The organism is Microbacterium sp. CIAB417, assembly GCF_022788845.1.
In genome coordinates this window covers 453,753-510,575 of sequence record NZ_JAHZUT010000003.1, presented here as the reverse complement: position 1 = coordinate 510,575, position 56,823 = coordinate 453,753, and the positions used below count along the sequence as shown (strand labels likewise).

The 56,823-nt window shown below is 69.8% G+C and carries 55 protein-coding genes (2 of these 55 running past the window's edge); 16 read left to right on the top strand and 39 right to left on the bottom strand.

Annotation, left to right across the window (positions count from 1 at the left end; all coding sequences use genetic code 11):
• On the top strand, nt 1–169 hold the 3' end of the coding sequence (locus KYX17_RS14780; RefSeq protein WP_243227723.1) for a DUF2017 family protein. 323 nt of this gene lie to the left of the window's left edge; only the last 169 of its 492 coding nucleotides appear in the window; its start codon lies beyond the left edge, outside the window; it ends in the stop codon at nt 167–169.
• A gap of 1 nt (nt 170) precedes the next feature.
• Here KYX17_RS14780 and KYX17_RS14775 read toward each other — a convergent pair whose 3' ends face one another.
• The 6 genes from KYX17_RS14775 to gatC are packed head-to-tail and all read right to left on the bottom strand — an operon-like array spanning nt 171 to nt 5,709.
• On the bottom strand, nt 171–710 hold the full coding sequence (locus KYX17_RS14775) for a hypothetical protein (protein ID WP_243227722.1): 540 nt from the start codon (nt 708–710) through the stop codon (nt 171–173).
• Nucleotide 711: 1 nt separating this feature from the next.
• On the bottom strand, nt 712–1,032 hold the full coding sequence (locus tag KYX17_RS14770; protein ID WP_137417116.1) for a hypothetical protein: 321 nt from the start codon (nt 1,030–1,032) through the stop codon (nt 712–714).
• A gap of 44 nt (nt 1,033–1,076) precedes the next feature.
• Nucleotides 1,077–2,333: a DNA polymerase IV gene (gene dinB, locus KYX17_RS14765; RefSeq protein WP_243227721.1), complete on the bottom strand. Its 1,257-nt coding sequence runs from the start codon at nt 2,331–2,333 to the stop codon at nt 1,077–1,079.
• 51 nt (nt 2,334–2,384) lie between these two features.
• Nucleotides 2,385–3,899 carry an Asp-tRNA(Asn)/Glu-tRNA(Gln) amidotransferase subunit GatB gene (gene gatB, locus KYX17_RS14760; RefSeq protein WP_243227720.1) on the bottom strand — a complete coding sequence of 505 codons (1,515 nt, stop codon included), beginning with the start codon at nt 3,897–3,899 and terminating at the stop codon, nt 2,385–2,387.
• Nucleotides 3,899–5,413, bottom strand: a complete 1,515-nt coding sequence (gene gatA, locus KYX17_RS14755) for an Asp-tRNA(Asn)/Glu-tRNA(Gln) amidotransferase subunit GatA (protein ID WP_243227719.1) — start codon at nt 5,411–5,413, stop codon at nt 3,899–3,901. The genes gatB and gatA overlap by 1 nt, the downstream gene beginning before the upstream one ends.
• Nucleotides 5,410–5,709, bottom strand: a complete 300-nt coding sequence (gene gatC / locus KYX17_RS14750; RefSeq protein WP_137417120.1) for an Asp-tRNA(Asn)/Glu-tRNA(Gln) amidotransferase subunit GatC — start codon at nt 5,707–5,709, stop codon at nt 5,410–5,412. Before gatC ends, gatA begins: the two co-directional genes overlap by 4 nt.
• A 55-nt stretch (nt 5,710–5,764) precedes the next feature.
• Here gatC and KYX17_RS14745 point away from each other — a divergent pair, with 55 nt between their 5' ends.
• Complete coding sequence (locus tag KYX17_RS14745; protein WP_243227718.1) at nt 5,765–7,462, top strand: long-chain-fatty-acid--CoA ligase; 1,698 nt, start codon at nt 5,765–5,767, stop codon at nt 7,460–7,462.
• A gap of 6 nt (nt 7,463–7,468) precedes the next feature.
• Here the strand turns inward: KYX17_RS14745 and ligA are convergent, their stop codons facing one another.
• The 3 genes from ligA to KYX17_RS14730 form a co-directional block, all read right to left on the bottom strand.
• Nucleotides 7,469–9,805, bottom strand: a complete 2,337-nt coding sequence (gene ligA / locus KYX17_RS14740; protein ID WP_374208951.1) for an NAD-dependent DNA ligase LigA — start codon at nt 9,803–9,805, stop codon at nt 7,469–7,471.
• Nucleotides 9,806–9,866: 61 nt separating this feature from the next.
• Nucleotides 9,867–10,976: a tRNA 2-thiouridine(34) synthase MnmA gene (gene mnmA, locus KYX17_RS14735; protein WP_243227717.1), complete on the bottom strand. Its 1,110-nt coding sequence runs from the start codon at nt 10,974–10,976 to the stop codon at nt 9,867–9,869.
• A gap of 9 nt (nt 10,977–10,985) precedes the next feature.
• Nucleotides 10,986–12,170 carry a cysteine desulfurase family protein gene (locus KYX17_RS14730; protein WP_243227716.1) on the bottom strand — a complete coding sequence of 395 codons (1,185 nt, stop codon included), beginning with the start codon at nt 12,168–12,170 and terminating at the stop codon, nt 10,986–10,988.
• 73 nt (nt 12,171–12,243) lie between these two features.
• Between KYX17_RS14730 and glgX the strand changes: the two genes are divergently transcribed.
• The 3 genes from glgX to glgB all read left to right on the top strand — a co-directional run bounded on the left by glgX (nt 12,244) and on the right by glgB (nt 18,606).
• The gene (gene glgX, locus KYX17_RS14725) at nt 12,244–14,328 is read left to right on the top strand and encodes a glycogen debranching protein GlgX (RefSeq protein ID WP_243227715.1); all 2,085 of its coding nucleotides are present in this window, start codon (nt 12,244–12,246) and stop codon (nt 14,326–14,328) included.
• A 61-nt stretch (nt 14,329–14,389) separates the two neighbouring features.
• Nucleotides 14,390–16,471 (top strand): maltotransferase domain-containing protein, encoded by a 2,082-nt coding sequence (locus KYX17_RS14720; protein WP_374208950.1) that lies wholly within the window; start codon nt 14,390–14,392, stop codon nt 16,469–16,471.
• Nucleotides 16,468–18,606, top strand: a complete 2,139-nt coding sequence (gene glgB / locus KYX17_RS14715) for a 1,4-alpha-glucan branching protein GlgB (RefSeq protein ID WP_243227714.1) — start codon at nt 16,468–16,470, stop codon at nt 18,604–18,606. Before KYX17_RS14720 ends, glgB begins: the two co-directional genes overlap by 4 nt.
• Nucleotides 18,607–18,653: 47 nt before the next feature.
• On the opposite strand, the gene KYX17_RS14710 is transcribed toward glgB, so the two are convergent.
• Together KYX17_RS14710 and KYX17_RS14705 are read right to left on the bottom strand one after the other, a co-directional pair.
• Entirely contained in the window at nt 18,654–19,580 is a 927-nt protein-coding gene (locus KYX17_RS14710; RefSeq protein WP_243227713.1) for a tetratricopeptide repeat protein, read from the bottom strand.
• Nucleotides 19,580–21,406 (bottom strand): glycosyl transferase, encoded by a 1,827-nt coding sequence (locus KYX17_RS14705; protein WP_243227712.1) that lies wholly within the window; start codon nt 21,404–21,406, stop codon nt 19,580–19,582. The genes KYX17_RS14710 and KYX17_RS14705 overlap by 1 nt, the downstream gene beginning before the upstream one ends.
• Before the next feature lie 153 nt (nt 21,407–21,559).
• On the opposite strand from KYX17_RS14705, the gene KYX17_RS14700 reads away from it, so the two are divergent.
• Entirely contained in the window at nt 21,560–22,615 is a 1,056-nt protein-coding gene (locus KYX17_RS14700) for an AI-2E family transporter (protein ID WP_243227711.1), read from the top strand.
• Here the strand turns inward: KYX17_RS14700 and KYX17_RS14695 are convergent, their stop codons facing one another.
• From KYX17_RS14695 to rpsB, 9 genes are all read right to left on the bottom strand, one after another.
• Nucleotides 22,616–23,338, bottom strand: coding sequence for an alpha/beta hydrolase (locus KYX17_RS14695; RefSeq protein WP_243227710.1), 723 nt, complete (start codon nt 23,336–23,338; stop codon nt 22,616–22,618).
• Nucleotides 23,338–23,625 carry a hypothetical protein gene (locus KYX17_RS14690; protein WP_243228193.1) on the bottom strand — a complete coding sequence of 96 codons (288 nt, stop codon included), beginning with the start codon at nt 23,623–23,625 and terminating at the stop codon, nt 23,338–23,340. Before KYX17_RS14690 ends, KYX17_RS14695 begins: the two co-directional genes overlap by 1 nt.
• A gap of 2 nt (nt 23,626–23,627) precedes the next feature.
• Nucleotides 23,628–24,311, bottom strand: a complete 684-nt coding sequence (locus KYX17_RS14685) for a transglycosylase SLT domain-containing protein (RefSeq protein WP_243227709.1) — start codon at nt 24,309–24,311, stop codon at nt 23,628–23,630.
• 59 nt (nt 24,312–24,370) lie between these two features.
• On the bottom strand, nt 24,371–24,988 hold the full coding sequence (locus KYX17_RS14680; RefSeq protein ID WP_243227708.1) for a DivIVA domain-containing protein: 618 nt from the start codon (nt 24,986–24,988) through the stop codon (nt 24,371–24,373).
• On the bottom strand, nt 24,985–26,013 hold the full coding sequence (locus KYX17_RS14675; protein ID WP_243227707.1) for a phosphatidate cytidylyltransferase: 1,029 nt from the start codon (nt 26,011–26,013) through the stop codon (nt 24,985–24,987). The genes KYX17_RS14680 and KYX17_RS14675 overlap by 4 nt, the downstream gene beginning before the upstream one ends.
• Before the next feature lie 6 nt (nt 26,014–26,019).
• Nucleotides 26,020–26,574 (bottom strand): ribosome recycling factor, encoded by a 555-nt coding sequence (gene frr, locus KYX17_RS14670; RefSeq protein WP_234075314.1) that lies wholly within the window; start codon nt 26,572–26,574, stop codon nt 26,020–26,022.
• A 63-nt stretch (nt 26,575–26,637) separates the two neighbouring features.
• Nucleotides 26,638–27,354: a UMP kinase gene (pyrH, locus tag KYX17_RS14665; protein WP_243227706.1), complete on the bottom strand. Its 717-nt coding sequence runs from the start codon at nt 27,352–27,354 to the stop codon at nt 26,638–26,640.
• A gap of 81 nt (nt 27,355–27,435) precedes the next feature.
• Nucleotides 27,436–28,263: a translation elongation factor Ts gene (gene tsf, locus KYX17_RS14660; RefSeq protein WP_243227705.1), complete on the bottom strand. Its 828-nt coding sequence runs from the start codon at nt 28,261–28,263 to the stop codon at nt 27,436–27,438.
• 99 nt (nt 28,264–28,362) lie between these two features.
• On the bottom strand, nt 28,363–29,265 hold the full coding sequence (gene rpsB / locus KYX17_RS14655) for a 30S ribosomal protein S2 (protein ID WP_243227704.1): 903 nt from the start codon (nt 29,263–29,265) through the stop codon (nt 28,363–28,365).
• Between the two features lie 299 nt (nt 29,266–29,564).
• On the opposite strand from rpsB, the gene KYX17_RS14650 reads away from it, so the two are divergent.
• Nucleotides 29,565–30,092: a murein hydrolase activator EnvC gene (locus KYX17_RS14650; protein ID WP_243227703.1), complete on the top strand. Its 528-nt coding sequence runs from the start codon at nt 29,565–29,567 to the stop codon at nt 30,090–30,092.
• A gap of 1 nt (nt 30,093) precedes the next feature.
• Here the strand turns inward: KYX17_RS14650 and KYX17_RS14645 are convergent, their stop codons facing one another.
• The 10 genes from KYX17_RS14645 to KYX17_RS14600 all read right to left on the bottom strand — a co-directional run bounded on the left by KYX17_RS14645 (nt 30,094) and on the right by KYX17_RS14600 (nt 37,669).
• Complete coding sequence (locus KYX17_RS14645; RefSeq protein WP_243227702.1) at nt 30,094–30,675, bottom strand: DUF3060 domain-containing protein; 582 nt, start codon at nt 30,673–30,675, stop codon at nt 30,094–30,096.
• A 32-nt stretch (nt 30,676–30,707) separates the two neighbouring features.
• The gene (locus tag KYX17_RS14640; RefSeq protein ID WP_243227701.1) at nt 30,708–31,610 is read right to left on the bottom strand and encodes a tyrosine recombinase XerC; all 903 of its coding nucleotides are present in this window, start codon (nt 31,608–31,610) and stop codon (nt 30,708–30,710) included.
• A gap of 16 nt (nt 31,611–31,626) precedes the next feature.
• Nucleotides 31,627–32,787, bottom strand: coding sequence for a DNA-processing protein DprA (gene dprA / locus KYX17_RS14635; protein WP_243227700.1), 1,161 nt, complete (start codon nt 32,785–32,787; stop codon nt 31,627–31,629).
• Nucleotides 32,784–34,310 carry a YifB family Mg chelatase-like AAA ATPase gene (locus KYX17_RS14630; protein ID WP_243227699.1) on the bottom strand — a complete coding sequence of 509 codons (1,527 nt, stop codon included), beginning with the start codon at nt 34,308–34,310 and terminating at the stop codon, nt 32,784–32,786. Before KYX17_RS14630 ends, dprA begins: the two co-directional genes overlap by 4 nt.
• A complete protein-coding gene (locus tag KYX17_RS14625; RefSeq protein WP_243227698.1) occupies nt 34,307–34,669 on the bottom strand; it encodes a YraN family protein in 363 nt (120 codons plus the stop codon). Before KYX17_RS14625 ends, KYX17_RS14630 begins: the two co-directional genes overlap by 4 nt.
• A 92-nt stretch (nt 34,670–34,761) precedes the next feature.
• Entirely contained in the window at nt 34,762–35,085 is a 324-nt protein-coding gene (locus tag KYX17_RS14620; RefSeq protein WP_137417143.1) for a DUF2469 family protein, read from the bottom strand.
• A 41-nt stretch (nt 35,086–35,126) separates the two neighbouring features.
• Nucleotides 35,127–35,786, bottom strand: a complete 660-nt coding sequence (locus KYX17_RS14615) for a ribonuclease HII (RefSeq protein WP_243227697.1) — start codon at nt 35,784–35,786, stop codon at nt 35,127–35,129.
• Nucleotides 35,783–36,541, bottom strand: a complete 759-nt coding sequence (lepB, locus tag KYX17_RS14610; RefSeq protein ID WP_243227696.1) for a signal peptidase I — start codon at nt 36,539–36,541, stop codon at nt 35,783–35,785. Before lepB ends, KYX17_RS14615 begins: the two co-directional genes overlap by 4 nt.
• Nucleotides 36,542–36,659: 118 nt before the next feature.
• A complete protein-coding gene (rplS, locus tag KYX17_RS14605; protein WP_137417146.1) occupies nt 36,660–37,007 on the bottom strand; it encodes a 50S ribosomal protein L19 in 348 nt (115 codons plus the stop codon).
• A gap of 164 nt (nt 37,008–37,171) precedes the next feature.
• Nucleotides 37,172–37,669, bottom strand: coding sequence for an MFS transporter permease (locus tag KYX17_RS14600; RefSeq protein WP_243227695.1), 498 nt, complete (start codon nt 37,667–37,669; stop codon nt 37,172–37,174).
• A 140-nt stretch (nt 37,670–37,809) separates the two neighbouring features.
• Here KYX17_RS14600 and map point away from each other — a divergent pair, with 140 nt between their 5' ends.
• Complete coding sequence (gene map, locus KYX17_RS14595; protein WP_243227694.1) at nt 37,810–38,592, top strand: type I methionyl aminopeptidase; 783 nt, start codon at nt 37,810–37,812, stop codon at nt 38,590–38,592.
• Nucleotides 38,593–38,599: 7 nt separating this feature from the next.
• Here the strand turns inward: map and trmD are convergent, their stop codons facing one another.
• From trmD to rpsP, 4 genes are read right to left on the bottom strand one after another with little or no spacing between them, the layout of a single operon-like run.
• The gene (trmD, locus tag KYX17_RS14590) at nt 38,600–39,289 is read right to left on the bottom strand and encodes a tRNA (guanosine(37)-N1)-methyltransferase TrmD (protein ID WP_243227693.1); all 690 of its coding nucleotides are present in this window, start codon (nt 39,287–39,289) and stop codon (nt 38,600–38,602) included.
• A 1-nt stretch (nt 39,290) separates the two neighbouring features.
• On the bottom strand, nt 39,291–39,920 hold the full coding sequence (rimM, locus tag KYX17_RS14585) for a ribosome maturation factor RimM (protein ID WP_243227692.1): 630 nt from the start codon (nt 39,918–39,920) through the stop codon (nt 39,291–39,293).
• Entirely contained in the window at nt 39,920–40,150 is a 231-nt protein-coding gene (locus KYX17_RS14580; protein WP_137417151.1) for an RNA-binding protein, read from the bottom strand. Before KYX17_RS14580 ends, rimM begins: the two co-directional genes overlap by 1 nt.
• 5 nt (nt 40,151–40,155) lie before the next feature.
• Nucleotides 40,156–40,578: a 30S ribosomal protein S16 gene (gene rpsP / locus KYX17_RS14575; RefSeq protein WP_137417152.1), complete on the bottom strand. Its 423-nt coding sequence runs from the start codon at nt 40,576–40,578 to the stop codon at nt 40,156–40,158.
• 181 nt (nt 40,579–40,759) lie between these two features.
• On the opposite strand from rpsP, the gene KYX17_RS14570 reads away from it, so the two are divergent.
• Nucleotides 40,760–41,920, top strand: a complete 1,161-nt coding sequence (locus tag KYX17_RS14570; protein ID WP_243227691.1) for a glutamate--cysteine ligase — start codon at nt 40,760–40,762, stop codon at nt 41,918–41,920.
• Between the two features lie 41 nt (nt 41,921–41,961).
• The gene (locus tag KYX17_RS14565) at nt 41,962–42,693 is read left to right on the top strand and encodes an SGNH/GDSL hydrolase family protein (RefSeq protein ID WP_243227690.1); all 732 of its coding nucleotides are present in this window, start codon (nt 41,962–41,964) and stop codon (nt 42,691–42,693) included.
• A gap of 7 nt (nt 42,694–42,700) precedes the next feature.
• Here KYX17_RS14565 and ffh read toward each other — a convergent pair whose 3' ends face one another.
• Together ffh and KYX17_RS14555 are read right to left on the bottom strand one after the other, a co-directional pair.
• Entirely contained in the window at nt 42,701–44,239 is a 1,539-nt protein-coding gene (gene ffh / locus KYX17_RS14560; protein WP_243227689.1) for a signal recognition particle protein, read from the bottom strand.
• Between the two features lie 12 nt (nt 44,240–44,251).
• Nucleotides 44,252–44,845, bottom strand: coding sequence for a TetR/AcrR family transcriptional regulator (locus KYX17_RS14555; RefSeq protein WP_243227688.1), 594 nt, complete (start codon nt 44,843–44,845; stop codon nt 44,252–44,254).
• A 250-nt stretch (nt 44,846–45,095) separates the two neighbouring features.
• Between KYX17_RS14555 and KYX17_RS14550 the strand changes: the two genes are divergently transcribed.
• The 4 genes from KYX17_RS14550 to KYX17_RS14535 are packed head-to-tail and all read left to right on the top strand — an operon-like array spanning nt 45,096 to nt 50,071.
• Nucleotides 45,096–46,736, top strand: a complete 1,641-nt coding sequence (locus KYX17_RS14550) for an ABC transporter substrate-binding protein (protein WP_243227687.1) — start codon at nt 45,096–45,098, stop codon at nt 46,734–46,736.
• Between the two features lie 7 nt (nt 46,737–46,743).
• Complete coding sequence (locus KYX17_RS14545) at nt 46,744–47,730, top strand: ABC transporter permease (protein ID WP_243227686.1); 987 nt, start codon at nt 46,744–46,746, stop codon at nt 47,728–47,730.
• Nucleotides 47,727–48,578, top strand: coding sequence for an ABC transporter permease (locus KYX17_RS14540; RefSeq protein ID WP_243227685.1), 852 nt, complete (start codon nt 47,727–47,729; stop codon nt 48,576–48,578). The genes KYX17_RS14545 and KYX17_RS14540 overlap by 4 nt, the downstream gene beginning before the upstream one ends.
• Nucleotides 48,575–50,071, top strand: a complete 1,497-nt coding sequence (locus tag KYX17_RS14535; RefSeq protein WP_243227684.1) for an ABC transporter ATP-binding protein — start codon at nt 48,575–48,577, stop codon at nt 50,069–50,071. The genes KYX17_RS14540 and KYX17_RS14535 overlap by 4 nt, the downstream gene beginning before the upstream one ends.
• 2 nt (nt 50,072–50,073) lie before the next feature.
• Here KYX17_RS14535 and KYX17_RS14530 read toward each other — a convergent pair whose 3' ends face one another.
• From KYX17_RS14530 to smc, 3 genes are read right to left on the bottom strand one after another with little or no spacing between them, the layout of a single operon-like run.
• Complete coding sequence (locus tag KYX17_RS14530; protein ID WP_243227683.1) at nt 50,074–50,574, bottom strand: DUF2004 domain-containing protein; 501 nt, start codon at nt 50,572–50,574, stop codon at nt 50,074–50,076.
• 49 nt (nt 50,575–50,623) lie between these two features.
• Complete coding sequence (gene ftsY, locus KYX17_RS14525) at nt 50,624–51,496, bottom strand: signal recognition particle-docking protein FtsY (protein ID WP_243227682.1); 873 nt, start codon at nt 51,494–51,496, stop codon at nt 50,624–50,626.
• Nucleotides 51,497–51,519: 23 nt separating this feature from the next.
• The gene (gene smc / locus KYX17_RS14520; RefSeq protein WP_243227681.1) at nt 51,520–55,032 is read right to left on the bottom strand and encodes a chromosome segregation protein SMC; all 3,513 of its coding nucleotides are present in this window, start codon (nt 55,030–55,032) and stop codon (nt 51,520–51,522) included.
• A gap of 443 nt (nt 55,033–55,475) precedes the next feature.
• Between smc and KYX17_RS14515 the strand changes: the two genes are divergently transcribed.
• Entirely contained in the window at nt 55,476–55,724 is a 249-nt protein-coding gene (locus KYX17_RS14515) for a hypothetical protein (protein WP_243227680.1), read from the top strand.
• 29 nt (nt 55,725–55,753) lie between these two features.
• Nucleotides 55,754–56,823 carry the 5' portion of a GNAT family N-acetyltransferase gene (locus KYX17_RS14510; protein ID WP_243227679.1) on the top strand. The gene runs 10 nt beyond the window's last position, so only the first 1,070 of its 1,080 coding nucleotides appear in the window; the start codon lies at nt 55,754–55,756; the stop codon falls past the right edge of the window.

Below are 56,823 nucleotides of genomic sequence, written 5' to 3'. Positions count from 1 at the left end.
CCAAGTGACCGCGTGGATGCGCACGCTCAACGCCGTGCGTCTTGTCCTGGCCGCACGGCTCGGCATCGACGACGAGGACGACCGCCCGGGAGACGACCCCCGCTTCGGCGTGTACGAGTGGCTCGGCTATCGACTCGAGCTTCTGATCGCAGCCACCGAGGATCTCTGAATCACACGCGGACGACGTGCGTCGCGAGCGACCGAGGGTCGTTCTGGCGCAGATGATCTCGTTCCTGGGCGGCCCATCGCTCCCAGTGGGGCTCGTACGTGGCTCCGTCCCGTCGCAGAGCCCGCTCGCGTCGCAGCGCGTCGTCCGCCTCGACCCAGACGCGCACCGGCGCGAAAGCGGCAGCCGCGGGAGTCAGAATGCCCGCCCCCTCGATGATCAGGGGTGTACCCGCCGTGACCTCGTGCCACGCGGACGGTTCGTCCGTCTCCCAGTTCCAGCCCTGCCACCGGCCCGCCCTTCCCTGCGCCAGCGGTAGCAGCACACCGCTGATCGCGGCATCCGCGCCTCGCCGCAGACCGTCCCAGCCGGGATACATCTGGTCGAGCGACAGCACGGTGAGAAAGGGGCGGGCATCGGCGAGTTCACGCGCGAGCGTCGTCTTGCCCGCACCGGAGCGCCCGTCGATGACGACGAGACATCTCGGCCCGGAGACGTCGACGGACGCAGCGATGTCCGCCAGCGCGGCGCCGACCTGGCGCACGTTACTTCTTGAGAGCGCGGATCACACGGCTCAGTGCGCGGCCCGCGACGAAGACGAACGGAATCGCCACCGCGAGCAGCGACACCAGGTTCGGCTCGAAGCGCAGATCGTCGCCCTTGCGGATGTAGGCGCCCAGCGGAACGGTGTAGCCGCCACCGCCGCCACCCTCATTGCCGCTGTCGTCGGAGCCGCCCCCGAAACCGTGCCACGACAGTGCGACCGGGATGAAGCGCACGCCGTCGACGTCCTGCTGCTCACCGTAGACGGAGGTGACGCCGAGGGATGCGGACTGCTTACCGAGATCGAGAACGAAGTTGGCCATGCCCCCACGCTAACGCCACAAGCTCGCGACACCTACGCCTTGACTCAGTCGAGCCGCGGTGGACGGGGATGCGAAGGCAGGGAGCCACCGGTGCGCGGTGCGCCGAGCAGCGCCGCGCGGGTCACCGCCCCACGGCCGAAGCGACTCGACGCGCCGTCGAGGGCTTCCTCCACGCGTCGCCATTCGGCGTCGTCATCCCAGAGGGTGGCCATCATGCCGGAGGAGCGCAGGTTCTCGCCCCGCACCCCGATGAGCCGAACGGGCAGCGACCGGTCGATACCCGCGAGCAGACGCAGGGCGGCGTCGCCGATCCGCTGACCCACGGCCGTGGGCTCGGGCAGAGTCACCGACCGGGACAGCGTGCGGAAGTCCGCGAAACGCACCTTGATGGCCACCGTCGCCGCCTCGACGTCGTGCGCCCGAAGTCTGGCACCCACGCGGTCGGCAAGGCGACGCACTTCCGCTCGGAGCACGGTGTCGTCATCGACGTCGTCGTGGAAGGTCTCTTCGTGGCCGATGCTCTTGTCGATCCGCTCGACGGACACCTCGCGCGCATCCTCGCCGCGCGCCAGATGCCAGACGCGCTCCCCCATCGCGTTCCCGAGGGCCTTCTCGAGCACCGGCCGAGGGGTCTGGAGGACATCGCCGATCGTGCGGATGCCACGGGCTTCGAGGATCTCCGCGGAGCGGGGGCCCACACCCCACATGGCACGAACCGGTCGGGGTGCGAGAAACGCCGCGGTGTCGGCGGCTGCGATGATCAGCAGGCCGTCGGGCTTGCTGAGGGTCGACGCCATCTTCGCGACGTGCTTCGTCGCCGCCGCGCCCACGCTGCACACGAGACCTGTGCGCTCGAGCACCCGGGCGCGCAGCATCCGCGCAATCGTCCCGGGACTCCCCCACAGCCGGCGCGAACCGCGCACGTCGAGGAACGCCTCGTCGATGGACAACGGTTCGACCAGAGGGGTGAACTCGCGGAAGATGTCCATCACCTGCGCCGAGATCGCCGTGTACCGATCGAAGCGCGGCGGGACGATCACCGCCGTCGGACACAGCCGCATGGCCTGCGAGACCGGCATCGCGGATCGCACGCCGTAACGACGCGCCTCATAGGACGCGCTCGAGACGACGCTGCGACCTTCCGGCGATCCGATGATGAGCGGCTTGCCCGCCAACGACGGATCGTCGAGCACGGCGACGGCGGCATAGAACGCATCCATATCGACGTGCAGGATGCCCGCTCCGGTGTCGTCGGCATCGGCCGGCGACACGATGCGCCCGGATCCGTCACCGCGTCCCATGCGTCCATTCTCCCGCGGACCGCCGACATCGCGGCCCGCGGGAGAGGCGGATCACTGTGCGGCGCGCTCCAGCACGAGCTCACGGACGCGGGCGGCGTCGGCCTGGCCCTTCATCGCCTTCATCACCGCACCGATGACGGCACCGGCGGCCTGGACCTTGCCGTCGCGGATCTTCGCGAGCACGTCCGGCTGCGCCGCCAGGGCGTCGTCGATCGCGGCGATGAGCGCGCCGTCGTCGGAGACGACCGCGAGCCCACGAGCGTCGACAACCTCCTGCGGCGAGCCCTCACCAGCGATGACGCCTTCGAGAACCTGACGCGCGAGCTTGTCGGTCAGCGTGCCGGCATCCACGAGCGCCTGCAGGGCGGCGACATCGGCCGGCGTCACGAGGTCCGCCGCTTCCCGCTCCTGCGCGTTCGCGACGCGGGTGATCTCACCGGTCCACCACTTGCGCGCCGCGGTCGGGCTGGCACCGGCGGCGATCGTGGCCTCGACCTCGACGAGGAGTCCGCCGTTGGCGACGTCCTGGAACTCGAGGTCGGTGAAACCCCACTCGACCTTCAGCCGGCGGCGGCGAGCCGCGGGCGGTTCGGGGAGGGCGGCACGAAGCTCTTCGATCAGCTCCGGGGCCGGGACCACGGGAAGCAGGTCGGGCTCCGGGAAGTACCGGTAGTCGTCGGCATCCGACTTCGGGCGTCCCGGCGATGTCGTGCCCGTGTCCTCGTGCCAGTGCCGCGTCTCCTGCGTGATCGTGCCGCCGTCGGCGAGGATCGCCGCCTGACGCTGGATCTCGTAGCGCACGGCACGCTCGACGGAGCGCATCGAGTTGACGTTCTTCGTCTCGGTGCGCGTGCCGAGTTTCTCCTGGCCGCGCGGACGCAGTGAGACGTTCGCGTCGCACCGCAGATTGCCGCGCTCGAGGCGGGCCTCCGAGATGCCCAGCGAGAGGACGATGTCGCGGATGGCCGCGACGTACGCCTTGGCGATCTCCGGGGCGCGGTGTTCCGCGCCGAAAATGGGCCGCGTGACGATCTCCACGAGGGGCACCCCGGCGCGGTTGTAGTCGACGAGCGAGTACTCGGCGCCCTGGATGCGACCGGTAGAGCCGCCGACGTGGGTGAGCTTGCCGGCGTCCTCCTCCATGTGGGCGCGCTCGATCGGAACCGTCACGAGCGTGCCGTCGGCGAGCTCGATCTCGACCTGACCGTCGAACGCGATGGGTTCGTCGTACTGCGAGATCTGGTAGTTCTTGCCGAGGTCCGGGTAGAAGTAGTTCTTGCGTGCGAACCGGCTGGACGGCGCGATCGAACAGCCGAGGGCGAGGCCCAGGCTGATCGAGGACCGGATGGCCGTCGCGTTCACGACCGGCAGCGCACCGGGCAGGCCCATGTCGACGGGCGCGACGAGCGTGTTCGGCGCGGCCTGATGGTTGTCCGGGTGAGCGGGGTTGGGTGCGGCGGAGAACATCTTCGTGTTGGTGTTCAGCTCCACGTGGACCTCGAAGCCGAGCACGGGCTCGAACAGCTCGAGAGCCTTGTCGAAGTCCATCAGCTTGTCCTTGGCCATCAGCGGGTCCCTCCCAGCACGGGGGCGCGATCGAGCAACGGCCCGCCCCACGAATCGACGAGCAGCGCTTCGAGCGCCGCTCCCACTCGATACAGGCGCGCATCCTCACGCGCGGGGGCGAGGAACTGGATGCCGACCGGAAGGCCGTCTTCCGCCGCCACACCCGACGGCACGGATATGCCCGGCACGCCGGCCAGGTTCGCCGGGATGGTCGTCACGTCGTTGAGGTACATCTGCAGCGGGTCGTCGATCTTCTCGCCCAGTCGGAACGCCGTGGTCGGAGCGGACGGAGTCGCGATGACGTCCACCTGCGCGAACGCCTCGTCGAAGTCGCGCTGGATGAGCGTCCGCACCTTCTGAGCGCTGCCGTAGTAGGCGTCGTAGTAGCCCGCGGAGAGCGCATACGTGCCGAGGATGATGCGGCGCTTCACCTCGTCGCCGAAGCCCGCCTCGCGCGTGGCCGCCATCACGTCTTCGACCGTGGCCGCCGCGTGCGGGCTCACCCGCATCCCGAAGCGCACGGAATCGAACTTCGCGAGGTTGCTCGATGCCTCCGCCGGCAGGATGAGGTAATAGGCCGCGACGCCGTACTCGAAGTGCGGCGCACTGACCTCGACGATCTCCGCACCCTGTGCTTCCATGGCCGCGAGCGCCGCGCGGAACGAGTCGGAGACGCCCCGCTGGAAGCCTCTGTCGTCGAGCTCGCGGATGATGCCGACCTTCAGACCCTTGAGGCTCTCACCGGACGCGCCCTCACGCGCCGCGGCCGCGAAAGACGGCCAGGCGTCGGTGAGCGACGTGGAGTCGTGCGGGTCGTGACCGGCGATCACGTCGTGAAGGAGCGCCGAGTCGAGAACCGTTCGTGTGACCGGACCGACCTGGTCGAGGCTCGAGGCGAGCGCGATCGCACCGTAGCGGCTGACACCGCCGTACGTCGGCTTCACGCCGACCGTTCCGGTCACGTGCGCAGGCTGGCGGATGGAGCCACCGGTGTCCGACCCCAGCGCGAGCGGCGCCTCGAAGGCGGCGACCGCGGCCGCCGAGCCACCGCCCGAGCCTCCAGGGATCCGATCGAGGTCCCACGGATTGTGAGTCGGACCGTACGCGGAGTGCTCGGTGGAGGAGCCCATCGCGAACTCGTCCATGTTGGTCTTGCCCAGGGGCACAAGGCCGGCGGCACGAGCACGAGCGACGACTGTCGCGTCGTACGGCGACATGTACCCCTCGAGGATCTTCGACCCGCTCGTGGACGGCATGTCTGTCGTGACCAGGACGTCCTTGATGGCGAGCGGCACACCGGCCAGCTCCCCCAGGGCTTCCCCGCTCGCACGGCGGCGGTCGATCTCGCCGGCCGCGGCCAGCGCGCCCTCGTTGACGTGCAGGAACGCGTGGACGTCGCCGTCCACCGCGGCGATGCGGTCCAGATGCGCCTGGGTCGCCTCGACACTGGACACCTCGCCCGCGGCGAGCTTGGCGGCGAGATCCGCCGCGCTGAGCCGGATGATGTCGCTCACTGCTCCTCCCCCAGGATCGCCGTCACGCGGAAGCGGTCTTCGGCCGCATCCGGAGCGTTCTGCAGCACCTCGGCGAGAGACAGCGCCTCGCTGTGCTCGTCGTCGCGGAAGACGTTCTGCAGCGGGATCGGGTGGCTCGTCGCGACCACATCGGGAGTCGCGACCTCCGACACCTTCGCGATGTTGTCGACGATCGCATCGAGCTGACCGGTGAGGCGCCCGACCTCCTCGTCGCTCAATTGGATCCGGGCGAGGACGCCGAGATGGCGCACGAGATCTGGGGTGATTTCCGACACCCCGACAGTCTAGTTCGGCCCCGCCGGACCGCCGGGCGCCCGTAGGCTGTGCCGGGTGACGACCTTCGATCCTCCCCGTCCCTGGGTCCGCAGCTACGCCGACGGAGTGCCCGACGACCTCGAGCCGGTGTCGGGTTCTCTCGTGGACATCGTGCAGGCGTCGGCACGCGAGTACCCGGACGCCGTCGCCCTGCAGTTCTTCGGGCGCGAGACCACATATCGCGACCTCGACCGTGCGATCTCGCGCGCGGCGGCCGGCCTTCACGCGCAAGGCGTGCGCCGAGGGGACCCCGTCGCGATCGTCCTGCCCAACTGCCCGCAGCACATCGTCGCCTTCTACGCCGTCCTGCGCCTGGGCGCCGTGGTGGTCGAGCACAATCCCCTCTACACCGCGCGCGAGTTGCGTAAGCAGTTCGAGGACCACGGGGCGAAGCACGCCATCGTCTGGAGCAAGGTGGCTGCCACCGTGCAGGCTTTCCCGAAGGATGTGCGCGTCTCGACGCTCGTGACGGTGGATCTGACACGCGCGATGCCCTTTACGACGCGGGCGGCGCTGCGGTTGCCGATCGCCAAGGCCCGCGAGTCCCGCGCCGCGCTGCACACGAAGGTCCGCGGCGGCATCGACTGGGACCAGTTGCTGCGCAGCGACCCGCTTCCGCCCTCCCATCCCGCCCCGACGGCGGACGACCTCGCCATCATCCAGTACACGAGCGGAACGACCGGCACTCCCAAGGGCGCCAAGCTGACCCACCGGAACCTGCTCGCCAACGCGGCCCAGTCGCGGGCCTGGGTGCCTTCGATCCACCGCGGCGAAGGCTGCGTCGTCTACGCCGTGCTGCCGATGTTCCACGCCTACGGACTCACCCTCTGTCTCACCTTCGCGATGTCGATGGGTGCGCGACTCGTGCTGTTCCCGCGCTTCGACCCCGACATGGTGCTCGCCGTGACGAAGAAGCACCCCGCGACGTTCCTGCCCTTGGTTCCGCCGATCGCCGACCGGCTGCTGCAGGCGGCGCAGGCGAAGGGGGTCTCGCTCGCGGGGACCCGGATCGCGATCTCCGGCGCCATGGCGCTCCCGCACGAGCTCGTCGTACCGTTCGAGAAGGCGACCGGAGGCTACCTGGTCGAGGGCTACGGTCTCAGTGAATGCTCCCCCGTGCTGATGGCCAACCCTGTCGCCGAGAACCGGGTGCCCGGCACCGTGGGCCTGCCGCTACCAGGCACCGAGTGTCGCGTCGTCGACCCGGAGAACCCTCGGGTCGACGTCGCCCCCGGCGGCGCAGGCGAGCTGCTCGTGCGTGGACCGCAGGTCTTCTCGGGCTACTACGGCAAGCCGGAGGCGACCGAGGAGGTCTTCGTCGACGGCTGGTTCCGCACGGGAGACATCGTGACGATCGATGAGGCCGGCTTCGTGCGCATCGTCGACCGCATCAAGGAGCTCATCATCACGGGCGGCTTCAACGTCGCACCCACCGAGGTGGAGAATGTCCTGCGACAGCACCCGCAGGTGGAGGATGTGGCCGTCGTGGGTCTTCCCGACGAGCACGCGGGTGAGGAAGTCGTCGCCGCCATCGTGGTGGCCCCCGGCGCCGAGATCGACACCGAGGCGATCCGTGACTACGCGCGCGGGATCCTCACCCCCTACAAGGTGCCGCGGCGTCTGTTCATCGTCGAGGAGCTTCCGAAGTCGCTCATCGGCAAGGTGCTGCGCAAGCAGGTGCGGGAGCACCTGCTCACCGAAACGGGGCGCTGAGCGGGCTCAGCCCGCATCGGGCGCGAGGGCGTCCAGTGCCGCCGGTCCCTGCTCCACGAGGATACGGAACTGCGCCGCGTCGATGATGCGCACGCCGAGCTGCTCGGCCTTGGCGAGCTTGGAGCCCGCGCCCGGCCCCGCCGCGACGAAGTCGGTCTTCTTGGACACACTGGAGCCGGCCTTGCCGCCCGCGGCGAGGATGGCTTCCTGAGCGCCCTCGCGCGTGTAGCCCTCGAGCGTTCCGGTCGCCACGACCGTCAGCCCCTCGAGCACCCCACCCTCGACGACCGCCGCACCGGGACCGGGGTGTCCGGGAGTGGACAGCTGCGCTCCGGCTGCTTCCCACCGTTCGACGATCTCGCGGTGCCAGTCGACCTCGAACCAGGCGATGACCGCATCCGCGATGATCCCGCCCACTCCCTCGACGGCTGCCAGCTCCTCGCGGCTCGCCGACCGGATGGCTGAGACGGATCCGAACCACTGCGCCAGGGCCCGGGCCGCGACGGGGCCCACGTGACGGATGTTGAGGGCGACGAGGAAACGCCACAGCTCCTTCGTCTTCGCCTTCTCGAGCTCGTCGAGCAGCGTCAGTGCCTGCGCGGACGGCTGCGGGGTCAGCAGACCGGACTTGCGCTCGGCGGGCGTCGGGTTGCGGCGGAACGGAGCACGTCGCACCGGCTCGCCCGTCGCGTCGTCCAGCTTCGGCTCACCGGTCTCCGCGTCCCGGACGACGACCTCGATGGGAACGAGCTCATCGAGAGTCAGATCGAAAAGCCCGGCCTCCGTGTCCAGGGGTGCACGTGCGTCACCGTCCGCCTGCGTCAGAGCCGCCGCGGTCACCTCGCCGAGCGCCTCGATGTCGAGTGCGCCGCGTGAGCCGATGTGCTCGACACGGCCGCGCACCTGCGCGGGGCACGAACGGGCGTTGGGGCAGCGCAGATCGACGTCGCCCTCCTTCGCCGGCGCCAGCGGAGTACCGCAGACCGGGCAGTCGCGCGGCATGACGAAGGCACGCTCGGAGCCGTCGCGGAGCTCGACCACCGGACCGAGCACCTCGGGGATCACGTCGCCGGCCTTACGGAGGACGACCATGTCACCGATGAGAACGCCCTTGACCTTGACGACGTCCTGGTTGTGCAGCGTCGCCTGACGCACGACGGAACCTGCCACGCGTGCCGGCTCCATGACGGCGAACGGGGTCGCACGGCCGGTGCGCCCGACCGAGACGACGATGTCGAGAAGGCGGGTGTTCACCTGCTCGGGCGGGTACTTGTACGCGATGGCCCAGCGCGGTGCGCGGCTGGTCGCCCCCAGTTCGTCGTGGAGCGCGAGCTCGTCCACCTTGACGACGATGCCGTCGAGCTCGTGCTCCACATCGTGACGATGCTCGCCGTAGTGCGCCACGAACCCGAGGACGCCGTCGATGTCGTCGAAGGTCTTGTAGTAGGGACTCGTCGGCAGCCCCCACTCGGCGAGCAGGTCGTAGATCTCGCTCTGCGAAGCCACCGGAGGAGCCGGCCACGCACCGATGCCGTGCACGAACAGTCGGAGCGACGCGAGACGCGCCCGCCCGGCCTCGAGCTCGAGGCCGTCTTTCTTGTCGAGCTGCTGGCGCAGTCCGCCGCTCGCGGCGTTGCGCGGGTTGGCGAATGCGGGGAATCGGCGATCGGCACTCAGCCGCGCGCGCTCCTCGGTGAGGTTGCCGCGCTCACGCGCCTGCTCGACGACCCGCTCCCGCATCCGGGCCTGCAGGGCGTTGAGCTGCTCGAAGGCTGCGACCGGGATGAAGACCTCGCCGCGCACCTCGACGAGAGGGGGGTGGCCGGTGCCGCTCAGGCGCTCGGGGATGCCTTCGACACGCAGAGCGTTGACCGTCACGTCTTCGCCGATGCGCCCGTCGCCGCGCGTCGCGGCCGAGGTGAGCACACCGTTCTCGTACCGGAGGCTGATCGCGAGGCCGTCGATCTTCAGCTCGGTCAGCCACCGCACCGGCCTGCCTGCGGAGCCCTGAGCCTTGACGCACCAGTCCCGCAGCTCCTCGGGGCTGAAGACGTTGTCGAGGCTCAGCATCCGCTCGGCGTGCTCGACGGGAGCGAACATCGTCGCGGATGCGGCGCCGACGCTGAGGGTCGGCGAATCCTGCTTCTGCACCTCCGGATGCAGCCGCTCCAGCTCTTCGAGCCGTCGGATCCACCCGTCGTAGGTCGCGTCGTCGACGATCTCGGCGTCGTCGCCGTAGTACGCGTCGCGGGCACGGAGAATGCGCTCCGTCAGCTCCGCCGCTTCGGCACGGGCCTCGGAGAGGGTCGTGTCATCGTCGATCGAGTCATCGGCTTGCGTCACGGATCGAGTCTAGGTGCGGCCTGCGACACCGCCAGGGCCGTGCGCGGCGCCGGTCTCGTGCCTAGGATGCGGCGACGGCGTCGACCGCGACGGCGGAGACCGTGCGGTCCACCGTGAACTGGCCGAGCACACGCGAGCCGAGGTAGAGCACGGCCGTCTGACCCGGCGCGACGCCGTCGAACGGCTCCACCGGGCGCACCACCACGCCGTCGCCGGTGACGTCGGCGTGAGCGGGCACCGGATCGGCGTGGGCGCGGATCTGCACCTCGCACGAGAACGCGGCCTCGGTCGGCGCGGCGCCCGCCCAGCTGAAGCGTGCACCCGCGATCTCGGCTGTCGCCAACGCCTCCTTTGGGCCCACCACGACGGTGTTGTTCACCGGACGCACTTCGAGCACGAAACGCGGCTTGCCATCGGATGCGGGGACGCCGAGCTGCAGCCCGCGGCGCTGGCCGACGGTGAAGGCGTGGGCTCCCTCGTGTCGTCCGACGACGGCACCCGTCCGGTCGAGGATGTCACCCTGCTCCGCGCCGACACGCTCGGCGAGCCAGCCCCGGGTGTCGCCGTCCGGGATGAAGCAGATGTCGTGGCTGTCGGGCTTCTGGGCGACCGTCAGACCGCGCTCGGCGGCTTCTGCGCGGACCAGAGCCTTCGTCGGCGTGTCTCCCAGCGGGAAGTACGTGTGCGCGAGCTGCTCGGCGGTCAGGACGCCGAGCACGTACGACTGATCTTTGGCCTGGTCACTCGCCCGGTGCAGCTCTCGACCCTCCGGGCCGTCGACGAGCAGCGCGTAGTGCCCCGTGCAGACGGCGTCGAAGCCCAGCTCGAGCGCACGCTCGAGCAGCGCGGCGAACTTGATCCGCTCGTTGCATCGCATGCACGGGTTCGGGGTGCGTCCGGCCCGGTACTCCGAGACGAAGTCCTCGATCACGTCATCGCGGAAGCGCTCCGAGAAATCCCACACGTAGAACGGGATGCCGAGCCTGTCCGCCGCGCGCCGAGCATCCATCGCGTCCTCGATGGTGCAGCAGCCGCGACTGCCCGTGCGCAGCGTCCCGCCCGCACGGGACAGTGCCAGGTGAACCCCGACGACCTCGTGTCCGGCATCCACGGCGCGCGCCGCGGCCACGGCCGAATCCACGCCACCGCTCATCGCCGCCAGAATCCGCATCATCCCAGTCTACGAGGGCGAGGCTGCACGGGCTCCGGCAGCGCGAGCGCGCTCGACGGCCCAGGGCAGCGCCTCCAGGAACGCGTCCACGTCGTCGGAGGTCGTGGTGCGTCCCAGAGTGATCCGTAGCACCGAACGTGCCGCATCCTCGTCACGGCCGAGGGCGCGCACCACGTGCGAGGGCTCGGGAATGCCCGCCTGACAGGCCGACCCTGTGGACACCGCGATGCCGCGGGTGTCGAGGAGGAACAGCAGCGTCTCCCCCAGCGCACCGGGTACCAGCAGATGCGCGTTGCCGGGGATGCGGTGCACCGGGTCGCCGAGCAACTCGAGACCCGGCACGGCGGCGCACGCCTGCGTCACCAGCCGGTCCCGCAGCGCTCCGAGGCGCACGGCCTCCGCTTCGCGCTCGGCCGCTGCGAGTTCCGCCGCCACGGCGAAGGCGGCGGCGCCCGCGATGTCCTGCGTCCCGGCGCGCAGTCCCCGCTGCTGCGCGCCGCCGTGCATCTGCGCGCCGATGCGCGCCGACCGAGCGCTGATCAGAGCGCCCGTACCTACCGGTCCGCCGACCTTGTGTGCAGAGATGCTCATCGCCACCAGGCCGGCACCCGCTGGAGCATCGCCGCGCCACCGCCGGAACTCCACGGGAACCTGCCCGAATGCCGCCACGGCGTCAAGATGCAGCGGCACCTCGGCAGACGCGGCGTCCGCGGCCAGGCCCGCCGCATCCGACAGCGTCCCGACCTCGTTGTTGGCGACCAGCGCCGTGGCGAATGCCGCCCCACCGAGCGCCGACGCGAAATCCTCGGGGTCGATCGCGCCGAGCGGGGTCAGCCGCACGGGTCGCACCTCGGCGCGCTGCGCATCGACGAGGGTCGCGACCGAGTCGATCGTCGCGTGGTGCTCCCCATCCGGAAGCACGACCGCGTCCGCACCGGCGGCGCGCGAAGCCCACAAGCCCTTCACCGCGAGGTTCACGGCCTCCGTGCCACCCGAGGTGAAGACGACCTCGATGGGATCGGCGTCGACCACCGCCGCGAGCCGTTCTCGCGCATCCTCCAGCACGCGCCTCGCCGCCTGCCCGCCGCCGTGCACGGAAGAGGCGTTGCCCGTCGTCTCCGCCGCCTCGAGCCAGGCCTCCCGCGCCTCGGGACGCAGCGGGCTCGACGCCGCATGATCGAGGTAGATGTGCACCCGTCCACTGTCGCACGCGCGGCGCGAGGCGGCGTCATGAGTTCGTCATCCGGCGATGGCTAGGGTTGTGGGCATGGTCAGCCCGACAACGACCTCCGTTCCCGCGCTCTCGCAGGTCCTCGATCCCGCTCTCGAGGACCTCGGCGTGCGCCTGCACGAGAACGGCGGCACCCTCCGCGTCTTCTCGCAGGCGGCCGACGCCCTCGACGTGGTGATCTTCGACGCCGACGATCTCGACTGGGCGACGGCGACCCTGCCGATGCAGCGTCGCGAGAGGGGGGTATGGGAGATCACCTCCGAGCTCCTCGTCGCCGGCGCGCGCTACGCACTGCGCGCATCCGGTCCTTTCGGGGCGGGGAACATCTTCAATCCGCAGACGCTGCTGCTCGACCCGTACGGCCGCGGGATCGTGAGCGGTGGGTTCGGCGACTGGCGTTCCGTGGTGGTCGATCGCGGCTTCGACTGGGGCGAGGTGCGAAAGCCCGCCGTCCCGCTGGATCGAACCGTCATCTACGAGGCGCACGTGAAGGGCATGACCAAGCGGCATCCCGGTGTCCCCGCCGCGCTCCACGGCACGTACGCAGGACTCGCGCACCCCGCCATGATCGAGCACTTCCTGGATCTCGGCGTCACGACCATCGAGCTGCTGCCCATCCATGCGTTCGCCTCCGAGCCCCGCCTCCTGCAGCTGGGACTCGACAACTACTGGGGCTACAACACGCTCGGCTTCTTCGCGCCCCACGCCGCCTATGCGACCGACCAGGCGCGCCGCGAGGGACCGGATGCGGTTCTTCGCGAGGTCAAGGGGATGGTGAAGCTCCTGCACCAGGCCGGTCTGGAAGTCGTCCTCGACGTCGTCTACAACCACACCGCGGAAGAGGGCATCGGCGGTCCGCGCTCCAGCCTGCGCGGTCTCGACAACCGCGCTTACTACCGGCAGCAGGACGACGGCACGTACATCGACGTCACCGGATGCGGCAACTCGGTGAACACGGCGACGGATGCGGGCGCGCGCCTCGTACTGGATTCGCTGCGCTACTGGGCACGGGACGTGCAGATCGACGGTTTCCGGTTCGATCTGGCCACCACGCTGGGGCGCGACGATCAGCATCGCTTCACCCCCGATCATCCTCTCCTGCGAGCCATCGCCGAGGATCCGGAGCTCGCCGACACGAAGAAGATCGCCGAGCCCTGGGACGTAGGCATGGGCGGGTGGCAGACGGGCAACTTCGGCGACGGCTGGCACGAGTGGAACGACCGGTACCGCGACCGCGTGCGCAACTTCTGGCTGTCCGACGTCGACTATGCCCGTCGCGCCTCGACGGCGCCGGTCGGCATCGGCGGGTTCGCCACCCGGCTCGCGGGATCGTCGAACACGTTCAGCGCCGACCGCGGGCCGCTGGCGTCGATCAACTTCGTCACCGCCCACGACGGCTTCACCCTGAACGATCTCGTCTCATACGACGTCAAGCACAATCTCGGCAACGGTGAGCACAACCGCGACGGGGCGGACACGAACCGCTCCTTCAACCACGGGTCGGAGGGCGCGACCGACGACGAACGGATCCTCGCCACCCGCCGCAAGGCGATGCGCAACCTCATGGGCACGCTCCTGCTCTCGGCGGGGATCCCGATGATCACCGCGGGCGACGAGTTCGGCCGGACGCAGCGCGGCAACAACAACGCGTACTGCCACGACTCCGCTCTCACCTGGCTGTCGTGGGAGCACCGGCCGTGGCAGCGCGAGCTGTTCGCGCACGTGCGGCGTTTGATCGAGCTGCGGGCCGAGAACCCGGCGCTGCGCCCCATCCGCTTCGCCCGCCTGGACGAGGAGACGCCGTCGGCATCCGTCATGGAGTGGTACGACGAGCACGGCGAGACCATGTCGGGCGAGCGATGGAACGATCCCGCGCACCGCACACTCCAGTACGTCGCGGCATCGACGCCCGAGTTCGAGGAGTTCAACCGCATTCTGCTGATCGTCCACGGCAACGAGACGCCGGTGGATGTGCGCCTCCCGCTCATCGAGGGGGTCAGCCGCTACGTGTCGCTCTGGTCGAGCGCCGAGGAATCTCCCTCGCAGGAGGAGCCGGTCCTGGCACCGGGCGACATCGTTCCGACGCCCCCGACGTCGATGCACCTGTTCCGCGCCGAATAGCACGTTCGCCCCGCCCGCGTCACGCCTGTCGTGCCGCACGCGCCCGCGATAGGTTCGCTGTGTGGCCACTCCGACACGATCCCTCCCCGTCCGCACTCAACGAAGCGGTGCCGAGATCCCGCTGCGCAAGGTCGTCGCGTGGTCGTCCGCCGACACCGTGACCGGCCGCATCCCCCTCAGCGCGGAACGGCCGTCGACTCCCGACCCTCGGTTCGACCCTTCCGCCTTCGCGGGCGAGGTCGTCCCGTTCCGCGTGCGCGCGTTTCGGGAAGGACACGACCTGATCGGCGTACAGCTACGGCTGACCGCCCCGGACGGCAGCGAGTCGTTGCATCGGCTCAGCGCCCACGAGGACGGGTTGGACACGTGGGGCGTGCTGGTCACCCTGCTCGCGCAGGGGACGTGGTCCTTCCGCTTCGAGGCGTTCGCCGACCGGTATGCGACCTGGCGACACGCGGCCGAGCTGAAGATCCCGGCCGGTGTCGATGTCGCGCTCATGCGCGAGATCGGTGCGCTCCTGTTCGAGGATGCCGCCGCCCAGAAGGATCGCCCCGCGGCCGAGCGGCGTCTGCTGACCGAGCAGGCCGCGCTGCTGCGCGCGAGCACCACCGACGAGGCGGCCGCCCTCGCGATCGTGCACGACGAGAGGGTGGCCGATGCCTTCAGCGCACGCCCGCTCGGCGAGCTCTGGACCCTGGGGGCGACGCACGATCTGCTCGTGGAGCGCGAGCGGGCCGGTGTCGGCGCGTGGTACGAGTTCTTCCCGCGCTCCGAGGGAGCGACGCGACGCGCGGACGGGACCATCGAGCCGGGCACCTTCCGCACCGCTATGGATCGGCTCCCCGCCGTCGCGGCGATGGGATTCGACGTGCTGTACCTGCCGCCGATCCACCCGATCGGACGCACCCACCGCAAGGGCCCGAACAACACGCTGAACGCCGGCCCGGCCGACCCCGGATCGCCGTGGGCCATCGGCGCGGCCGAAGGCGGACACGATTCCGTCCACCCCGAGCTCGGCTCGCTCGCTGACTTCCGCGCGTTCCTGGATGCCGCCGCATCCGTCGGGATCGAGATCGCGCTCGATCTGGCGTTGCAGGCCTCGCCCGACCACCCGTGGGTGAAAGAGCACCCGGAGTGGTTCACCACCCTTCCCGACGGCACGATCGCGTACGCGGAGAACCCGCCGAAGAAGTACCAGGACATCTATCCCGTCAACTTCGACAACGACCCCGCCGGGATCCGTGCCGAGGTCCTTCGCATCGTGCGCCACTGGATCGCCCAGGGCGTGAAGATCTTCCGCGTCGACAACCCTCACACCAAGCCCCTGCAGTTCTGGGAATGGCTCATTCGCACCGTCCGCGACGAGGCACCCGACGTGGTCTTCCTGGCCGAGGCCTTCACCAGGCCGACGCCGCTGCGCGGGCTCGCGCAGGCGGGTTTCCAGCAGAGCTACACGTACTTCACGTGGCGCAACTCGAAGGCCGAGCTCGAGGAGTTCCTCGACTCGCTGGCCCACGAGACCGACGATTACCTGCGCCCCAACCTCTTCGTCAACACCCCCGACATCCTCACCGAGTACCTCCAGTACGGCGGCCGGGCGGCCTACCGTATCCGCGCGACGATCGCGGCGACCGCGGCCCCGACCTATGGCGTCTACGCCGGTTACGAGCTGTTCGAGAACGTCGCCCGCCCGGGCAGCGAGGAGAACATCGACAACGAGAAGTACGAGTACAAGCTCCGCGACTGGGCACGGGCCGAGGCCGAAGGCGACTCCCTGGCGCCGTACCTCACCTTCCTCAACCGCATCCGCCGCGAGCATCCCACGCTGCGCCAGCTGCGCAACCTCCAGATCCAGCACAGCGACGACGACGCGATCCTCGTCTATGCGAAGCACCTCGATGCTGCCCTCAGCGAGAGCGGCGAGAGTGACACGATCATCGTGGTCGTCAACGTCGACCCGCATTCCGCACGAGAGACGACCGTCCACCTCGACACCGAGGCGTGGGGCGTCCCCGCGGGAACGCCGTACATCGTCGAAGACCTGGTGACGGGTGCCACCTGGACCTGGACCGACCACAACTACGTGCGACTGGACGCATTCCGCGAACCGGCGCACATTCTGCACGTGAAGGGCCTCGCATGAGCCTCATCGAACCGCGGGTGCTCGACACCGTCGCCACCGGCTCCTACTACGCCCCCCACGACGTGCTGGGTCTGCACCCCGACGGCGAGACAGGCGGGGTGATCCGTGCCCGACGGCCGCTGGCCGCATCCGTCACGGCCGTCTTCGCCGACGGCCGCGAGGTCGCTCTCGACCACGTCCGCGCGGGCATCTGGGAGGGCACGTACCGCGGGGATGCGGGCGCCTACCAGCTCACCGCGACGTACGACGGCTCAGCCCCCTATACCGCCGACGACCCCTACCGCTTCTCCCCGACGGTCGGTGAGCTCGATCTCCACCTCATCCGGGAGGGACGTCACGAGCAGCTGTGGCAGGTGCTCGGATCCCACGTGCGCGATCACGAGGGCGTCGCGGGCACCTCGTTCGCGGTGTGGGCTCCCCACGCGCAGGCCGTCCGCGTCGCCGCCGATTTCAACGGCTGGGACGGCCAGTCCCACAGCATGAGGTCGATGGGCGCGAGCGGCGTGTGGGAGCTCTTCGTGCCGGGCGTCGGCGCAGACAGCACCTATAAGTACGAGCTCCTCACACGCGACGGTCGGTGGATCCTCAAGGCGGATCCGATGGCGCGGCGGGCCGAGCTTCCGCCGGCGACGGCTTCGGTCGTGACCGCGTCGAGCTACGAGTGGGGCGATGACGCGTGGATCGCCCAGCGGGCTGCCAGCCAGCCGCTCGAGCGCCCGATGTCCGTGTACGAACTGCACCTCGGCTCCTGGCGTCCGGGGCTCGGCTACCGCGACGCGGCGGACCCGCTCATCGAGTATGTGAGCGCCCAGGGGTTCACGCACGTCGAGTTCCTCCCTCTCGCCGAGCATCCCTTCGGCGGATCGTGGGGCTACCAGGTGAGCGGCTACTACGCGCCGACGAGCCGATTCGGCTCACCCGACGATCTCCGCTACCTCATCGACCGCCTGCATGCAGCCGGCATCGGCGTGATCATGGACTGGGTGCCGGGTCATTTCCCGCGCGACGAGTTCGCGCTCGCCCGCTTCGACGGAGAGGCGCTCTACGAGCACCCGGATCCCCGACGCGGCGAGCACAAGGACTGGGGCACCCTGATCTTCGACTACGGCCGGGCCGAGGTGCGCAATTTCCTCGTGGCCAACGCGCTGTACTGGTTCGAGGAGTTCCACGTCGACGGCCTGCGTGTGGATGCGGTCGCCTCCATGCTGTACCTCGACTACTCCCGCGAGGCCGGCGAGTGGGAGCCGAACATCTATGGCGGTCGCGAGAACCTGGAGGCGATCCAGTTCCTGCAGGAGACCAACGCGACCGTCTACAAGACGTTCCCCGGAATCGCGATGATCGCGGAGGAATCCACTAGCTACCCGGGCGTCACGGCGCCGACCAGCGCTGGGGGTCTCGGCTTCGGCTTCAAGTGGAACATGGGGTGGATGAACGACTCGCTCGTGTACATCTCGCGTGATCCGCTCTATCGCGCGCATCACGAGGGCGAGCTGTCGTTCTCGTTCGTGTACGCGTTCAGTGAGAACTACGTGCTTCCCATCAGTCACGACGAGGTCGTGCACGGCAAGGGTTCCCTGTTCGCGCGGATGCCCGGGGACCACTGGCAGAAGCTTGCGGGGATGCGATTGTTCCTCTCGTACATGTGGGCCCACCCCGGCAAGCAGCTGCTGTTCATGGGGCAGGAGTTCGGCCAGATCGCGGAGTGGTCCGAGTCGCGTTCGCTGGAGTGGTGGCTGCTCGACCAGCCCGCCCACCGAGAGCTGGGCGACTTCGTCGCATCCCTCAACGCGACCTACCGTGACACCCCGGCGCTGTGGCAGCGGGATGCGGACGGCTCCGCGTTCTCGCGCATCGGCGGACCCACGTGGAATCCGAACGTCTCGGCGTTCATCCGCTGGGATGCCGACGGCCGGCCCCTGGTGGCCGTCTTCAACTTCTCGGGGGCACCGCTGCACGACTACGAACTGGATCTGCCGCTCGCGGGCGTCTGGCAGGAGCTGCTCAACTCCGACGCATCCGCCTTCGGAGGCTCCGGGGTCGGCAACCTCGGCGCGGTGACCGCCGACGCCTCCGGGCGCGCACGTCTGACGCTGCCGCCGCTCGGGGCGCTCTGGCTCTCACCCGCGGACTAACCCCGGGTTCGCCACACGGTTGTGGGGCGAACCCGGGCGCCTCGGCCTCAGAACAGGAGCGAGGCGAGGAGTCCGCGCGCGCGGATGACGCGGGGATCCGCGTCCCCGACGAGGCCGAACAGCTCGAGCAGACGCGTGCGGACGGGTGCGCGTTCGTCGGCCGGCAGCGCGGCGAAGAGATCGAGCAGCCGTGCGAACGCATCGTCCACGTGTCCGCCCGAGATGTCGAGGTCGGCCACGAGGAGTTGCGCGTCGACGTCGGTGGGTGCGGCAGCGGCCGCGGCCCGGGCCTGCTGCAGGTCGGCGCCCTGCACACGCTGGAGCAGACGCACCTGCCCGAGGCCGGCTTGCGCATCGGCGTCGCGCGGGTTCTCCGCCAGGGCACGCTCATAGGCGGCGGCCGCTCGCGCGTAGTCGCCTTCTTCGATCGCGACGAACGCCTCCGCGTGCAGCGGTGGCAGCGGCGGCTCTTCGGCCGCATCCGCCGTGCTCTCCGGGCCCGCATCGACCGTGCCCGTCACACCGTTCTGCGCTGCGAGCTGCAGGAGCTGTGAGAAGACGTCGCGGACCTGCTCCTCGGGCACGGCGCCGGTGAACAGCGGAACCGGCTGCCCGCCGACCAGAGCCACGACCAGAGGGATCGACTGCGCGCGGAAGCCCTGCGCGATCTGCGGGTTGGCGTCGACATCGACCTTCGCCAGGACGAGGCGACCGGCGAGCTCGTGGACGACCTTCTCGAGGATCGGGCTGAGCTGTTTGCAGGGCCCGCACCATTCGGCCCACAGGTCGACGACAACAGGGACCGTCCGCGAGAGCTCGAGGATCTCGCCGAACGTCGCGTCGGTCACATCCCGGACGAGGGAGCCCGAGGTCGGGGCGGACGGCGCGACGTTCGAGCCCGGGGCGGGCCGGTTGCGCAGCGCGGAGAGGTCGACGGCACCGCGCAGCACGGCACCAGGGGCCTGATCGGACATCACAGAACCTTCGCTTCCAGGATGTTGGAGGTGTAACCGAGGAGTCGGATCTTCTCTGAGGATCCCTGCGCCGGCACGTAGAAGAACAGCTGGTCGGCGAAGGTCGAGCTCACGCCGGTGGCGGACTCCGACACACCGGTCAACGCCTGCGCGGTCGGGTTGTCGGTCAGCTTGATGACGACATCCCCGCTGTTGGGAGTCACCGTGTCGACCTCGTTGACCGAGACGGCGACGATCGCCCCGCTCTCGAGCGTTGCGAGCGCGAGCGGCTGCTGGCTGCCGGCCTGGGCCGCGAACTCGATCGTGCCCGTCGAGGCGCCTGTCTCATTGAACTTGTCGCGACGCTCCTGACGGTTCTTGGCGACGTTCTGGCTGAACAGGTCGGTCTGCTCGTCGAAGAGCCCGATGGATGCGCTGTCCTTGCCGTTGTTCAGCACGTCGGCGTAGGCCTCGGCGAGCTTGTCCGGCGCGACCGTCAGGAAGGACGAGTCCGGCGGCACCTGGGAGGCGCCGATGTAGGCGGGCGCGAGGTCGGGCATCTCGACCGATCCGAGCAGATCGCCGATGTACGACAGCTTGTAATCCGCCCACTGATCGGCCTGCGTCAGGAACATGATCGTGGAGACGGGGCCCTGAGCGCCCTCCTTCTGCACGACCGCCATCACCGTGCGCGGCCACTCGTCGAACGCCTGCGGCAGGATGATCTGCGTCGGTTCGGCGGGGATCGGGGGCAATGCCGCCTCGTCGGCCAGGGCACCGCGCAGCACATAGTTGGTGTTGCGCTCTGCCAGCGCGGCTCCGTCGAGCCGGGTGGCCGCGAGGTTCGCGTCGCGTGCTTCGTCGGCGGACGCGACCGTCGTCGAGATACGCTGCAGGATCGTCTGCGCCTGCGCCTCGGTCACCGCGGGTGCCTGCTGGTCGGCGGAGTCGACGATCGCGGCGGTCTGAGAGGACGTCGGCGTGGGAGCCAGATCCGGCCACGCGTCGGGCGAGCAACCGGTGAACACGAGTGCACCGACCACCGCGAGCGGGATCGCGAGGAACGGACGACGCGAGGATCGTCGTGACGGCGTCGCGCTGATCACGCCCTTCGCTCCGGGTTCTACCGCCAGATCGATCGGCTGCGTCTCGGGCAGGGGCGGCGGCGCCTTGCGACGCGGTCCGCGCGAGCGCCGGTCGTGTCGGATGGCGAGGATGTATAGGACGATCCCCGCGACGAGGGCGACGCCGCCGAGCAGCATGAGAGGGCCCGCCCACGGTGTCGTCTGCACGATGTTCCAGGTGATGCTGGCCTCGGCGGGCGCGGGCTTGGTGCCGTCCGAGGCGATCAGCACGCTCATCGAGTCGGGCAGCTGCAGGGGAACGCTGACCGCACGGTCGTCGCTGTACTCGGCGAGCCACAGGTCGGACCCCGCGGGATTGCGGTTCTCGGTCGACTCAGGTGCGGTCGCGGCCTCGCCCTCTCCCGCCGCCGTGTCCGCGGGCGCATCCGTCGCGGTGACCTCGGGCTCGACCACCGCCGCATTCAAGACGCCGTCCTCACCCGTCGACACTTCGTTGTACGTCTGATCGGAGAGCCATGCGCGCATGTCGGCGGTGCGACCGTATGCGACGAAGACGCCGTCGGAAGACGAGACGCGCAGCGTCTGCGTACCGGGCAGAGAAGTCAGGACCGCGCCGTCGACCATCGTGTACGCGGTTCCGTCCGCAGCGGGGATCTCGGCACTCTGCGTGGACGGCCCGTAGAAAACGGTCCGTTGAGCGATGCCTGCCCCGATGAGCAGAGCGGCCAGTACGAAGGCCGCGACGGCCCAGACGAAACGCACGAAATCTTCCTCCCATGCCCGCGGAGCGGAACGATCCGACATTCGAGACTAGCCGAGACGCCTGTGTGTTGCGCGAGAGGGGGTCGCTGCCGCCTCTACAGGGACGTCCCCCGTATCGTGTGTGCAGCACGTTCCGCTCCTCGAGGAGGCACTGTGAAGCTCCACAACCCGTTCCGCATCGCCTTCATCGGCACGCTCGGCGTCGGCCTGGGGCTTCTGCTCATCGGCAGCGTGCAGACCCTGTCGACGATCCTGCTGTACATCGGAACGGCGCTCTTCCTCTCGCTCGGACTCGAGCCCGTGGTGGCGTGGCTGACGAGACGGCGGCTGCCGCGCTGGTCCGCCGTGCTGGTGACCGTCCTCGGCGTCCTCGCGATCTTCGCCGGCATCGTCTGGATGGTCGTGCCGATCATCGTGAGTCAGGTCAGCCAGCTGGTCGAGGAGGTCACGCGATTCCTGCAGAGCACGTCGTGGCAGGACGTCAAGAACTGGATCCACTCGACCTTCCCGGGCATCCAGGACAGCACCATCGACGACACCGTGACGAATGTGCAGGACTGGGCTCTGTCGAACTGGGGCAACATCACCGGTGGCGTCATCAACGCGAGCCTTGCGTTCCTGGGCGGCTTGACCGGCGCCTTCATCGTCTTGATCCTCACGATCTACTTCACGGCGTCGACGCCGAACCTCAAGGCAGCGGTCTACAGCCTCGTCCCCGCGTCGCGCCGTCCGCGCTTCATCGAGCTGTCCGAGCAGATCACCGACTCCGTGGGCTACTACGTCATGGGGCAGGTCAGTCTCGGTGTGATCAACGGGGTGTTGAGCGCGATCTTCCTGACGATCATCCAGGCCCCCTTCCCGGCCGTCCTGGCCGTGATCGCGTTCTTCTTCTCGCTCATCCCCCTGGTCGGAACGCTGACCGGCTCCGTCATCATCGTCCTGACCTGCCTCATCCCCGGGCTCGGGTCGCCGACGACCGCGCTCACAGCGGCCATCTGGTACGTCATCTACATGCAGCTCGAGGCGTACCTGGTGTCGCCGCGCATCATGAGTCGCGCCGTCGCCGTCCCCGGCGCAGTGGTCGTGATCGCGGCCCTCGCCGGCGGGTCGCTGCTCGGACTCCTCGGCGCTCTCGTCGCGATCCCGGTCGCCGCGAGCATCCTGATCATCTATCGACAGGTGATCGTCCCGCGCATGAACGAGCGCTGATCAGAGCGTCGGCCCGTCCCAATGGGTCGGCAGAGGCGCGGCCCCAGGATTGACGATCTCGACGATCTCGCCCAGCACACGACGGGTCTGCGCCTCCCCCACCCACAGGTGCTTGCCGCCCTCTACGGGGATCAGGGTCATGTCGGGGACCGACGCGAACCGGCGACGCGCCTCGTCGGGGCGCAGATAGTCGTCGAACTCGGGGATCAGCGCAACCAGTCGTCGAGGATCGCCCTGCCAGGCGGCGACATCGCCCTCCGTGGCTCGATGCAGCGGAGGCGAGAGGAGGATCGCGCCGTCGACGGGATGCTCCCTGCCGTACTTGAGCGCGAGCTCCGTGCCGAACGACCAGCCGACGAGCCACGGATGCGGCAGTGCGCGCTCCGCGACGAACTCCATCGCCGCGGCGACGTCGGCTCTCTCGCCGACCCCCTCTCCGAATCGACCGTCGCTTCGCCCGCGCGGCGACGAGGTGCCCCGCGTGTTGAAGCGGAGAACGGCCAGGTCTGCAAGGGCGGGCAGCCGCGCCGCGGCCTTGCGGAGGATGTGCGAGTCCATGAAGCCGCCGTGGGTCGGCAGCGGATGAAGCGTCACGAGGGCGGCGACCGGCTCCTTTTCGAGCGGGAGCGCCAACTCCCCCACGAGTTCGAGACCGTCCGCCGTGCGCAGGACGATGTCCTCGCGCCGCGCCGGAAGCACACTCGCACCACGGATCTCAGCCATCACGCCACCTTCCAACAGTGAGAATGCCAGTGCCGCCGAGCTGCAAGGTCGGCGGCGTCACCCATGACACCGTCCGCGCGCCACACGACGAGGTGCGCGGTTCCCGCCGGAATCACGCGGTGACAACCGGGACAGGTGTACTCCTTGACCGCCTGCACCGCCGAGATCGGCTGTACCGTCCACTCGCGTCCGCCGCGAGACTCCGTCCGCTTCCACCCGGCCAGCAGGCGCTGGAACGACTCCTCGGAGCCGGTCTGCGCGGGCCGCCGCCGACGCGATCGCGCCACGGTCACCACCAGTGGTTGTTGATCCAGAACGCGTACGCGCCCGCCCAGCTGCCGTACCGACCGACGGCGTATCCGGTGGCCCAACGCAGATTGTCGACGGGGTCGTATCCGTTGCCGGGAACCTTGCTGCACGGCAGCGCCTGCACAAGGCCGCACGCGCCCGAGCTGCGGTTCGTGGCGTTCGGGTTCCAGCCGCTCTCCTTGGAGACGATGTAGTCGACGTAGCCCCAGTCGCTCTCGGCGATCCCTGCGGCTGCCATCCATTCGGAGGGGGCTCCGCCACCCGAGTAGAACGGGGTCGCGGGCGAGGCCGCAGCGACCTTGGGCTCGGGCTCGGGCGGCGGTTTCGGCTTCTCGAACGCGCTGTACGAGTCGCGGTCGAGGGTCACGACCGCACCCGACGCGACGACGAGGCTCTGCGCATCGCCGAGCGTGCTCGAATAGACCGTTTCAGCCTCCGACGGGGCGGGTGCGCTCTCGGTGAGAGCGAATGCCGCGGGTCCGACGGATGCGGCAGCGAAAGCCAGTGCAGCGACTCCGGCGAACACCCCCACGACCCCGCGACGGCGCGACCAGCGCGCGTTCGACGCGGCCTTCGAGGCGGGCGCCGAGGCCGGACCCACCAGCGCTCGAGCGGACCGTCGGGTCAGCGGCGCCGGGTTTCGGGTGTCATCTCCGGAAGTCACGATCTCCCGATTGTAACGATTTGGTCCTGAGAACGCCATGCGAGCACGCCCGGCGCCGTTCAACCGACCGCCAGCATGATCTCGACGACGGCATCGAGCACCGCATCCACCTGGGTCTCGCGGTATCCGCCGCGTTGCATCCTGAACGCGACCGAACGCACCTGTTCGACGGTGAGACCCGTGCCGTCAGTGAGGTAGCCCGCGATCCGATCGGCCACGAGGTCGACTTCCTCGACGCGATACCCGTAGTGGACGACCGAGACGCGGTCGAAGCGGTGTCTGCGCTCGCGTCCCAGTCGGTCGAGTACGACCTGTGCGTCCTCACGCTGCTGCTGCACCCAGGCCCGTGCGCCCAGTCGGGCGATCGTCTGCTGACGCTCCTGCGCGGCGAACGCGTCCTCGACGCGACCGAGGGCGGCATCCACCGGCCCGATCGCGTACCCGCCGCGCACGAGCGCGAACGACACGTCACGGACGTCGGAAGCGCCGACCGCCGGCTCGCCGGGCGCATCGGACTCGAAGGCCTCCCGTGCACGCGCGAGGAAGGCATCCACGGCGGCAGGGTCGTAGCCCTTGGCCCGCCCCTGCACACGAGGGAACGCGTTGTGATGCGACGAGGCGGAGATCGCCGTGTCGTCACTGCGCTGCTCGAGCGCGGATTCGTCGTGGACTGTCATGAGACCGCCAGAGGTGTCAGCAGATAGAACAGAGCAAGAGCTGCGGGAGCGGACGGGAGGATGGAGTCGAGGCGATCGAGCACACCGCCGTGCCCCGGCAGCCAGGAGCTCATGTCCTTGATTCCGAGATCACGTTTGAGCATGGATTCGCCCAGGTCGCCGGCGGTCGCCGTGCCCAGGATGACCAGGCCGAAGATGATTCCGCTCCACCAGGGCAGTCCGAGCATCAGCCACGACAGCAGGATCCCCGCGACGACCGCGGCAAGGGCCGCCCCGGCGAAGCCCTCCCAGGTCTTCTTGGGGCTGATGCGAGGCGCCATCGGGTGGCGGCCGAGGGTCAGCCCCGTCACGTAAGCGCCCGTGTCGGAGGCGATCGCGACGATGAGGAACGCCATCACCCACCACTCGCCGTGCTCCTGCCGCAGCAGCACCAGCGCGAGGCTCGCGAGGAACGACACATAGACGGGAAGAAGAGCCCCCGCCAGGACGTCGTCGACGACGGCGGCGTATCTTCTGCCGTCTCGCGCGATCATCTGCCCGAGCAGACGCCACACCACGATGAGGACGACCGCGACGAACAGCGACACCCAGTGGAGCCAGAGGTCGAGGAAGTACGCGGACAGCAGGATCATCACCCCGCCTGCCAGCTGCGGGACGACATCGACCTTGCGGCCCGACGCTTGCAGCGCACGGGCGAACTCGAATGTGCCCAGAAGCGCCACACCCGCGCCGAAGATCAGGAACGGCCACTTGACGAACACGAGTGCGACCAGCACCACGGCGCCGATCGCGACCCCGATGACGATCGCGAGGATCAGGTCCCGGCCGGTGCGCTGTTTGATGCGCTCGTTCGCTTCTTCGAACTCGGCCCGCGCATGCGCGACCTGCAGTTCGAACTCGTTCCGCCGCGTGCGAATCGGCGGCGACTGATGTTCCGCCCCGACACGATCGCGTCCCGGCGGCATTCCTTGCCCGGGTGTCGCACTCTCTGGTGCGACCCCGGCGGCATCGGATGCGTCGGACATGCCTTCTCAGACCTCGAGGAGCTCGGCTTCTTTACGCTTGAGCGCCTCGTCGATCGCGTCGACGTGCGACCGCGTCAGAGCGTCGAGGTCCTTCTCAGCGCGCACGAGTTCATCCTCGCCGACCTCGGACTTCAGCGCGTCGAGCTCGTCCTTGGCCTTGCGGCGGATGCCGCGCACGTGGACCTTCGCGTCCTCGCCCTTGCTGCGCACGAGCTTGACGTACTCCTTGCGGCGGTCCTGGGTCAGCTCCGGCATCGTCACTCGGATGATGTTGCCGTCGTTGGTCGGGTTGGCGCCGAGGTTGGGCATATCGCGGATCGCCTGCTCGATCGCCTTCAGCGCCGACTTGTCGTAGGGCGTCACGATGATCGTGCGCGCCTCCGGGTTGTTGAGCGAGGCGAGCTGCGCGAGCGGGGTCGGCGTGCCGTAGTACTCCACGCTCAGCTTCTGGAAGAGCTGCGGGTTCGCACGCCCCGTTCGGACGGTCGAGAAGTCCTCTTTGGCCGCTTCCACGGCACGTTCCATACGTCCGGCGGTTTCGGTCAGCACATCGGCGATCACGGTAACTCCCTTATATCCAGCAGTTTTCGAGTCTAGTGGCGGGGCGAGCCCCGCACGCGGAGGTCACGCCGTGACGAGTGTGCCGATCTCATCGCCGCGCAGGGCGCGCGTGACGTTGCCGGCGGGCTCCATTCCGAACACCCGCATGTCGATGCGGTTGTCCATGCAGAGGCTGAAGGCGGTGGAGTCGACCACCTTGAGTCCCTGCATGAGCGCGTCGCTGTAGGTGATCCGGTCGAGCTTGACCGCCGAAGAGTCCTTGTTGGGGTCGGCCGTGTAGACCCCGTCCACGCCGTTCTTCGCGACGAGGACCTCGTCGGCACCGATCTCGAGCGCGCGCTGCGCGGCGACGGTGTCGGTGGAGAAGTACGGCAGGCCCGCTCCCGCACCGAAGATCACGACCCGCCCCTTGGCCATATGGCGCTGCGCGCGGCGCGGGATGTACGGCTCGGCGACCTGCGTCATCTCGATGGCGGACTGGACGCGGGTCGCGGCGCCCGCCTGCTCGAGGAAGTCCTGCAGCGCGAGCGCGTTCATGACGGTGCCGAGCATGCCCATGTAGTCCGCGCGGCCGCGGTCCATGCCGCGCTGGCTGAGCTCGGCGCCGCGGAAGAAGTTGCCGCCGCCGACGACGATCGCGATCTCGACCTCGTCGACGGCCGCAGCGATCTCACGAGCGATCTGGCTCACGATGTCGGGGTTGACTCCGAGGGAGCCGGCCCCGAAGGCCTCCCCAGAGAGCTTCAGAAGGACGCGACGGCGCCCGGTCGATTCGTCCATGTGTGCGTCCTCTTCTCGTCGGGTCAAAACTACGGCATGCGAAAGGCCCGCACCGACGACGATGCGGGCCTTTCGAGCGACTTACGCGCCGACCTTGAAGCGGGCGAAGTCGGTGAGGGTCAGTCCTGCGTCGGAGGCGACCTTCGCGACGGACAGCTTGTTGTCGCGCGCGTAGTCCTGGTCGAGCAGGGCGACCTGCTTGAAGAACGCGTTCACGCGGCCCTCGACGATCTTCGGCAGCGCGGCCTCGGGCTTGCCCTCGTTGCGGGAGATCTCGGTGACGATCTCGCGCTCCTTCTCGACGTCGGCCTCGGGCACGTCGTCACGGGAGAGGTAGGAGGGGTTGGCGAAGGAGATGTGCTGCGCGATGCTCCGCGCGGTCTCCGCGTCGTCGCCCGAGTAGATCAGCACGACGCCGACCTGCGGCGGGAGGTCCTTGCTGGTCTTGTGGAGGTAGACCTCGGCGTGATCGCCCGAGAGGGTGCGCACGCGACGCAGTTCGACCTTCTCGCCGATGATCGCGGCCTCATCGGAGATGAGCTGCTCGACGGTCTTGCCGTCGACCGGCGCGGCGAGGGCGGCCTCGACGGAGTCGGCGGCGACGGCAGCGGCGGCCTCGACGACCTTGTCGGCCAGAGCGATGAAGCGCTCGTTCTTCGCGACGAAGTCGGTCTCGGTGTTCAGCTCGATGAGCGTGACCTTGCCGTCGACCTCACGCGCGGCCACGAGGCCCTCGCTGGTCGAGCGGTCCGCACGCTTCGCGTTGCCCTTCGCGCCCTTGAGGCGGAGGATCTCGACGGCCTTCTCGAGGTCGCCGTCGGCTTCCTCGAGGGCCTTCTTGGTGTCGACCATGCCCGTGCCGAGCTGCTCACGCAGAGCCTTGATGTCGGCGATGGTGAAGTTTGCCATGAGTGGCGGCTCCTTCTGTTGGGAGAGTTCTCGCGGATGCCGATCGGCGCGGCCGGTTCGCGGCCGCGCCGATCGTAGCGGGTCCAGGGGACGCGCTGATTACTTGTCGGTGGCCTCGGCCCCGGCGACGGCCTCGACGCTCTCGCCGGAGGCGGCGGCGACAGCCTCGACCTGCTCCTCGGCGGCAGCCTCGTCCGCGGCGGACTCGGTCGATGCCACGACCGCGTCAGCACCCTCGGAGACGGGAGCGCCCTGCTCGAGGAGCTCGCGCTCCCACTCGGCCAGGGGCTCTTCGGCGCCGGACTCGGGGTTGTGCTTCTGCTGCAGGCCCTCGGCGGCCGCGTCCGCGATGATGCGGGTCAGCAGCGAGACGGAGCGGATCGCGTCGTCGTTGCCGGGGATCGGGAACTGGAACTCGTCCGGGTCGGCGTTCGTGTCGAGGATGCCGATCACGGGGATGCCGAGCTTGGTCGCCTCATCCACGGCGAGGTGCTCGCGCTTGGCGTCGACGATCCAGATGGCCGACGGCGTCTTGGTGAGGTTGCGGATACCGCCGAGCGACTTGTGCAGCTTGTCGAGCTCGCGCTTCTTGAGCAGCAGCTCCTTCTTGGTGAAGCCGCTCGCGGCCGGGTCCTCGAAGTCGAGCTCCTCGAGCTCCTTCATGCGGGCGAGACGCTTGCTGACCGTCGAGAAGTTGGTGAGCAGACCGCCGAGCCAGCGCTGGTTGACGTACGGCTGGCCGACACGCGTGGCCTGCTCGGCGATGACTTCCTGCGCCTGCTTCTTGGTGCCGACGAAGAGCACCGTGCCGCCGTGGGCGACGGTCTCCTTGACGAACTCGTACGCCTTGTCGATGTACGACAGCGACTGCTGGAGGTCGATGATGTGGATGCCGGAGCGCTCCGTGAGGATGAAGCGCTTGACCTTCGGGTTCCACCGGCGGGTCTGGTGTCCGAAGTGGACGCCGCTGTCGAGCAGCTGGCGAATGGTGACGACGGCCATGGCCGTTCTCCTTCTGTTGCGGTTGTTCGCGTCGGACCGATCGGTCGACGAGCCTGGTGCCCGGCACGCACCCACCCGTCCGAGGACGGGACCGTAGGGTGGATGTGCCGCGGGTTGCTCCCACTCGGGGCACGCGGAGTCACCTCGACATGCGAGGCGCGATTCAAGTGTACCAGTCGGGGAACCGGTTCACGGCGCCCGGGGCGACGTCCTCTCCCCCGCCTCCCACGCCCGGCATGCTGTCCCCACCTGCGGGTTCGGTGCCCCCTCCGCCTTCACGGCGACGGCACGTTGGGGTCATGCCCGCATCCTCCTCCGGCCGCCGCCTGACAGTCGTCGCCCTCGTGCTCCTCGCACTGGCGGCTCCCGCGTCCGCGGCCGTGGCCGCACCCGCTCGCTCAGCGCAGACGATCGCCGTGGATGCGGCGCACTCCTGGACATGGCCGGTGCTGGGCCGCGTCGTGGAGCCGTATCGCCAGCCGGCGCACGACTACGCTGCGGGCCATCGCGGAATCGACATCGAGGCGGCAACCGCGACGGTCGTCGCCCCGGCTGACGGCGTGGTGTTGTTCGCCGGCGTCGTGGTCGATCGCCCCGTCCTGACGATCGATCACGGCGATGGCCTCGTGAGCACTCTGGAACCGCTCGCCAGCGCTCTGACGCCGGGAACGCACGTGCGCGCCGGTGAGGTCGTGGGCACCCTGTCGTCCGGCGGCCATGCCGCCCCGGAAACTCTTCACCTGGGCGCGCGTCGCGACGGGGTCTACATCAATCCGCTGCTTCTGCTGGGCGGTGTGCCCCGCGCGGTACTGCTGCCGTGCTGCTGAGTCAGCGGCCGCCGACGGTGTTGCGCTGGCCGTTGTCGGTGACCGCTCCCCGGCGGTCCGCCCGCACGGTGTTGTCGTTGCCTGAGACGGTGAGGGCAGTGAAGCCCGACGCGGTGACCGTGTTCCGGTCGCCGTTGAGGGCAACCGTCGACAAGGTCGCCGCGTCGATGACGTTGTCCTGACCGCCCACCGAGAGATCGGCGACGTCGGCAGACGTCAGCTCGTTGCGATCCCCCGAGAGCTGAACGACGCCGAGCGTCGCTTGCGTCGCGTCGACACGCAGACCGGTGCCGCCGATCGTCACCGAGGCACAATCCCCCGTCAACACGAAGTCCTGATCGGCGCCGGAGATCTCCGTCGGTCCACCCGCGCAGACGACCGTACCCTCGGCGGCCGGCGGGGCGGCCGTGGGAGCAGTGGTCGCCGCGTGGGAGGGGATCGGCGTTGCGGGCGACGACGGAGACGCTGCGGTCGGCGGCGCGGGAAGGACGGTCTGCCGGGGCGCGGCGACGACGCCGCATCCGGTCAGTACTGCCGCAGCGGCGATGAGGATCGCGATGTGGCCTACACGACGCACGCTCATGTGCTCACGGTACGCGCCGGACGGGGTCCGCGTCATGCCCGCGGGTGAGCTTGTCGGTAGGTGGCCGCCAACCGTTCGTGCGACACGTGGGTGTAGATCTGGGTGGTGCCAAGGTTCGCGTGCCCCAACATCTCCTGCACGGCGCGCAGATCGGCCCCGCCGTCGAGCAGGTGGGTCGCCGCCGAGTGCCGAAGGGCATGCGGGCCGGCGGCACGACCGAGGACGGGACCGACCGTCCGTGCGACGAGATCGTAGACGCTGCGGGGACCGAGTGCGCCGCCGCGGACACCGAGGAAGAGGGCATCCGCAGGCTGACCGCCGGCGCGTGCAGCCAACACGGGTCGTGCGCGTACGAGGTACGCATCGATGGCCTCCTCGGCCGGCGCACCGTAGGGAACGACCCGTTCCTTGTTGCCCTTGCCCGTCACGCGCACGGTGCGGCGCTCGCGGTCGAGGTCCCGGCTTCGCAGGGTGCACAACTCGGACACGCGCAATGCGGCGCCATAGAGCAGCTCGAGTACCGCCCGATCCCGCAGTGTCACGGGATCGCCATCCGCGCTGTCGCGAGCCAAGCCGCCCAGCATCTCGCCCAACGCGGGGGCGCTCGCGACCGCCGGGAGTGTCCTCCCCCGCTTGGGCGCGATGAGGCGCAGGCTCGGGTCGGCCTGGATGATCCCCTGCTCCCGCGCCCAGCCGAAGAAGCCCCGGGCGGATGCGGTGCGCCGGGCGATCGTCGCGCGACTGTCGCCGCGATTCGTCGCCTGCCAGAGCCACTCGCGCAGCTCCTCGAGGTCGACGTCCTCGACCTCTGCGACGCCGGACAGCGCGGCGAAGTCCCGCAGATCGGATCCGTACGCGCGCACCGTCGCGGGCGACAGGCGGCGCACGTCGGCGAGGTGATCGCACCACGCCTCGATCGCAGTCGCCAGCATCATGCGGCCAGCTTGCCAGTCATCGCCCCGAGCGCCGTCGCCACCCGCCGACGTCGCCCACGACCGACCCCTCCAGGAGCATCCCGCCCAGGATGGCCTCGACCTCGGAGATCGCGAGCCCCGACCGTTGCGCGAGCTCGCTCGCATCCCGTCCGACCCGGAAGCTCAGCGCGTCGCGCACCCGCGTGCGTTCGTTCGTCCATGCTCCCGCCACCACGAGGGGTTGGCTCGCGCCCAGCCCCGCGAGCTCCCGCACCTCGGCCGCATCGGTGACGCACACCGCGTCGTACTCGCGGAGAAGTCGGTGACATCCGAGCGACGCGGGACTCGTGACCGGTCCGGGTACGGCTCCCAAGGGACGCCCGAGCGACGCCGCGTGGCCGGCCGTGTTGAGTGAGCCGCTGCGCGCACCCGCCTCGACGACGACCGTCGCACGCGAGAGGGCGGCGATGACGCGATTGCGGGCGAGGAATCGCCACTTCGTCGGCGCGCCGCCACATGGGACTTCCGCGACCACTGCGCCTGTGGCGGCGATGCGCCCGAGCATCTCTTCGTGCCCGGCCGGGTACGCGCGATCGCATCCGCCTGCGAGCACCGCCACCGTGGAACCTGGGCGGGTTCCCATGGCGCTGCGATGCGCTGCACCGTCTATGCCGTACGCGGCGCCGGACACGACCGTGATGCCGCCACCGGCGAGGCCGGCCGCGAGCTCACCCGCCACGTGCTCGCCGTAGGGGGTCGCCGCCCGCGCACCGACGAGCGCGACGGACGGCGCACCGAGCGCACGTGGATCACCCCGCACCCACAATGCGAGGGGGGCGTGATCGGCCAGGTCGTCGACCGACTGGGGCCACTCCGGATCCGAGGGGACCAGGATCGCCACTCGCCCGCGCCGCGCACGTTTCAGGGCGTCGGTGACGAGGTCGTCGTGGAGGCGCGGGAGCCATCGTGCGGAGGCGTCCGCCGCGGCACGGGGCTCGGCACCCGTGATCCGTGCGATTTCCGCAGGGTGCGCAGCGATGTGCAGCGCCGCCGGGGCTGAAACAGCCGCCAGCAGAGCCCCCGCGACCGCGTCGCCAGGCTCCGCGATGCCGCTCCAGAACACCCGGGCCGCCCGCTCCGGCGTTGCCCGTTCCCCGAGCTCCGGGAGCATGCGCTCGATGACGGCGTCGACGTTCATGCGGCGATCCCCCGCTTCATGAACAGGGCTCGGCCGATGTCCTCCTGGTCCGGCGAGGAGCGTTGCGAGAGGTCAGCCAGCGTCCACGCCAGCCGCAGCACACGGTCGTACCCGCGCAGGGTCAACTGGCCTCGCTCGAGCGCCGCGTCGAGCGGCGCTCGCACCGACGCGGGCGGCGCCGAGGGCCCCTCGCGCAGCCACCGCCCAGGAACGTCGACATTGCGTCGCCACGGCGTCCTGGCCAGTCGCTCCGCGGTGCGCGCGCGGGCATCCGCGACGCGTCTGGCCGCATCCGCCGTCGAGACGCGTCCGACCGCGGCATCGGCGCCCACGGCCGCGACGCGCCGCATCGGCAGATCGATGTCCACCCGATCGAGGAGTGGGCCCGACAACCGACCCAGATAGCGGCGGATCGCGGCCGGCGGACACTCGCACCTCGCTCCGCGCACTCCGTAGTTACCGCACGGGCAGGGATTGGTGGCGAGAACGAGCTGGAATCGCGCGGGATAACGGACGCTGATCCCGGATCGATGGATGTGGATGTCTCCGCGCTCGAGCGGCTGACGGAGAGCGTCGAGAACGCTGGCGGGAAACTCCCCTGCCTCATCGAGGAACAGCACACCCTCACTGGCACGCGCGATGGCACCCGGCCGGATGACACGGGAGCCGCCGCCGACGAGGGCAGCGACGCTGGCCGTATGGTGCGGCGTCTCCAGCGGCGGGATGCGGGTGAGCGAGGTCACGGCCTCGCCCGACAGCGAGCGGATCGATGCCACGGCGAGAGCCGCCTCCGGGTCGAGCGGCGGAAGGATGCCCGGCAGGCGCCGCGCGAGCATCGTCTTACCTGCCCCCGGCGGACCACTCATGAGCAGGTGGTGCCCGCCCGCCGCGGCGACCACGAGCGCCTCGACGGCCTCCCGCTGACCGATCACGTCCGACAGGTCCAGCGTCTCAGGCTCCTCGTCCGCCGGCGTGGCCGGCGTCGGCGCGGGCAGGTCGGGGACGACGACGTCCGCGCCGTGCCGAGCGGCCACCTCCGCCAAGGTCGCGGCAGGGAGCACCTCGATACCCGTCACGAGTCGGGCCTCCTCACCGTTCGCCGCCGGCACGACGATCCGTCGACGCCCGGCTCGCGCGGCGGCGACCACCGCAGGAAGCACACCCGAGACGGGTCGGAGTCGCCCATCGAGCCCCAGCTCGCCGATGTGCACCGTGGCGGCCACCGACGCCGCATCCATCCCGCCGTCCGCAGCGAGCGCGGCGATCGCGATCGCGACGTCGAAGCCGGATCCGTGCTTGGGCAGGCTCGCCGGCGACAGGTTGACGGTGAGGCGGCGCCGCGGCAGCGGGAGGCCAGAGTTGGCGCACGCGTTGTGCACGCGCTGCACCGCCTCGCCGAGCGCGCGATCGCCGAGCCCGATGATGCGGAACTCCGGGGTCTGTTGGCTGACATCGGCCTCGACCTCGACCAGAGCGCCCTCGAGCCCGTTGAGCGCGATCGACCACGTCCGCGCAACGGTCATCGCACGTCCCGCAGGTGCTCGACGTGGCCGGTTCCGGCATCCATCCCCAGCACCGACACGGCATCGACGCGCACGGCGCGGCCTCGAGCCTCGTCGGGATGCGCGATGCACCACGCGACGGCGAGGCGCCACAGCCGGGCCCGCTTTCGCGCGTCGATCGCTTCGAGGGGATGCCCGAAGCGCTCGCTCGTGCGCGTCTTGACCTCCACGACGACGATCTCGCCGGCCTCGAGGGCGACGATGTCGATCTCGCCGAGAGGGCACCGCCAGTTGCGGTCGAGGATGCGGAACCCGCGCTCGGTCAGGAAGGATGCGGCCCGGCTCTCACCGTCGCGTCCCAGGTCGTCTTTGGCTGCCATAGGCACAGCGTGGCGAACCGCCGGCGCCGTCTCTGCGGAACGGACACTCCTCGGGGAGAACCCGCCCCCTCCCGGTCGGTGGGGAGAATCGCTCAGTTGTCGAGCGAGAGCTCCTCGGGAAGCTGGAAGTCGCGGCGCGAGAGCTCCTCGACGTTGACGTCCTTGAACGTCAGCACGCGCACGGCCTTCACGAAGCGGTCTGCGCGGTAGATGTCCCACACCCACACGTCGGTCATCGAGATCTCGAAGTAGAAATCGTGCTCGGTGTCGCGGCGCACGACGTTGACGTCGTTGGCGAGGTAGAAGCGGCGCTCGGTCTCGATCACGTACTGGAACTGCGAGACGACGTCGCGGTACTCCCGGTAGAGGGCGAGCTCGAGTTCGCGGTCGTAGTCTTCGAAGACATCGTCATCCATGGTGCGTCCATTCTACGGCTGCGGTCCGGGTCGGCGCGGTCTCAGAAGAGTGTGGGCGCCGAGGCGATCTGCCACGAGGCCCGGTGATGCGCGTGAAGCCCGTGCGCGGCGATGGCGGCGCGGTGCTCCGGGCTGGCGTAGCCCTTGTTGCGCTCCCAGAGGTACGCGGGCGCATCCGGGTGGAGCGCGACCATGTGCGCGTCCCGCGCGACCTTGGCGACAACGGATGCGGCGGCAGCGCTCGCACAGTCGCGGTCGCCCTTGATGACGGTGCGCACCTCGTACGGCGTCGCGCCCGCGGGCGTGATGTAGTCATGGTTGCCGTCGAGCAGCACGACCGCATCCGTCGTGTCCACGCCCTGCGCACGGAGGCCGTCGAGCGCGCGGTGGGCGGCGAGCCCGAGTGCGCGCGTGATCCCCACCGCGTCGATCTCTGCGGCGGTCGCCCACCCGAGCGCGCTCGCGTCGACCCACGCCTCGGCGGCGCGGGCCACATCCGCCCTGCGCGCCTCGGGGATGAGCTTCGAGTCGCGCAGTCCCTCGGGGATGCGGACCCGGCGCGTGCGCGGGGCCATGACCGTTGCGCCGATCACGACGGGGCCTGCGAGAGCGCCTCGCCCCACCTCATCGCACGCGATGACGATGCGCTGCTCGGCCCACAGGCGCCGTTCCAGCCGCAGCGTCGGTTGGACCGGGCTCACTGGCCCTCCGGCCGAGGCACGTCCCCGAACACCTCGTGGTGGAAGTCGATACCGCCGAAGCGGTCGAACGGCCAGGTGATGAGGAACGCGCGTCCGACGACGTTATCGATGGGCACGAAGCCGCGACCGGGCTGATCCTGGTTGTAACGCGAGTCCTTCGACCGATAGCGGTTGTCCCCAAGGACCCAGAGCGATCCCTCCGGCACGGTGACGTCGAAGTCGAGCGAGGATGCGGGAGCTCCGGGGTCGGGCAGCAGGAGATAGGAGGACTCGTCGATCGGAGCGCCGTTGACCGTGATCTGCCCCAGGTCGTTGCAGCAGACGACGTGATCGCCGGGCAGCCCGATGATGCGCTTGATGAGGTGGTCGTCGCTGTCGGGCGCGGCAAGGCCCACGAGGGAGAACACCCACTCGATTCCGTCCACGATCGGACCCTGGCTCGGAGCGGACACCGAGGAGCCCAGCCAGCCGCCCGGGTCGCGGAACACGACGACGTCACCGCGCTCGTATCCCCCGAAACGCGGCGTCAGCTCGTCGACGAGGATGCGATCCTGCTCGATCAGCGTGTTCTCCATCGACGCCGACGGGATGTAGAACGAGCGCACCAGGAACGACTTGACCAGGAACGACACCAGCAACGCGATCAGGATGATGACCAGGACGTCGCGGAGGAAGATCAGCGCACCGCGGCGTCGGCGAGGCCGGGATCGGCGCGGCAGCGATGCGTCGTCGACGGAGGGGTTGTCGGTGCTCATGCAGTTCCTCGAGATACAAGCGGCACGAGCCGCACTCTAGCGTCGCACATCAGCGCGCGGCCGCGGACACGACGAAGCCCCGACGCCGGAGCGGTCGGGGCTTCGTGACGGAGCGCGATCAGCGGTCGCGCTTCTCCTTGATCTTCGCCTTCTTGCCGCGGAGGTTGCGGAGGTAGTACAGCTTGGCGCGACGCACGTCACCACGCGTCACGACCTCGATCTTGTCGATGATCGGCGAGTGCACCGGGAAGATGCGCTCGACGCCGACCTGGAAGCTGATCTTGCGGACGTTGAAGGTCTCGCGCACGCCGTCGCCCTGGCGGCCGATGACGACGCCCTGGAAGACCTGGATACGCGAGCGGTTGCCCTCGGTGATGTTGACGTGCACCTTGACGGTGTCGCCGGGACCGAAGTCCGGGATGTCGGAGCGGAGCGAAGCCGCATCGACGGCGTCGAGGATCTGCATGAGTGATCTCTTCCTGCAACCGCCACAGGTCGGCTGCGAAACTGGTGTTTACGAAAGTAGGAGCGGTGCCCGCACCACGCGGGATGCGTGGCTGTCTCCCCTGAGGCAGAGACCGGTCAGGGCACAAACAACCATTCTGCCACGCGCCGCTCCGCGCGCCAACTTCACGCGTCGCGCTGCACCGTCTCCTCGACCACGATGACCTCGTGCGCCGGCGCGGATGCGGCCGGTGAGGGCTTCGTCGGGGGGATGTAGGCCGTGCCATCGCTGGCGTGCAGCACGGCCGCTCGCGGACGCGCCTCGCGCCAGAGCTGCCACAGCTGGAGCCAGATGTTCGCGACCCCCACCAGCACCGTGAGCACCATAACGGGCGCCCACCACTGCTGGACGAACAGGCCGAGAGCGATCGTCAATGCGTGCCAGAGGCCGTAACCGGCTACATCCCACCAGGAGAGCGCACGTTCGGCACGCGCCGTCGGCCGAAGACGGGTCAAGAGCGTGAGCAGGAGCTGACCGAAGAAGACGGAGGGGATGGCGATGAACAGCACCCACAGCAGAGCCCAGCCGCCGGCGCCCGTCACCGTCCACCCGACGAAGAGCCACAGCGGCAGCAGGAAGGCGGAGGGCAGAAGCCAGTGGAAGCCGGCGCGACGAAGCCACATGCGTGCATCGTACGCGCGCCCCCGCCGCCAGGACCGCTCGCGAGCGACACTCGGGGCGGACGCCCAGCGGAGCACGCGGCTGCGGGGACGACGCTCGCGCCCCGGGCGGGAGAGAATGGAGCGGAGAACGAAGGAGCACCATGATCGAACTGCGCACGCCGGCCGAGATCGAGCAGATGCGACCGGCCGGGCGCTTCGTCGCCGAAGTGCTGGCGACACTGCGGGACGAGACGAAGGTCGGCACGAACCTGCTGACACTGGATCGCAGGGCGCACGACATGATCCGAAAGGCCGGCGCCGAATCCTGCTACATCGACTACCACCCGTCCTTCGGCGCCAGCCCGTTCGGAAAGGTGATCTGCACCTCGATCAACGATGCCGTGCTGCACGGGCTCCCCTTCGACTACACGCTGCGCGACGGTGACCTCGTCTCGCTCGACTTCGCGGCATCCGTCGACGGCTGGGTCGCGGACTCCGCCGTCTCCTTCGTGGTCGGAACCGCCCGCGACGAGGATCTTCGCCTGATCGAGACCACGCGCATCGCTCTGGATGCCGCGATCCAGACGGCGACGGTCGGCAACCGCGTCGGCGACGTGTCGGCCGCCATCGCCGCCGTCTCCCACGGTGCCGGCTACTCCATCAACACGGATTTCGGCGGCCACGGTGTCGGCCGCGTCATGCACGGCGACCCGCACGTCCCGAACGACGGAAAGCCCGGCCGCGGCTACCCGCTGCGTGAAGGTCTCGTGGTGGCTCTCGAGCCCTGGCTGCTGGAGACGACCGATCGTCTGGTGACCGACCCGGACGGCTGGACGCTGCGCAGCGCCGACGGCTCCCGCGGCGCGCACACGGAGCACACCGTCGCCGTCACGGCGGAGGGCCCCATCGTGTTGACCGACCGCGAGTTCCTCGGCGTCGACTGAGCCGCGCTCAGTCGGCGAGCAGGTCGGGACGCCGCGCGCGCGTGCGTTCCACCTGCTGGTCGCGACGCCACTCGGCCACGCGACCGTGATGTCCGCTCAGGAGCACATCGGGCACGGCCAGGCCACGCCACTCGGAGGGCTTCGTGTACGACGGGTACTCCAGCAGCCCGTCCTCATGTGACTCCTCGACGAGGCTCTCCGGGTTGCCGACGACGCCGGGCACGAGACGTCCGACGGCCTCGATCATGGCCATCGCCGCCACCTCGCCGCCGTTGAGCACGTAGTCGCCGAGACTTGCGAGTCGCACCTGTCCGAGCGAGGCCGCGTAGGTGAAGACCCGTTCGTCGATGCCCTCGTACCGGCCGCAGCCGAAGACGAGGTGATCCAGGCCGCTCCATTCGCGAGCCGTCGCCTGGACGAACCGTTCGCCCGCGGGCGAAGGGAAGACGAACGTCGGCTCGGACGTCGCCTCCTGGGCAATCGCGTCGAGCGCGAGACCCCAGGGCTCGGGCTTCATCACCATGCCCGCTCCCCCGCCATACGGGGTGTCATCGACCGTGCGGTGCCGATCGGTCGTGAAATCGCGCAGGTTGTGCACCCGCACATCCAGCAGCCCGTTGCCACGGGCCTTGCCGAGAAGCGATACCTCGAGGACGTCGAAGAACTCGGGGAAGATCGTGATGACGTCGATGCGCACGTCAGTCCTCGCCGGTCGCGGCCGTTTCGTCTTCGGCGGTGGACTCGTCGTCGGCGGGAAGCTCCTCGAAGAGCCCGGCGGGCGGCGTGACGACGACGCGCCCCGCGGCGGGATCCACCTCGGGGACGATCGCCTTGACGAACGGGACCAGCACTTCGTTCTCGCCGACGGCGACCGCGAGCAGATCCTGCGCGGGAAGGTGGTCGACACGGGCGACCCGCCCCACGACGACTCCGTCGCGAACGACGTCGAGGCCGACGAGCTGGTGGTCGAACCAGGCGTCCTCTTCGTCGGGGGTGCTCTGCTCGTCCTGGTCGATCCAGAGAATGGCACGCACGAGGGACTCCGCGGCGTCGCGGTCGTCGACGCCCTCGAAGAACGCGACGGGATGCGTGTTCATCCACCGGAACTCGCGAACCGTGACGGTCTTGCCGAACCACGACGACGAATCGGGGACCTGGAGGGTGAACTCCGCCCCCGGGACGAACCGACCGTCGGGGTCGTCGGTGTACAGCTCGAGCTTCAGAGCGCCCTTCAGGCCGTGGGCCTTGACGAGGCGGCCGACGCGAAGCTGGGTCTTGCCGGGGCGCGGCGCGGATGCGCGCGCTCCGTCACCGGATGCGGCCGCCATCAGTCGTCGGCGACGTCGACGCGCACGCGGCTGCCGTCGGCGAGGGCCGTGACCACGGTCCGCAGAGATTTGGCGGTGCGACCGCCGCGCCCGATCACGCGACCCCGGTCATCGGGGTGGACGTGCACCTCGAGCACATCGCCTCGCGGCGACGTGGACGAGACGATGCGCACGGCGTCGGGGTTGTCGACGATCCCCTTGACGACGTGTTCGAGCGCGGCAGCCAGCACGATGATTACGCCTCGGTGCTCTCAGCAGCCTCGTCGGCGGCCTCGGCCTCGGCGGGAGCGGGCTCCTCGGCCTTCTTCTCGGCCTTGGGCTTGATGACCGACTTCTTGGCCGCGTCGACCTCGAAGGGGGCCTTGCCCTCTGCGTACTTGACGGTGCTCACGGCGTCCTTGTCGCCCTTGAAGCGACCCCAGTCGCCCGTGAGCTTGAGGATCGCGAGGACCTGCTCGGTCGGCTGAGCACCGACGCCGAGCCAGTACTGGGCCCGCTCGGAGTCGACCTTGATGACCGAGGGCTCCTCGGTCGGGTGGTACTGACCGATCTCCTCGATCACGCGACCGTCGCGCTTGGTGCGCGAGTCGGCGACGACGATGCGGTAGTAGGGCGCACGGATCTTTCCGAGACGCTTGAGACGGATCTTGACAGCCACGATTCTCCTGAATGTGTGGAAGGTGGTCGAACTGGTCGCCTGGAGCGTGGGGTGCACACCCGGCGGAAGCTCTGTGGTTCGGACCCGGCCGGATAGAGGGTCGGGCGGGGTCCAGCTGTCTATTTTGCCAGATGATGACGCGGCTCGCGAACCAGCGCGCCCTGCGTGTCAGACTGAGCCGGTGACCGTCCCCTTCGCCCCGTCGCGCCGCTCGACCGTCGGCCTCGAGTGGGAGCTGATGCTCGCCGACGGGCGCACCGGCGATCTCGTTCCCCGCGGGCCCGAGATCATCGATGAGCTCGCCGAGTCGGTCGCCCCCGAGCGGTTCCAGGTCACGGGCGAGCTTCTCACCAACACGATCGAGGTCACCAGCGGCGTCGGCGACACCGTCGAGGCCGCCGTCGACGACATCGCGGATGCGATCGCGGCCGTCCGCACGGCGACGGATCCACGCGGCGTGGAGCTGCTGTGCGCGGGTAGCCATCCCTTCGCGCAGTGGTACGACCAGGAGGTCACCGACAAGACCCGCTACCACTCGCTCATCGAGCGCACCCAGTGGTGGGGGCGCAACATGATGATCTGGGGAATCCACGTGCACGTCGGCGTCGACGACGTCACGAAGGTGTTCCCCATCATCAACGCCCTCTCCACGTACCTGCCGCATCTGCAGGCGCTCTCCGCCTCCAGTCCTTTCTGGGCGGGCGAGCGCACCGGCTACGCCTCCAACCGCGCCCTCGTGTTCCAGCAGCTGCCGACGGCGGGTCTGCCGTGGGGCCTCGGGAACTGGGCCGAGTACGAGGCGTACCTCGACGACATGGTGCGCACCGAGGTGATGGCGGATGCGACCGAGGTGCGCTGGGACATCCGTCCCGCCCCGCGGTGGGGCACGATCGAGGTGCGCGCGTGCGACGGAATGTCGACGCTGCCCGAGCTCGCCGCGGTCGCGGCGCTCACACAGACCCTCGTCGAGGATTTCTCGCGCCGACTCGACGCCGGCGAACAGCTGCCGTCGCTGCAGCCCTGGTTCGTGCGCGAGAACAAGTGGCGTGCGGCGCGGTACGGATTGGACGCACGGGTCATCGTCGATCGTGACGGACGACAGGAACCTGTCGTCGAGCATCTCGAAGCCACGCTCGAGCGCGTGGGCGACGTCGCCGTCGAGCTCAAGTGCGCCGAGGAGCTCGAGGGTGTGCGCACCACCCTCGCGCAGGGAGCCAGCTACGCGCGTCAGCTCGCCGTCGCAGACGCGTCGGGCGGTGACCTGCGCCAGGTGGTGCAACACCTCATCCGCGAGTTCCGCGCCGGCCCCGAGCGCCGCGCGCCCCTGGCCGCCCGCGGCTGAACCTGTACCGCGCTCATAAACTCGCTGCTTACCGTGATCCCGTGATCGTCCACCGCCGCCACCGGCTCCATGCAACGGCATGGACCGCTGTCGGGGTCGTGACGCTGATGATGGCCGGGTGCGCGGCTGCACCGCCGCAACGGCCGAACATCCCTCCGCATCCGGCGTCGCCCGCGCCGTCGGCCTCGCCGACGCGTACACCGACGATCGCCTCCGACGCCGTCATCATCACGATCGGCGACTCGATCATGTCGGGGTACGGGCTCGACCCCGACCAGGCGTGGCCCGTTCTGCTGGGCGAACAGACGCACACGGACATCGTGAATCTCTCGTGCGCGGGCGCGGGATTCGTCGTCGACGGCGACTGCGGGACAAACTTCTCGGCGCTCGCGCAGGCGGCCGTCGGCCTCGAGCCGGCGATGATCATCCTGCAGTCCTCGGACAACGACTCGGACGAAGACGCCGACGACATCGACTCGGCGACGCGCGCCACGGTCGAGGAACTGCACGCCGCGCTCCCCTCGACGCGGATCGTCGGGCTGAGCACGCTGTGGAACCAGCCCTGGGAGGCGCCGCCGTCGATCGCGTGGAGCTCCGACGCCCTCCGCTCAGCCGTGGAGGCCGCCGACGGCACGTTCGTCTGGCTGGGTCAGCCGCTGCAGGAGAACCCGGAGCTGCTGCAGTGGGACAGCGAGCATCCGACCGCAGAGGGGCAGGAGTATCTCGCCCGTCACGTGCGCACGGTTCTCGCGCACGCAGGAATCGTGCTCTGACGCGCGCTCAGCCGCGGCCGAGCAACTTCTGCAGTTCGGCGAGGTCGGCCTCGCTCGGGGCCTTCCCGCCCCCGAGGCCGAAGCCCGAACCGGTCGGCTCCGCAGCCGGCAGCCCCGCGTTCTCGGCGGCGCGCTTGGCGGGGTTGCCGGAGCGCGACCCCTTCGCCTTCTGCTGCTTGCCGCGCTTCGCCGACGCCCCCGGACGCCCCATCGAGCCGACGCCGGGCATGCTGGGCACGCCGCCGCGCGCGACGGTCTTCATCATTTTCGCGGCCTGGTCGAAACGCTGCACGAGCTGGTTCACGTCGGTCACGGTCATGCCGGAGCCGCGCGCGATGCGCAGACGGCGCGAGCCGTTGAGCAGCTTGGGGTTGCGGCGCTCGGCCGGCGTCATCGATCGGATGATCGCCTCGGTGCGGTCGATCTCGCGCTCGTCGAAGTTGTCGAGCTGCTGCTTCATCTGGCCCATGCCCGGGAGCATCCCGAGCATCTTCTTCATCGAGCCCATCTTCTTCATCTGCTGCAGCTGCTCGAGGAAGTCCTCGAGGGTGAACTGCTCCTTCGCGAGCTTCTCGGCGACCTTCATCGCCTCGGCTTCGTCGAAGGTCTGCTGCGCCTGCTCGATCAGGGTGAGGATGTCACCGAGATCGAGGATGCGGCTCGCCATGCGGTCCGGGTGGAAGGGCTCGAGATCGTCGAGTCCTTCACCGGTCGAGGCGTAGATGATGGGTCGACCCGTGACCGAGGCCACGGAAAGCGCAGCACCGCCGCGGGCGTCGCCGTCGAGCTTGGAGAGGACGACACCGGTGAAGTCCACACCCTCCTGGAAGGCGGTCGCGGTGTTGACCGCATCCTGGCCGATCATCGCGTCGATGACGAACAGCACCTCGTCGGGATCGGTCGCCGTGCGGATGTCGGCGGCCTGCTTCATGAGCTCCGCATCCACGCCGAGGCGTCCGGCGGTATCGATGATGACCGTGTCGTGCTGGTGGCGACGGGCGTACTCGACACCGTCGCGCGCGACGCGCACGGGGTCGCCGACGCCGTTGCCGGGCTCGGGCGCGTAGATCGCGGCTCCCGCGCGCTCGGCGACGACCTGCAGCTGGTTGACGGCGTTGGGTCGTTGGAGGTCCGCGGCGATGAGGAGCGGTGTGTGGCCGTCCTTCTCCAGCAGGCGAGCCAGCTTTCCGGCGAACGTCGTCTTTCCGGAGCCCTGGAGACCCGCGAGCATGATGACCGTGGGTGGCGTCTTGGCGAACTGCAGACGACGCTGCTCGCCGCCGAGAATCGCGACGAGCTCCTCGTTGACGATCTGCACGACCTGCTGCGCGGGGTTCAACGCACGGTTGACCTCGTCGCCGAGCGCCCGCTCGCGCACCTTGCCCGTGAACTCCTTCACCACCGCCAGTGCGACGTCGGCGTCGAGCAGGGCGCGTCGGATCTCGCGCACCGTCCCGTCGACGTCGGCGGGGCTGAGCTTCCCCTTCGTGCGCAGATTGCGGAAGGTCTCAGTGAGCCGGTCGGAGAGGGTGCCGAAAGTCGCCATGATGCGTCGATTTTACGCGAGCGCGGCGGCGGATGAGTCGTCGGACCCTCCGAAGCGCCCCGAGATCGACAGTGCGTGCTGCAGGAGAGCCTCCAGCGACACCGACGAGGCACCGCGCTGCGCCCACATCCAGACCGCACCGAGAACAGCCGCACCGTAGGCGGCGGCGCGGATCTGCGCGAGCAGAGCGTCGCCGGTCGTGTCGGTCAGTCGAGGGGCGATCTCACGCTGCAGCAGCGCCAACCGTTCGGCACGCTGCCTCTCGAGCTCCTCGCCGAGACCCATGGCCTCCGCGTTGGTGATCGCGAGCGCGAGCGTGTCAGGGGTCAGGTCGCGCCCGATGCCAGCGAGAGCATCGGGGACGGCCGCGCCCTCCGCCATGGCGCCGAAAGCCGCCGCCAAGCGCGCATCGAAGCCGGACCAGAGCACGTCGCTCTTCGCGCGGAAGTAGTTGAAGAAACTGGCTCGCGCGACGCCGGCGCGACGCGTGATGTCTCCGATCGAGGTCCCGTCGTACCCCTGCTCGAAGAACAGCTCGCATGCGGCCTCGGCGATCGTCTCGGGCGAGCTCGCCCGAGGCCGCCCCATCCGCGGTACGTCGGTCATCCGAGCAGCTTAGTCAGCGCCCGCTCCTCTGGCCGCGGCCGCATGCCTCCCGCAGGAGATCTCCCTGGATCAGGACGATTCGGTCCGGATCGTCCTGATCTGTGGCGATCTCCTGCCCAGCGGGCACCGGCACCCGGCCCGCGGAAGCGGCGGAGCGGCATCCGAGAACCGCGGTAGGCTGGCTTCTTGGACCGGATACAGCAAGTCCGTCCGCGCGCTTCCGTGTGCCCCTCTCGTTAAAGGCTCCCCCATGATCCCTGCACCTCTCAGCTCTCGTCGCGCCGCCGTGGCGGCCGCAGGCCTCGCCGCCGCCCTCGCCCTCACCGCGTGCGCGGCCGGGGGCACTGCCGATACTCCGCGTGACGGCGGGACCCTCGTCTACGCCACCGGTGACGCCGAGCCGACCTGTCTCGACCCGCACGTCGGCGGCAACTACCCGCAGGCGCTCATCTCGACGCAGTACCTGGAGCCGCTCGTCGGCCGCGACGCGGAGGGCACCATCACGCCGTGGCTCGCCGAGTCGTGGCAGGTCAGCGACGACGGACTCACGTGGGACTTCACCCTCCGCGACGGGGTGACCTTCACCGACGGCACCCCCGTCGATGCGGCCGCGATCAAGACCAACATCGAGCACCTCAAGGACCCCGACACCGCATCCAGCACGGGCTATCTGGCCGTCGCGAAGGTGACCGACGTCGAGGTCGTGGATGCGACGCACGCGCGCTTCCACCTCGCAGCCCCCGACTCCGCACTCCTGGAGTCGCTCAGCCAGCAGTGGACAGCGATCGAGTCCCCCGCGGGAATCGCCCGCGGGCAAGAGGAGAACTGCAAGGCGCCCATCGGCACCGGCCCCTTCATCGTCGATTCCTGGACGCCGCAGGAGTCGGTGCACCTCGTGCGCAATGAGAACTACGCCTCCCCCGGCCCCGAGGCCCAGCACGAGGGCCCCGCCTACCTCGATGCGATCGAGTGGCGCTTCATCCCGGATGCCGCGACGCGGCAGGCAGCCCTGCTCTCGGGCGAGGTGCAGGTCATCGACAACCCGCAGCCGGACGCGATCGTCGCGGCGGAGAACTCCACCGACACGACCCACATCGACGCGCCCCGACCCGGCTCCGTGAACCGCATCGAGCTCAACACCGGCCAGGCCCCCTTCGACGACATCCGCGTGCGCGAAGCCTTCATCCGGGCGGCGGATCCGGACCCGGGGATCACGGCGCTCTACCAGGGCACGGTCACGCGCTCGTTCTCGCCACTCGCGAGCACGGAGCCCGCCGCCATCAGCGACGCGTCGCTGTTCACGACCGACACCGCGCGCGCCGAACAGCTGCTCGACGAGGCCGGCTGGACGACGCGGGATGCGGACGGCGTCCGCACGAAGAACGGAGCGCGCCTCAGCGTGCGCTTCCCCGTCAGCACCAACCAGTCGGTGGCGGCGGAGCAGTCGCTCTTCGAGCAGATCCAGGCGAACGCCGACGCCGTGGGCTTCGACGTCCAGATCACCCCGTTGGACCTGTCGGGCTGGTACGCCGCACTCGGCGCGAAGGAGTACGAAGCGGTGAGCGCGCCGTACACGAAGGTGGGACCCGACGTCCTGCGCATCCTGTACGACTCCGACGGCATCGTCCCCGCGCCCAGCGGCTACTTCGCCAACCACGCACAACTGTCCGATCCGAAGCTGGACGCGCTCCTCGATCAGGCGTCGGCCGCATCCGACGAGCAGCAGCGCACCGACCTGTACGCCCAGGCGCAGCGCATCATCCTCGACAGCTACGCCATCCTCCCGCTCTACGACCAGCAGAACCACTTCCTGGTGCGCGGCGCGAGCGGCGTCACGACGCTGGGCACGGTGGCCACGCCGACCTTCATCGACACCCGCCTGAACGGCTGAGCGCTCGGTGAGGGTCCTTCGCTGGGTGGCGGCGCGCGTCGGATCGGCGCTGCTGGTCGTGTGGCTCGTGGCCACCGTGGTGTTCTTCGCGCTGCGCGCCTCCGGCGACCCCCTCGAGGCGATCCTCGGCGGTCCGGGTTCCCAAGCGGGGCCCGAGACGGTGGAGGCGGCGACCCGCGCCTACGCGCTCGACCAGCCGCTGGTCGTGCAGTACCTGCTGCAACTGGGCCGGATCGCCACCGTGCAGCTGGGCGACTCGTACGCCAGGAAGCAGCCCGTCGCCGATCTCATCGCCGCGCAGCTGCCCTCCACCCTCCTTCTCGCAACCCTCGCCCTGGTGGTCGCGTGGGTGCTGGCACTGATCGGGGCGATCATCGTCACGGTGGTGCGCGGCCGGGCGGCGCGGTTCGTGTCCACCGTTCTGCGCTCCGTCGAGACGATCGCCACCGTGATGCCGCAGTTCTGGCTCGGCGCCGTACTGATCCTGCTGTTCGCCGCGACCTGGCGCGTGCTGCCCGCCACGAGCGTCGGCGCCGATCCGGCGGGGCTCGTGCTCCCCGTCCTCACCCTCGCCGTTCCGATCGCCGGCTTCCTCGCACAGGTCATGCGCGATTCGCTCACCGCTGCCGACGCCGCTCCCTTCGCGACGACCGCTCGCAGCCGCGGCGCATCCGAGGTGCGGGTGCTGCTGCGGCACACGCTGCGGCACGCGGCACTTCCCGCCCTGGCCCTCTCCGGGTGGGCCTACGGCAGCCTGCTCTCCGGCGCAGTCGTGGTCGAGGCCCTCTTCGCGCGCCCCGGTCTCGGACGCCTGCTGATCGACGCGGCCACCGCCCGCGACGTGCCGCTGGTGATCGGCGCCGTCGTCGTGGTCGCGCTCATCTACGTCGTCGTGGTCGTTCTGACGGATGCGGCGGAGCTTCTCGTCGATCCGCGTCTTCGCGGTCGGCGACCCCGCTCGCTGCGCGTCCCGACGGTAGCGGTGGGCGCATGACTGCCGCAGCCTCGATGCAGGTACGGCCCGGAGTTCTGAGAGCGTTCGTCTCCGCGTGGGGCGCCGCAGGCGTCGCGGCGCTGATCGGACTCGCCGTGCTCATCGTGGCCATCATCTGGCCAGGACTGCTGGCTCCGGGCGACCCGCTCGCGATCGCCCCGGCCGAAGCGTTCCGCCCACCGAGTCCCGCGCACCTATTCGGAACGGACGAGTCGGGGCGCGATCTGTACACGCGCGTCGTGCACGGCGCCGCCGCATCCGCCGGGGTCGGCGCCGCGGCGACCGCCATCGGCGTCGGGGCCGGCCTTCTCCTGGGGTTCACCGCCGGCCTCGGCCCGCGGTGGCTGGATGCGGCGCTGTCTCGGATCATCGAGGTGCTTTTCGCCCTCCCGACGCTCGTCATGGCCCTCCTTCTCGTGGCGGTGGCGGGCCCGGGGACGGCGGCGTCGGTCGTGGCCATCGGGCTCGCGACGACACCGGGCTACGCGCGGATGCTGCGCACGCAGGTGCGCCAGGTCGCGCGCAGCGGATACGTCGAGTACGCCCGCCTCGAAGATGTCGGGTGGTTCCGCATCCTCCTCCGACACATCGCCCCCAACGCGCTGTGGCCGCTCGTCTCAGTCGCTACCCTCGGCGTCGGGCAGGCGATCGTGTGGGTCTCCGCACTCAGCTTCCTCGGGCTCGGGGCGCTCCCGCCGTCGCCGGAGTGGGGGGCGATGCTCAACGCGGGGCGTGTCTACATCGGCAGTGCTTGGTGGCTCACGGTCTTCCCCGGACTCGCGATCGTCGTCACGGCCGCCGTGCTCACGGCGGCCGGGCGGCGCTTGGCGGGCGGGGTGCGCGCATGAACGGGCTGCACGTGGCGGGACTGCGGGTCGCGCTTCCGGGCACCGGCGATGTGCTGCGCGGCGTCGACCTGGAGGTGAACCCGGGCGAGATCGTCGCCGTCGTCGGCTCCTCCGGCGCAGGCAAGTCCGTTCTGGCGAGAACACTGCTGGGTTTCACGCAGGAGCAGACCGGCGCCTCGGTCGCCGCGGCGCGCTTCGAGGTCGCGGGCCGCGACATGAGACGCGCCGGACGGCGCGGCTGGCGAGGGATGCGGGGGCGCGACGTCGCGCTCGTGCTGCAGGACGCCCTCCAATCGCTGGACCCGCTGCGGACGATCGAGGCGGAGGTCGGCGAGACGCTCGCGGTGCGCCGGGTCCCCCGGCCCCTCCGGCGCGCACGTGTCCTGCAGGCCCTCGCGGACGCGGGGCTTCCGGAGCCGGAAACTCTCCTGGCGCGCCGTCCGGGCGAGCTCTCCGGCGGAATGCGTCAACGCGCCCTCATCGCCTCCGCGATGGTGGGCGGCGCGAACATCCTCATCGCCGACGAGCCGACGACCGCCCTGGACGCCACGGTGGCGATGCACGTTCTGGATCTCCTCGCCCGCATCCGTGACGAGGGTCGAGCGGTCCTGCTGATCAGCCACGACCTCGCGGCCGTCGCCCGCGTCGCCGACAGGGTGGCCGTTGTGGAGGACGGCGCCGTGGTGGAGACGGGCCCGACTGCTCAGGTGCTGTCGGCACCGCGCCACGGGGCGACGCGCGCGCTGCTGGCCGCGTCTCCGCGCGGGCCGAAGTCGATCGCCGCGCAGCCGGCGGGCCGCATGCTTCTGAGCGCGGAGGGCGTGGGGCGTGCATATCGCTCGGTCACCGCCCTCACGGACGTCGATCTCCGCATCCGGGCGGGCGAGGTCGTCGGCGTCGTCGGCGCGTCGGGGTCGGGCAAGACGACCCTGGCGCGTCTCCTGGTGGGCGCCGAGCATCCGGACACCGGCACGATCACGCTCGCAACGCCCGCGCCGCGCATCCGTCTCGTGCCGCAGGACCCGTTGGGCAGCTTCGATCCCCGGTGGAGCATCGAACGCATCCTGACGGCCTCATCCGCTCCCGATGCGCCGACCCCCCGAGGGCTCCTCGAACGGGTGGGGCTCGACCCGACGCTGCTTCGACGACGTCCGGCGACGCTGTCCGGTGGGCAGCGGCAACGCGTGGCCATCGCGCGGGCGCTCGCTGCCTCCCCGGACGTGCTCGTGTGCGACGAGCCCGTGTCGGCGCTGGATGTGGCGACGCAGGCCGGGATCCTCGAGCTCATCCTCACCTTGCCGGCCACGAGCGGGGCCGCCGTCGTCTTCATCTCGCACGACCTCGCCGTCATCAGGCGCGTCAGCGATCGTGTCCTCGTCATGTCCGCCGGCCGCGTCGTCGAGGAAGGTGCCACCGAGGCGGTCTTCACCGGTGCTCAGCACCCCTTCACGCGCGAACTGATCGCCGCGGCGACCGCGGTGCCGTCGGAGTGAGTTCAGTCGGCGCTCGTGACCGAGATCACCGCGCCGTCCGAGTCGAGGTTAACCAGGAGCACATCGTCGGTCGAGTCCGCATCGAGCGCGTACTCGAGGACGGCGAAGGGATCCGAACCGCCGTGCTCGTCCGCGAGGATCGTCATGCTGGTGAGCTGCAGCGAACGGATGACGTCGACGTGGACGTCACCCGAGATATCCACGAGGAGATCGGTGATGTCCTCGCCGAAGGTGTCCTGCTGCTGCAGGATGTACTCCGTCACCTCGCTGGTGCGGTCGTCCAGTTCGCCGATCATGGCATTGCGCGCGAGCAGGTCGAGTTGCTCGAGCGAGGAGATGAGGGAGGCGGCGACGTCCAGGGCTGCCACGGAGACGTCCTCCTGATCGGGAGCCGTGAGATCGACCGTCACGCTCTGGTCACCGAACTCGACGTTCTCGGACCAGAAGATAGACCCGTCGGGCCCTGATTCCAGAAGTCCGAAGAAGTCGTGCTCGATCGCCATGAGTCAATGAAACCAGCCCGGCCCGCCGGGCGGTAGTCCGGCGCGCGGCTCAGGAGACGAGCTGCTCGACGAAGACGTGGGGCGTGAATCCGGTGAGGTCTCCGATGCCCTCGCCCTGACCCAACAGCTTCACGGGGATGCCGGTGCGCTCCTGCACGGCCAGGACGAATCCGCCCTTGGCCGATCCGTCGAGCTTGGTGAGCACGAGGCCGGTGACTCCGGCCTGCTCGAGGAACGCCTCGGCCTGCATCAGACCGTTCTGGCCCGTCGTGGCATCGAGTACGAGGAGCACCTCGCTGATCGGCGCCTGCTTCTCGATCACGCGCTTGATCTTGCCCAGCTCGTCCATGAGCCCGCCCTTGGTGTGGAGGCGCCCGGCGGTGTCGACGAGGACGATCTCGGTACCCGTCTCGATCGCGTGCGCCACGGTCTGGAAGGCGACGGATGCGGGATCCTGCCCCTCCTGCTGCGGACGCACGATCGCTGCTCCCCCGCGCTCTGCCCAGGTCGCGAGCTGGTCGACGGCCGCGGCACGGAAGGTGTCGGCCGCGCCGACGACGACCGAGCGGTTGTAGCGACGCAGGAAGTTGGCGAACTTGCCGATCGTGGTCGTCTTTCCCACACCGTTGACGCCGACGACGAGGACGACCGCCGGACGCTCGGTGAGCCGGAGCGTGGAGTCGAACTTCGCGAAGTGCTCCTCGAGACTCTCGCGCAGCATCCGCTGGAGGTCCTTGGGGTCGGTCGTGCGGTAGCGGTCGACCTTCTCGCGCAGTTCGTCGATGAGACGTTCGGTCACGTCGGGACCGAAGTCCGCCGTGAGCAGGGCCGTCTCGAGGTCCTCCCACGTGCTCTCGTCGATGACGGGCTTGACGAACATCCCTCGCAGGGCACGCCCCAGCGACCACGATCTCTCGGCCATGCCTCCAGCCTACGCGGCCGGGCTCACGCGGATTCGCGCTCGCGCACCCGCTGGCCGACGACGGCCGAGACGCCGTCCTGGCGCATGGAGACGCCGTACAGCGCGTCGGCGATCTCCATCGTCCGCTTCTGGTGCGTGATGACGATCAGCTGACTGGATGCGCGCAGCTGCTCGAACACCGTCAGCAGGCGTCCGAGATTGGCATCGTCGAGCGCAGCCTCGACCTCGTCGAGGATGTAGAAGGGGCTGGGGCGCGCCTTGAAGATCGCGACGAGCAACGCGACAGCCGCGAGTGAGCGCTCCCCGCCCGAGAGCAGCGAGAGCCGCTCGACCTTCTTGCCGACCGGCCGCACCGAGACGTCGATCCCGGTCGTGAGGGGGTTGTCGGGATCCGTGAGCGCGATGCTGCCGGTGCCGCCGGGGAACAACAGCGGGAACACCTCGGTGAAGGCGACGCGGGTGTCCTCGAACGCCTCAAGGAAGATCGACCGCATCCGCTCGTCGAGCTCCTCGATGATCGTGAGCAGGTCTTTTCGTGTTTGCGTGAGATCGGCGAGCTGTTCGGTGAGGAACGTGTGCCGCTGCTCGAGGGCTGCGAACTCCTCGAGCGCGAGCGGGTTGACCCGTCCGAGCTGCGCGAGCTTGCGCTCCGCCTCCTGCAGGCGCTTGCGCTGCTGGCCCCGGTCGAAGGGAATCGTGGGCTGTTCGCCTTCTTCGGCGGGTTCGGCGGCGTCGTCCGGGATCGGCTGATCCGGCCCATATTCCGCAATCAGAATGTTCTCATCGAGACCGAGCTCACTCTGCACCCTCTCGCGGAGCGAGCCGACGTGCAGCTTCTTCTCGTGGATGCGCAGCTCGAGTCCGTGGACGCTCTCCGTGAGGCCGCTCAGGCGCTCCCGTAGCGCCGCCTCCTCGCGTCGCGCTTCGGAGAGCTCCGCCGTGACGGCCGTTCGCGCGGACTCCGCCGCGGCGAGCTCCACGCGCGCCTGCGACACGGAGCGGTCGACCGAGTCCAGCAGCGCCGGCAGCTGAGCTGCCACGGATGCGGCGATGTCGCGCTGGCGCCGGCGGATCACCGCGCGGCGGGCGGCCTCCTCGGCCGCCGCGCGCTCTCGTTCGCGTTGACGTTGGAGCTGGGCGATGCGAGCCTCGCCGGCGCGGATCCGCTCGCGAAGGGTCTCCACATCCAGGCGAGCGCGCATCTCGCCGTCGCGCGCCGCGTCGAGAGCGGCGAGCATGCCGTCGCGAGCCGACGCATCCAGGATCGGCCGCGGGGCCTCCTGCGCCGATGCCAGGCGGTCCGCCGCGACGCGCGCGGAATCCTCGGCCTCGACCACTGCCGCCTGGGCCTGGCGCAGCGCCTGCGTGAGCCGCTCGCACTCCGCCACCGCCGCCTCGTGTCGGACCGTCGCCCGGTTGACCTTCTCGGCGTGCGCCGCGAGTGCCGCGTCGTGGGAGCGCAGCGCGTCGAGGGTGTGCTTGGTGCGGGCGCGCGCCTCATGGAGCGCGCGGGTCTGATCGGACAGGGCTTCACGCAGGGAGTCGGCGACGACCTGCAGTTCGCCGAGTCGCTCGGCGGCGGCATCGCGTTCTGCTGCGAGCTCGAGCCGGGATCGGCCCTGGCCGCTGCCCGCACGCACCGAGAAGCGCGTGACGATCTCGCCCGTGCGCGTGACCACGGTGAGTTCGGGTGCCGAAGCGAGGACGCCCTGTGCGGCCGAAAGATCCGCGGCGATCACGACACGCGCCAGGAGTCCCGCGACACCCGCCGGAGCCGTTACGACGTCGGTCGCGCGCACCATGCCCTCGATGTCGGGGATGTCGGCCGGGGCGGCGGACACCTCCGCGATCACGATGTCGACGACGCCGAAGTCTCCGCCGCGGGCCACCGCCGCCGCATCCACCGCATCCGCCTCGCTGTCGACGAGCACGCCCTCGGCGACGGCGCCCAGCGCGGCGGCGATGGCGGCCTCGTAGCCCGAGGTCACCTGAACGGCATCGCCCACGAGTCCGCGAACGCCGCTGCCTCCGGTCGCGATGAGCTCGGAGGCGCCGGTGCGCACGTCCAGGGCGCGCCCGAGCGTCTTCACCTGAGCGGACAGCGCGTCGACCTCGCGCTCGGTGGCATGCAGTCGCTCCCGGATGCCGGCCACCTCCGTTTCGGCGTCCGCAGCATGCCGCTGCGCCTGCTCGTAGGCCGCGGCGTGCTCTGCCGACGAGGTCTCCGGAACCAGGTCCGGGTCGGCGCCCGCGAGTTCCTCCTCCGCATCGGCTCGGCGAGCGAGCGCGGCATCCAGCGCCTTCTGCTGTCGTTCCACGGCGGCACGAACGGCCGCCAGCGCCGATTCCGCCGCCTCCGCCGTGCCGCGCAGGGCCGTGAGGCGCATGTCGTGCTCGGAGACGAGGGCGCTCTGCGCCGCGATGTCGGCGTCCAGCGCGTCGAGCTCGGCGCGCGCACGGGTCACGTCGCGCGCGGCGGCCGCCGCGGCATCCTCGGCCTCGCCGACACCGGTCGTGATCGTGTCGAGCTCTTCGCGCGCCTCGTCGATCGCCGCCTGCGACACGGTCGGGGTCGGGGCGAGGGAGTCCTCGTCCTCGGACAGCAGGCTCAGTCGTTGTCCCGCAAGCGTGTAGAGACCGCGCAGCCGCTCCTGTACCTGTTCGAGCCCGAAGGCGACGCGGCGCGCCGCATCCACCGCTTCGGAGCGTTCCTGCGTCTCGAGCGCAACGACTCGTGCCTTGACCTGATCGGCGCGGTCCTGCAGGAGGGTCCGCTCCGCGCGGCGATCCTGCTCGTTGCGCGCGAAGTCGGCGAGCTCCGCCTGCAGTGCGACCAGCTCGTCCGCGAGCAGCCGCGCCCGTGCATCGCGGACGACGGCGGCGATCGTCGCCGCCTCGCGCGCGATGTCGGCCTGGCGCCCGAGCGGCTTGAGCTGACGGCGCAACTCGCCGGCGAGGTCGCTGAGGCGGGTGAGGTTCGCCTCCATGGCCTCGAGCTTGCGAAGGGTCTTCTCCTTGCGCCGACGGTGCTTCAGGATGCCGGCTGCTTCCTCGATGAAGCCCCGGCGGTCTTCGGGGCTCGCCTGCAGCACGGTGTCGAGGCGCCCCTGCCCGACGATGACGTGCATCTCGCGGCCGAGCCCCGAGTCGCTGAGCAGCTCTTGCACGTCGAGAAGTCGACAGGACTGCCCGTTGATCGCATACTCGCTGGCGCCGTTGCGGAACAGTGTCCTGCTGATCGTCACCTCGGCGTACTCGATCGGAAGCGCCCCATCCGCGTTGTCGATCGTGAGCTGCACCTCGGCACGTCCGAGCGGGCCCCGGGTGGACGTGCCGGCGAAGATGACGTCCTCCATCTTGCCGCCGCGGAGGGTCTTCGCGCCTTGCTCGCCCATCACCCAGGCGAGGGCGTCGACGACGTTGGACTTGCCGGATCCGTTCGGTCCCACGATCGCGGTGACACCCGGCTCGAGGGCGAAGGTCGTGGGCTGCGCGAACGACTTGAACCCTTTGAGCGTCACGCTCTTCAGGTGCATGCGGATCCTCCGGTCGTCGGGCTTCTCACGACGTTACCGGAGCGGCCCTCTTCCGCCTCGCAGCGACGCAGGCAGAGAGCGCGACACGCCCGGGATGTTGACAGCTGTCTCTCAGACACGCTAGCGTCCTCATCTGCCAACCGACGTTGAGAAAGGAGATCGCAAGATGACTCGTCTGCTTGTCACCACCGCGCCGAACACGTGCGCCGTCGATGCGATCCGCTCCGTCGGTGTGTTCCAGAACGGTCGCACGCACACCGCTCGTTGACCCTCGCCGGGGATCAGTCTGCCCATCACCGGGCAGACCTCCGCGCGGAGTCGATCGCACGCTGACCCGTTCGTTCCTCCGCCGCCCGTGCCCTCGCACGTGGTCGGCCCTTTCCGACCGCACTGCGGCCCCGTCCGGCGGCCGCATTCTGCCCGCTCTCACTCGGAGAACCATCGTGAATATCACTCAGGACGCCCCCATCCGGGCGTCGCTTCCCACCCACCCGCCGTCGCCCACCGCACGGCCCACCCTCGTCGACCGCATCGCGATGCGCGTCGGGCTCCGGCTGCTGCTCTGGGGTCGCGACCGCTCTCGGCGGCGCGTCTCACCCGAGGCCAACGCCCGGGTTCTTCTCGCGCAGGACGTCCGACGCGCGTACGACCTCGCCGTCGTGCGCACCGGAGCCCAGCCCACGATCCGATGATCGACACGAGTCACCCACGGAGCACCACCATGGACACCCTCACCACCCTCGAGCTGCGGCCTGTCGAGGTCCCCACGGACCTCGACGGGCCCGCAGCCCGGGACTTCCACCGGCTCGCCGCCGTCCGAAACGAGGTCTATCGAGAGATATCCGGCACGGACGACGACCGGATGACTCCGGGCGAGCTCGCCCCCATCGCCCGCTCCGATCCACATGAACTGCGTCTCCACTGGCTCGTGCTCCTCGATGACGAGCCGGTGGGGCGCATGGGCATGGATCTGCCGCAGGAAGACGGGTCACGCACGTCGTACGTGTTCATCGAGCTGCGCCGCGACGTGTGGGGTCAGGGCATCGGCGAGCGTGCGCACGCACTCCTCGAGGACACAGCCCGCGCGCACGGCCGCAGCGTCATGCAGAGCTGGGTCGAACATCCCGCCGCCGACGGCGAGCAGCTGACGCCTCCGACCGGCTTCGGCCATGTGCCGCTCGATCACCCGGCACGTTTCCTCCTGCGGCACGGCTACACGCTGGAGCAGATCGTGCGAAAGAGCGCCTTCACCATCGCGGGAAACCGGGCAGAACTCGAGCAGCATGCCGCCGACGCGCGCGCTGCATCCACTGACTACCGCGTTGTGCAGTGGGAGACCCCCACCCCCGACGAGTTCGTCGAGGGGTACGCCTGGATGAAGTCGCGCATGTCGACCGACGCCCCCTCCGCCGACCTGGTGGTGGACGAGGAGACCTGGGATGCCGCACGTGTGCGCACCTGGGACGCCGACATCCTCGACGGCGGGCGCCGGATGCTGGTGACCGCCGCACAGCACATCGCGACCGGTGAGCTGTGCGCGTTCAACGAGCTCGTGCTGGGCGTCGACCCGGAGGCCGCGTCGCACCAGTACGACACCCTCGTGCTCTCGACGCATCGCGGCCACCGGCTCGGCATGCTCGTCAAGGCCGAGGGTCTGCTCGCCTGGCCGCGAGTCGCGCCGGCCTCGACACGCGTCGTCACGTACAACGCGGAGGAGAACCGGCCGATGCTCGACATCAACGAGGCCATCGGTTTCGTCCCGGTCAGTTACGAGGGCGTGTGGAAGCGCGT

Coding starts and splice junctions, on each gene's coding strand:
- KYX17_RS14675 (WP_243227707.1), bottom strand. CDS start 26,013: ATGTCCGACGCATCCGATGCCGCCGGGGTCGCACCAGAGAGTGCGACA.
- rimM (WP_243227692.1), bottom strand. CDS start 39,920: ATGGCGGCCGCATCCGGTGACGGAGCGCGCGCATCCGCGCCGCGCCCC.
- KYX17_RS14710 (WP_243227713.1), bottom strand. CDS start 19,580: ATGTCCGATCAGGCCCCTGGTGCCGTGCTGCGCGGTGCCGTCGACCTC.
- KYX17_RS14625 (WP_243227698.1), bottom strand. CDS start 34,669: ATGGCAGCCAAAGACGACCTGGGACGCGACGGTGAGAGCCGGGCCGCA.
- lepB (WP_243227696.1), bottom strand. CDS start 36,541: ATGAGCACCGACAACCCCTCCGTCGACGACGCATCGCTGCCGCGCCGA.
- pyrH (WP_243227706.1), bottom strand. CDS start 27,354: ATGGACGAATCGACCGGGCGCCGTCGCGTCCTTCTGAAGCTCTCTGGG.
- KYX17_RS14695 (WP_243227710.1), bottom strand. CDS start 23,338: ATGGCTGAGATCCGTGGTGCGAGTGTGCTTCCGGCGCGGCGCGAGGAC.
- mnmA (WP_243227717.1), bottom strand. CDS start 10,976: ATGCGGATTCTGGCGGCGATGAGCGGTGGCGTGGATTCGGCCGTGGCC.
- KYX17_RS14540 (WP_243227685.1), top strand. CDS start 47,727: ATGACTGCCGCAGCCTCGATGCAGGTACGGCCCGGAGTTCTGAGAGCG.
- map (WP_243227694.1), top strand. CDS start 37,810: ATGATCGAACTGCGCACGCCGGCCGAGATCGAGCAGATGCGACCGGCC.
- rpsB (WP_243227704.1), bottom strand. CDS start 29,265: ATGGCCGTCGTCACCATTCGCCAGCTGCTCGACAGCGGCGTCCACTTC.
- KYX17_RS14630 (WP_243227699.1), bottom strand. CDS start 34,310: ATGACCGTTGCGCGGACGTGGTCGATCGCGCTCAACGGGCTCGAGGGC.
- KYX17_RS14555 (WP_243227688.1), bottom strand. CDS start 44,845: ATGACCGACGTACCGCGGATGGGGCGGCCTCGGGCGAGCTCGCCCGAG.
- rplS (WP_137417146.1), bottom strand. CDS start 37,007: ATGCAGATCCTCGACGCCGTCGATGCGGCTTCGCTCCGCTCCGACATC.
- ftsY (WP_243227682.1), bottom strand. CDS start 51,496: ATGGCCGAGAGATCGTGGTCGCTGGGGCGTGCCCTGCGAGGGATGTTC.
- tsf (WP_243227705.1), bottom strand. CDS start 28,263: ATGGCAAACTTCACCATCGCCGACATCAAGGCTCTGCGTGAGCAGCTC.
- KYX17_RS14680 (WP_243227708.1), bottom strand. CDS start 24,988: ATGACAGTCCACGACGAATCCGCGCTCGAGCAGCGCAGTGACGACACG.
- KYX17_RS14620 (WP_137417143.1), bottom strand. CDS start 35,085: ATGGATGACGATGTCTTCGAAGACTACGACCGCGAACTCGAGCTCGCC.
- KYX17_RS14770 (WP_137417116.1), bottom strand. CDS start 1,032: ATGGCCAACTTCGTTCTCGATCTCGGTAAGCAGTCCGCATCCCTCGGC.
- gatB (WP_243227720.1), bottom strand. CDS start 3,899: ATGGCCAAGGACAAGCTGATGGACTTCGACAAGGCTCTCGAGCTGTTC.
- glgX (WP_243227715.1), top strand. CDS start 12,244: ATGGTCAGCCCGACAACGACCTCCGTTCCCGCGCTCTCGCAGGTCCTC.
- KYX17_RS14530 (WP_243227683.1), bottom strand. CDS start 50,574: ATGGCGATCGAGCACGACTTCTTCGGACTTCTGGAATCAGGGCCCGAC.
- KYX17_RS14645 (WP_243227702.1), bottom strand. CDS start 30,675: ATGAGCGTGCGTCGTGTAGGCCACATCGCGATCCTCATCGCCGCTGCG.
- KYX17_RS14550 (WP_243227687.1), top strand. CDS start 45,096: ATGATCCCTGCACCTCTCAGCTCTCGTCGCGCCGCCGTGGCGGCCGCA.
- KYX17_RS14640 (WP_243227701.1), bottom strand. CDS start 31,610: ATGATGCTGGCGACTGCGATCGAGGCGTGGTGCGATCACCTCGCCGAC.
- ffh (WP_243227689.1), bottom strand. CDS start 44,239: ATGGCGACTTTCGGCACCCTCTCCGACCGGCTCACTGAGACCTTCCGC.
- dinB (WP_243227721.1), bottom strand. CDS start 2,333: ATGGGACGCGGTGACGGATCCGGGCGCATCGTGTCGCCGGCCGATGCC.
- KYX17_RS14650 (WP_243227703.1), top strand. CDS start 29,565: ATGCCCGCATCCTCCTCCGGCCGCCGCCTGACAGTCGTCGCCCTCGTG.
- glgB (WP_243227714.1), top strand. CDS start 16,468: ATGAGCCTCATCGAACCGCGGGTGCTCGACACCGTCGCCACCGGCTCC.
- KYX17_RS14535 (WP_243227684.1), top strand. CDS start 48,575: ATGAACGGGCTGCACGTGGCGGGACTGCGGGTCGCGCTTCCGGGCACC.
- smc (WP_243227681.1), bottom strand. CDS start 55,032: ATGCACCTGAAGAGCGTGACGCTCAAAGGGTTCAAGTCGTTCGCGCAG.
- KYX17_RS14600 (WP_243227695.1), bottom strand. CDS start 37,669: ATGTGGCTTCGTCGCGCCGGCTTCCACTGGCTTCTGCCCTCCGCCTTC.
- dprA (WP_243227700.1), bottom strand. CDS start 32,787: ATGAACGTCGACGCCGTCATCGAGCGCATGCTCCCGGAGCTCGGGGAA.